This window comes from Clostridium sp. AF28-12 (genome assembly GCF_003435225.1).
GTDB classification, from domain to species: Bacteria; Bacillota; Clostridia; order Lachnospirales; family Lachnospiraceae; genus Pilosibacter; species Pilosibacter fragilis.
Genome location: NZ_QWGJ01000007.1, coordinates 403 through 58073, shown reverse-complemented (window position 1 = coordinate 58073; position 57671 = coordinate 403). Strand labels below are relative to the sequence as shown.

Sequence of the window (57671 nt, the reverse complement as noted above, 5' to 3'; positions counted from 1 at the left end):
CAGTATCCGTGACATTTTCCGGGTGGATTCCATCCGGATCCTGCTCGTACCCGTAAACTGCTGCCGCCGTTTTTCCTTCTGTCCAGCCTCCGGAATACAGGATCCGGTCACTGTAAATCTCTACTGCCACAGGTCCTGAACGCACATACCCGGTCGGCGGCTTCACCTCCGCCAGCACATAAACCCCCGCGGGAAGCGGATTCGGTGTTTTTGCATATCCAACTGCCTGGAGAATCCCCTTTTCCTCGATATCCCGAATCGTCGGGATCGCCATGAGTGTTCCTGTCTGCAGCCCATTTTTATCCGTAAAACTTACCAGATCACTCTCCTGACAGATCGGTGTTCCGGCAGGGACCGTTCCATAGAAAAGCTCTCCGGCCCCGGCTGCCTTTCTCGCAAATGTCCGGATTTCCTTTGCCCCCATCGCCTCAAGAAAATGCTGGCTTCCAAGGATCATCGTATCCGCCGTATAACATCGCACGGCACCATCCCCGTCGTCCGTCTCATTTCTTTCCGCCCGATAGACCCCAAATACCGCGTCATCATGAAGGATCGGCTCTCCAGTTTCCGCGTCAAGCTTCTCAATTCTCAGATTTGAGAAATACTTTCGATTCAAAAATGTCTTTTCCCCATAACCGGCCCAGACTGTATCCTCCTTCTCCTCATTCGGATCCACAATGCTCCATGGAACAAGCATCGGCGCATATTCCCCGTCATAGGCAGTCTTTATGCCTGTCATCATCTCCTTTCCATCTTTCTTCGCTCCATTTTCACTATCTGACCGGTAATGATAGTACTGCTTTACCTTCTCATTCCCGTAAGGCTCGTAATGCCCTGCTCTCTTTTTCTCAGAAAGTCCATACGGATAGACTTCAAAATCCCCATCATTGCTGTGGGCACATATCACATACTCCCGAAGTTCCTGTTTCTGGTTTTCCGCCGACTCCTCGTTAAAGCGTATCAGATATTTTTTTGCAAGATCCCACGGAGAATCTGCAGTCCTGTATACATACTTCTCCTTCCAGTCATCTCCAGCCTCAGTCTGTCCGCCTGCCACTGGAAGAAATATCTCCTTCGGCGCATCGATCTCATAATGCCTATTCTTAAAGTCAAGAAGCTCCGGCGCATGGGGCTGTTCCTCCACGATCACATATTCTCCGTAAGGAAGATACCTCGATACCGCTGACGCTGCCTCTTCCTGTGCCTGTCCATTTTCCTTCCGGACCGCCAGAGTCGTCCTATCCCCGTCTAGTCCGCCATTCTCTTCGCAGTCCCAGGCAATCGCATAGATTTTTCCCAGATCATACTTGAAAAATGGCTGCAGATAGTCCTCCGCTTTCTGGATCGCAAGATAGAACGCATGATCATACTGCTCATCCGAATATGCGTTTTCTCCCTGTTTCATCTGTTCCTGCTCCGCTTTCAGATACCAGTCGATGGCAAACTGCCGGACTGCGTCCGAGCGCTTCGCATTCTCCTTCGCGTATTCCGAGGTATTGATCTCATTTTGCTTTCCGGTAATGAGACTGGCCGCAAACGATTTAAATGATGTATTCCACAGGAATCCCCTTCTCTTCCAGCGATCCGTGTCCGCTGTCCGGACAGCTGCAAAGAATTTCTCATAGTTATACCCTTTATCCGTCCCGGCTTCCCCATGGTCCGGATCTATCTTCCGCCCCACTGTCTCCAGTACCTGGCGGTCCGTCTTTTTCGTATAGACCTTCTGGACCAGCTCCGGGAAATTTTTCTGGTATTCTTCGATCTGCACCGTTTTCCCGTTTTTATCCACCCAGAAGATCTCTCCGTCTCTTGTGCAAAAGATCCGTTCCAGATTGGACTTCAGATAGATCTTAAACCGGAAATTTCCGATGTTTTTCCCGTCATCCGTCTTTTTCTCTACCCGTATCTTCTGCTTTACCGGCCGTTCCAGTACAAGAACAGGCGTGAGCCCCGTATCTCCATCCTCGCTGATCTTATCCTGACCGCGGTATACCAACCGCTTCGCAGTGATGTAAGTGTCTGAAAGGTCCTGATTTTTTGAGACTGACACAGCAAGCGCTGCCCCCGAGAATTTCACAAGGTATTCCGCATAACCGATCCGGTCTCCTTCCTGATATCCCCAGACATTCGCGTTTCCGATCGTCTGGATCTCCTTTTCCGTCAGGACATGATCTTTTTCCGGAAGTTTTACGATAAAGTTTAAGGTGAGACTCGTCTTTCCATCGGTAAAGTCCTTTCCGAACGAATCTTTTCCGGAAGTCCGAACCTGAATTCTGTATACACCAGTCTTCTCCCTCACTACGCTTTGAAGCTCCACTTCTTTTTCCACGAGCTCTTTTTCTGTTGTGACCTCGATCTTATCTTCCGTTCTCGTCAGCGGAACACGGTATCCATGTGCCGGATCTCCCGACAGATAATCGATCACCTCTTCTCCCCCTTTATGATAAACCATGACCTGATGCATGATCTCTGTCAGCTTTCCATCTGTTCCCGGCATCAGAGCCGGTGTCAGAGTCGCATCGAGATAATATCTTCTGTTTCCGGCGGACCCCATCACATACTGTCTGTCGATCTGGAACCGGAAGTTTCCGCTATTTTTATATTCCTGATACACCCAGCGGAGATTTACCGGATCCTCGTACACCGCATAGACACTGTCCGTCGTCTTTTTCCCATTTTCCACTTTTGAGGTAAAAAATCTGCGATTTCCAATAGAAGATGCACCTGCATACAGCGTTACCTGATAACCAGCATCCTCTTTTCTGATCCCATCGATTCCGCAAAAGTTCCACTGGGGATGTTCCTGATACCAGGTGAAAATGCTTCTCATAAGATCCAGAACACAGGAATTCTTTTCGACAGGCACTGTAATTTCCTGCACCGCTGCACCATACACGGTCTTTTTTGCCGGCTCTCCCGGATCTGTTGTCATTCCCCAGAGATCTTTCTGGCCCTTTTTTACTCCCCGGCTATAGACCGGCACATCCTCCAGCGAGCGGATACCTCCGGCCGTAACCGGAACTTCATACCCGTTTCTTCCAAGGATCTCCTCTGTCTGAGCCTTCAAGAAGAGAAAGCTCTCCGACGTTTCGTCTGAAAGGTCACAGTCCTCCAGTTTCACCTGAAACCGCTCATCTTCCTCATTGACAGACAGATTTGAAAGGCTCATCGGTATCTTTTCCGGAATCTGTTCTGCCTTTAAGATCTGCGGTTCTATCCGGCTCACCGGTTCCTGTCCGGTAATATTTCCCGCCGCATCCCGCTCCGGCTGATAGAGAAGATCACTGGTATCGCTCTCCGCCCGTTTCCATACGGTTCTCCCGGCCCCATCTTTTACAATCACCTCTTCTGTTCCCGTCACGTGAGGTCCTGTCACCAGCTCCTCCCCTGTATCAACGCGGTAGAATTTCGTTCCTTCCGGAAAACCATAGGCAAAGATCTCATAACCTCCATCTCCATTTTCCCCTGCTGCCCCCGCTGATGTGACCGAAAATGGAAGTTCATCATATCCTTTTCCTCTTCCGTCATCGCCTTCCATTGCCGCTGCGAGTTCCGGCATCGTGACCACAGCCGTTCCATTTGCGTCCGTCACAGATCCTGGAGTTTCAAAGCCTGCTCCCCGGTTGGTGATCTCCTGATCCATTCCGTTTACTGAAAGCTCGTATCCCTCACTTCTGGAAAGTTCTTTTATATAATATTTTCCCAGAATCAGCGGTCTCCCGATCCACCAGTTTCCGTTCTTCTCCATGTTCTCCTGATACAGGTTTCCTGGTCCGTTCCAGGAGATATCCGTCCTTTTTCTGATCTTTCCGGCCGTATAATCGTACTCCACTCCCGGTGCTTCCGTATAACACAGGAAATCCGCATTTCCATCCCGATCTGTTGCTGCCGCTGCCACAAGATCATTTTTCTTATAGACAACGCCGGTATTGGTCAGAATTCCGTTTCCTGTCACCTCCGCATCCGGATGAACGATGTCTTCCGCCGCAAAAAGACCATACACGGCCCCTTCAAGTGTTCCATCTCCTTCCGCATCCCCGTAGGACGAATAATCATCCGATTCTCCCCGAAAAAGATCTCTGTCTTTTTTCGTGATATGGATCCGCCCCTCAGTTCGATGGTCATACACATGCCAGGCATCCCCGCAGTCCTCAGCGCCATTACAGTGCGAATATCTCTCGGAATCCCCGAGATCCAGATGCCGGATTCCGTCCTCCTCTGCATCCGCCAGAATATCCTCAAAGTCCCCGACGCCTTCAAACTCTCCCCAGTCATCAGCTTCTTCACCATCATCAGCTTCTTCCCGGCTTCTTCCCATAAACCAGCCATAAAACCGATCAAAAATACTTTTCTTTTCTGCGTTGGACGCCGTTGCTTTAACCGCAGCTTCTTTCGTATCCGCTTCCGCGTTGGACGCCGTTCTCTTCATAATTGTTTCCGCGCGGCTTTTTACCACCGGTATTTTTCTCTCCGAAACAGTACTCCCGCCTGTCATTCCATTTCCCGAATACCAGATGTTTTCCGTGATCTCACGGCTGCTTCCGGGTCGCTTTTCCGCGTCTGCTCCCGCCTGGGAAGAATCCGTCGTGATCATCTCCACAGGGATATCATCCATGTGCAGATCGTGGAGGATATACCCGTTTCTTGCCTGGATCTCCTTCCATGTATAGGTAAACCGCAGTCCGATAAACTTCCGGTATGTCTCCTCACAGTCCGCCTTGCAGCCGGATTCCTCAAATGCGGCTTCGGATGCAGCCCGGAGCTTTCGCTCATTTCCAGCATTTTTTCGGCTTCTCCCATCTGGTTCTCCGCTTTCCAATACTTCCTGTACCTCATCGTAGACACTCTCATCCGCCAGCCAGTGAAAATGGCAGCCTCCTTCCGCCTCTGCCTCACAGGCCTCCACCAGTTCCATCCACTGCTTTGCCGCAGCCCTGTTATTATCCCTGGTCTGTTCTGCGGCCTCCTCATAGGCATCGCTCTTTTTCCCGTCCTCATCGCCGGAATCCCCATCTTCCTGGTCCTCCGGCATATTTGCCCATGACGGCGCGGCATGTCCGTCACAGTATGTCTTTTCATACGCATACTTTCTGGTATCTTTGTAGGTTATCTTCCCTTTTCCGTTCGTGGTTCCTTCCGAAAACACCTGAAATCCGCTCCATGGACGAAAGCTCAGGTTCTTTTCCGCAAGTCTTCCCTCGCCGTCTGTCTTTGAGATCTTTCCTCCGTCCTCAAATCTTTCATACAGATAGAACTGGCTTCCCTTGAGTGGCATTCCAGTCTCATCGTCATGTTTTACAAGCCTGACATTGTAATCCGCCGAAAAGGTCTCCTTGTGACGATAGATCTGAAATTCGAGAGTCGGGGGTTCCACGCCGTATTCCGGTATTTCCCCGTCTCCCGCGCCTCCTGGTTCTCCGCTTTCCCCATCTTGGCTAATCACCAGATAAAACACCATATCAGAGGGAATGATCCTCATATCCGCCTTATAGAGTCTCTGATGTTCCGGCGCGTTGATGCAGACCTTAAAGTCCATCCACTCCCTGAGATATTCCGGATTCCAGCTGCCTTCCGTATACCAGCCGGAATTGCCTTTCATAGTGATCTTATACCGCACCGTTGTCTTGTTGTATTTCTCTTCATCTGTCATATTGCTTCCGACAGCATTCTCATTTGCGGTCACCGAACCATTATTGTGGATCCGGATCGCATCTCCGCTCCAGGTCACCTCATACAGATTTTGTCCCATCACCGATTTCGCGATATTTTTATCCTGGGATGCGTCAAGCCATCCCACGTTTCCCCCTGTGGATCCATTGTCCCACACACTCTGGGGCTCGATCTTCGCGATATCCCGGATAAACTCTTTTCCAAGAACAAACTCCGTATCCAGGGCGCCAGGTCCGTCAGAAAAAGGCAGTACCTGAAATGGCACTGCCGTATCTTCCGAAGTTGCTCCCCTGATCGCATCCGGAGCTTCTTTTCCCGCCGCCAGCCCGACGGAGGACGCCTGCTCCATAACAGCGATCGCGCGGTCTTCAATTTCCGGATTGTCAGCCACCCAGGCAAATTTTGTCCCTGCATCGTCTTTCACATACTTTACGATATTGGCACTGGACGTCGTAGACGCGATCTCCGCATAAAGACCCGGATCAAACTTTTTTGCCGCGTCCTTCAGTGCCGACCAGTTGTCCGGATATGCCCAGAATAACCGTTTCGCCTGCGTTTCCGTAAGCGGAGACGGCATCGTATCAAACTTATACATATCATACCGGTCGACCTTCTTCCAGCCTTTTCCCCCATCGAGGCAGTAATACGGGGCCGTCGATTTCTGCGGCCACACATCTGATGCCTCGGACGGGAACGGGAGTGGAATCCCCACTCCCGTGATCGTCATAATGACTGCCAGAAATCCAGCCAACCATCGCCTTCTTTTTTTCTCTTCCATACTGATCCCCCGCCATCATTTCTTTCCAATCGTCTGTACCGCACCTCTGACACACCATGCGCCTGTCTCATCCACAGTGTAGCCGTCCGGCGTCACACAGTCCGCCAGCATATGTCCGTTTTTCTGGTCCATATAGTAGCATTTTCCATTGATCCAGTTCCAGCCTTTCGTCATCCGCCCGGTCGGTCCCAGGTAATACCACGCTTCTCCTTCTTTTATCCAACCAGTCTGCATTTTCCCCTGGCTTCCGTCATTTGTCTTCTGAAGATAATACCAGCTTCCATCTTTTTCATCGAGAAACCACCCTGTCTGCATCCTGCCGTCAGCCGCAAAATGGAACCAGGAAGTCTTTTCCTGTCCTTCTTTCGCATATGGGTTGTAGATCCAGGCCCACTCATTGGCATACGTTCTTCCGCCGGAAACAAATTTCCAGCTTCCATCCTCCTGCTTTCTCCACTCACCGGTGACACTGCCCTTTGGCTGTTCCCCTGTGTTCTGGTCCTTTTTCAGCACACTTCCCGTTCTTCCGCCGCCGGAAGAACGTCCTCCTGAGCTGCCGGACCAGGTCTTATCCACAAGCTTAAACTTTAATTTCACAGGAATCTTTTTCTTCAAAGCCCCAGCTCTGACCGTGATCTCGTCCTCATATTCCGCCGTATACGGATATTTCTTCATCCCCTCCGCAATCCAGAATGCCTCCGTATTTACTGATACCGCACCGTTTTCTACCTTTACAGCACCATTTTTTACGTTCCAGTTAAATTCGAAGCTACCGTCCCCATTTCCTTTTAACGCTTCCTGCGGTATCAGCTTTGCCGTAATCTTCTGTGCATCCGCGCCCTGCCATATGACCGCCGGGTTATATCTCGATCCCGTTTTCGTGAGTATCAGGTCAAACACCAGCTCTCCCTGATCCACCTTGATCTCCTCCGGCATCACCACAGTCCTGTCATCTGTCACAAAATCCACTTTCACGCTGCAGACTGCCGACTGGATATTTCCAAGGGCATCCTTTGCCGCCATCACTACCTCCGTGCTTCTTGTTCCACACCCAGTACGTTTCTCATAGATATGTTCCTTATGAGCCGCTTCATCCGCCTCTATGAGATCCAGGATCCATCTCGTATCCTTTTTCGCCATCACCTTTGCGTTCCGGTAATCTCCGTCCGCGATTCCCTCTTCCACAAAACCGGCGTCCACCTGGATAATGGCATTATCGCCGACGGTCCAGTTGATATCTTTTTTATCGAAATAGTCCGGTGCAAAGGATCCTGACAGGATCTGCGGCGCGGATACCGTGATCGTTTCCTGCGGCTTTTTCCTGTCACCGGTCAATGTTCTTGTCACCATAAAATTCAATGCCGCTTTGTCGAGAGTCGCGCCTTCCGCTGCGATCTTCGTCCGGTCCTTGATCTGGAATGTCACCGGGATCCTGCAGTTTGCGGTCACAGACTTCTCCTCAAAGCTGGATGCCGGTCTCGTCTTTGCTGTCAGAACCGCAAGTCCGCCCTGGGTACCGTTTCCGTAGACCGTATCCTCAATGGGGTACCGGTACTGTTTCTTCGCCTGTTCTGTCTCCGCTTTCTCCACAATATCCTTAAAGAATCCTGCATTCAGGTTCAACTCGATGGATGCGCTCTTTTTCGTATATCCAGACTCGTCCTCATCATCATTTTTCTTTAAGATGATCAACTCATCGTCATCCACACTCCATCTCACCGCCTCATCGGCGACATCGTTGTTCTTATCGACCACAGCATGGATCTTCACGTCCTGGACCTTCGTTCCCGACTCCAGCTTTCCGTTTAAATATCTCGCCAGCAATTTCCCCGCGGTATCCCTCACTTCCGTGGTGATCGACGGGTTCATCCGGTCCCCGGTGCGCTCCTCAATCACCCGGAAACCAAGTTCCTGGGGCTCTACCCGCACACCTGCTGCCACTTTCTTATAGAACGCAGAGACCTCCGTATCATGTTCCGGCATCACAAACTGGTAGGAACCTCCTGTCTGATAGGTCGTCTTCCTTCTGCGCCCAAGAGAATCTGTATAGGTCGGCACACCATCCATCTGGAATTTCTCTGTCTCTGTGTTCTTCGGAGCCGCGAGGACTGTAACGGTATCTCCGGCAGCCACCGCGCCCCGGTATGCTTTGTGGAATTCCTTGCTGTAGGCAGACGGACCTCTCGCCGTCAACACCGCCACATCATAGAAATTCCCTGAATTTGCCGCTGTATCCACCTGAAGGACCGACAGCAGATATCCCCTCACCGGTCGTCCCACGGAATTCGGTGCGAAATGATCTGGAGTATAGAGATCCTGTCTCGCCACAGACTCGGTATCCACTACATGGAGAACGCCATTCTCGAGTTCCTCATAGAAATAGAGTTCGTCCTCCTTCTTCGTGTTCTGTCCCTGCACCAATGTGTAGAAATTATCTCCTTTGTTCCAGAAGCCAATATGAGCATCATAGGTGAACCTATTGTCATCCGAGACACCTGAGCCGCAGACACCGGCTGCGATCTTCTCCTCCGTATCCGCGAACAGGTACGCCACATCTGCTCCGTCCTCAACCCCATAACGGAAGTGGAAGCCAGTGTCATGAGTTCCAATAAAAGTTCCCTCACGCGCCGCACTTCCAAGCCCTGAAGATGCGATGGTCCCCTCAAACCGTGCCACCTTCATCTTTCCGGAAGCGTATTTTCCCGTGATACCGCCGATGGACTGGGAGCCGCTTCCGCCGATGGTTCCCATCACATGCGTATTGAAAATATCCGCGGAATTCTGGAATCCCACGATTCCGCCCACATAGCCTCCTCCCTGGATCCTGGCACTCAGACTGTCCCCTGTGTTGACCTCACAATCCGCAATCAAAGACTCTGCCGCCCGTCCGGCAATTCCCCCGGCAAAAATCTCCTTTCCGCTTCCCGTATCGATAGCCACATGGTCGGAAACACAGTTTTCCACCACAGAGTCTTCCAGAACATCCGCAATAACTCCACCGGCTGTACCGGTAGTCCTTAATGTGCCGTTTACCGTCACATTCCGGATCACCGAATGTTTCGCACGTCCTGCAAGAATTCCTCCGTTTTCCTTCACCGTGATCACATGACCCGGTTTTACCTTGAGATCTGTGATCTCCGCGTTCTCCACTGCGCCGAACAGTCCGCCAAGGTCCCAGGATGGCTGGTACATGCGGAAATTGGACACAGTTTTCCCGTTTCCGCTAAAATGCCCCTCAAACGGTGACACTCTTCCGGCCCGCATATCCGCCCCGGTGTGATAGAATCCGATAGGGATCCAGTTCATTCCACCAAGGTCAATATTTTTCCCCAGCTCAAACCAGGCACCTTTATAATTTCCCGGATAAGTGCCCTCTCCACTTCCAACCTCCATTCCCATGGACGCAAGGGCAGCGAGCCCAATGAGGTGCTCCTTCGTTGTGATCTGGTACGGCTTTTCCTTTGTTCCATCCCCAGTTCTTCCGCTTAAAAAGCTCATATCACCCACATCAGCGCCCCAGATCTCCTCATCCGCAGCGAGCACAGCAATATTTTCCACGGCATCCGATGCCGTCGCCGTTCTCTCCGCCGCTGTTTCCACACTTCTCAAAACTGCCATTCCTCTTACCGGCGTTCCAAGCGCCATGCAGAGTCCTAACCCTGCTAACATCATCTGGCTCTTTCTGCTTCTGTTTTTTCTGCTCTTCTTCATTTCTTTTCTCCCCTCTATGCCTGCGGCAGACAGAATGCCGGGCAGATCCCGATCCCAACATCTGACACATCCGCCTGTCTGAAGCATCCATTTTCAATATCTACAACATACTCCCTGTTTCCATATACAAAACTGCCTCTTTCATCCACCTCATAAGCCGGTGTCCGAAGCCAGAACCCCCGGCTGTAAGGACTTCCCTTTCCTTCCGGATTCCAGATCTCATCCCGATACCGGTATGCTTCCTCCAAAGACAGCAGAAAGAATCTGTCCCTGCAGTCCTGGTATGGCAGCAAATGGCTCTCAAGACCATCCAGACGGCTGTCAGCAAAATCACCATCCCCTGTTTTCCCTGTAAATGCCGTCAATGCTCCCGTGTATACAAAAGATGCATCTGGAACCGCAGTCTCTGCCTGTTCCCCCAGCCATTCTCTCACCCGGGATTTCTTATAGTTATTGTTTTCTCCAAACGGAAGTAAGATCCGCTCCTCATAAGTACTGTCCACATCGGACCGAATCACATTTTCCGCCAGAAACAGCGCACGTTTCCCATAACTGCCTCTGCCGTCCTGGTAATCATCATCGATACATCGAAACCGGCATATTTTTCCCGCAATCTCCCGCGAGACCACATCCCCGGTCCTCCATGCGGCCCGGTCTTCCTTCTCCCCGAACTTGTCTCCCGTTCCTGGAACGGTATTTTCCCCGGAATCCGGCGCCCGCCCCCGCCATTCAAAGCCGATCCGGCAGTCCGTAACCGTATCACCGTTCACATTCCTGGTCCCCAGATCCAGCTTTGAAATATTTACCACTCCGGGAAACATCTGCGCGATCACCAGCGTATCGAACGAGCTGTCTTTTCCCGTTACCACAATTTCCTGCCGCCCTTCCCGTTCTGCGGCAGATACCGTCTCCATCAGAAACCGCCTGCCCGCTTCCCGATCCCTCAGGATCACAGGTTCTGCTGTCAGAAATTCTGCCGTTCTCTCCGCCGCGTAGGGAACGAGTTCTCCCCGGCAGCTTGTGAGTACAGCAAGAGAACCGGCCGCAGCAAGCCACTTCGCCACTTTCTTTCGATTCATTTTTCCTCCTGGATATTCCGGCTAAAGCCGCCGGCGGCTTTTCGATAAAGCAGATAATATCTGCCTCCAAAGATTTTTAAGACTCCCAAAAGATCTATTATGATTTGACTGGAACTCCCCAACCGGTTCGTTCCTCCGTTTGTCCATAACTATATCACAGGCCATACCCGGAATCCATATCGGATCCGTAAAACCAAAGCCCCATTATTTAGCCAGTTTCACGAAAATATTTTTGCATTTTCGTCACTTTTACCATACCATTTTTTCACCGATGCCAGTAAAAGCATTATTTATAAGCATTTTTCGATGTCAAAAAAGACAGGACATGCCGCGCACGTCCTGCCTTTCACCTGTCTTACCACGTCTCCACCGTCCGCAAAAATTCCTCCATCGAAATCACTCCGGCGCACACAAGATCCGCCAGCTCTTCCCGCATGGTCCGCATCCCCTGTGTCTTCACCACATAATCCTCGATCTCCCACTCCGGCCGGTTTTCCGCAGTCATCTTCTTCAGTTCCCGGTCCATCACAAATATCTCATGAACCGCAGTTCTTCCTTTGTATCCTGTATTCCGACAGAATTCACATCCGCGTCCGCGCCTTGCGCTCCGGATCTTTCTTCCAAACAACTTCTGCTCCTCATTCGTAAGTTCCACCGTCTCCGCACAATGCGGACATACCTTTCTCACCAGTCTCTGTGCCGCCATGCCGCATAAACTGTCCGCCGTGAGATACGGCTCGACACCCATATCTGCCATTCTCGTGATTCCGCCCGCCGCGCTTTTCGTGTGCAGAGTCGAGAGCACCAGATGACCGGTGATTGCCGCGCGGACACTGATTTTCGCTGTCTCCGGATCCCTCGTCTCGCCGACCATGATAATATCAGGATCCTGTCTCAAAACGGCACGGAGTCCTGCTTCAAAAGTAATCCCCGCCTGTTCATTCACCTGCATCTGGCTGATCCCCGGAAGATATCGCTCCACAGGATCCTCGATGGTCACGATATTCACCGGCTGTTTCGCGAGATATTCCAGGATCATATATAATGTGGTAGTCTTCCCGCATCCTGTCGGTCCTGTAAGATACAGGATCCCGCCCGGACTTCTGAGGATCCTCTTCATCTTCTCATAATTTTTCTCACGCATTCCAAAGGTTTTGCAATGATCGATCTCCGTTTTCATATTCAGGAGTCTCAGCACCATCTTCTCGCCAAAGATCGTCGGGACCACGCTGGTCCTCACATCCAGGCAGATCCCGTCGATCATCTCCTTAAAATGCCCGTCCTGCGGCACTCTCTTTTTCGCAATGTCCATTCCGCTGAGGACCTTCGCCCTCGTCACCAACGGCTGATGCATTTCCTTGTCATATTCCCGCACATGGAGCAGCATGCCGTCCAGCCTCATCCGGACAACCATCCGGTCTTCCTGCGGTTCCAGATGAATGTCACTGGCATTTTTCCGGTATCCCAGATTTAAAAGTTCCTCAAGGAGCTTCACCGCAGATCCGGCCTCTGCCCCATAGTTCTCCATCTCCTGGACCTCATTCTTATTTTCCTGTTTTCCTTCTCCGCCTAATATGCCCAACATCCCATTTTCCTCTTTCTATCATAACTCATTCCCCCTCGCTGACGCAGACGGTTCGTGAGTTGCTGTCTGTACTTCGGATCCGCGGCTGCCGGGGATTGTATCCAGCACCATCTCCGGTCTGCACACTGCCATTCCTCTCATACAGGTCCTTTTTTCCATCCATCACCCGTACCGTGACAAGGACGCGGCCAGACCGGCTCTCTTCCACCTCAATTTCCGGTTTCAGCGTATCGATATGAAACGCGTCCATGGACAGTCCGTCCAGTTCTTCCACTTCCACAGCACCTGTCTCCAGCCGGTCCGCCACATATCTCCATGCCGCGTCCCCAAGCATTTCTGCCTGCTCCTGTGTCCTTGCGTGATCCAGTACCCACACCGCCATCCGCCGCATCGGAAAGATCATAAGGAGCAGCATACTGAAAAGCAGCATGACGATCATAACCTCAACCAGTGTAAACCCCCGTCTATGACCCTTCTCCATCTTTAATCTTTCCTTTCACCTGTCTCTTCTTCCGAAGTCATGGACACCCAGAATCCCGAGACCTGGACGGTTCCGGTATCCGACGTTTCTTCCGCGAAATATCCCGATTCCAGAAATTCTTCTCCATCAACCGCCAGATGGATCTCTGCCGGTTCCCCGTATTCCGTATCTCCCATATGGCGTTCCAGTCTGTTTCCTGCCTCATAAATCTCCCGATACCGTTTCACGGTCTTTGAATAGCCGGAGACACTGAGAAGCATCGCCTCAGCTACCAGAAGAAGGATCAGAAACGCCGTCATCAGCTCCACCAGTGTTGAGCCATTCTCATTCCGTTTCCATCTCTTTTTCATGGCTTTTCCTCCCCACTCCGTTCCGCCGAAGACGGCGTACTCACGAAAACAGGTGCCATGGGGATCAGTCTCGACGCACCTTCCTTCCGGTCATTTACAGTACAGACCGCCTGTAACACAAGTCCTGAACCGTCCTCTTTCCAATAGGAGGAGATGACTGTCTCGATCCTCTTTTTCTCCCCATTTCCAGTCTCTGCCCACACTGCCGCCTCCGTCTCCGGAAGTCCCTCCGGTCCCTGTAATTTTTCAAGGATTCCTGTCGGCTCCTCCTGACACATATTCTCCACAAGGATCTGCACCACCGCCTCGGCTGCCAGCCTCGCTTCCGTTCCAGCAGCAAAGTTCAATGCTGAACGATAGCGCCTTGCCCCAGACGAAAAGAGAAGTGAGGTAAATACCGTGACAAACAGCACGGTCACCAGAACCTCCGCCATCACAAATCCTTCGCTCCGGTTCTTTCTCACCGCCACTCCCTCCTTATCGAATACTTCCATACATGTTCCACATCGGCTCCATGATTCCAAGGATCAGGATTCCGGTAAAGATCCCGATCAGCAGGATCATTACCGGTTCCAGCAGGTTCACCAGCTTATTCAGCGCCAGATCCGACTCATGTTCATAGCTTCCCGCGATCCGCTCCAGCATTTTATCCAGGTGACCCGCCTCTTCTCCTGTAACGATCACCGCCGCCAGTTTCTTTTCAAATCCACCACTCTCCCGGATTGCCTCGCTCAAAAGTATTCCGCTGCTCACACGCTCCATGATCGTCCTGATCTCCCGGTCCAGATACATGTTTCCGGTCGTTCCTTCCGTATATTTCAGGCAGGATGTGATCGGAAGTCCACTGGAATAAAGGCTGGACATGTTCTCACAGAATCTTGCCGTACAGATGATCCTTATCTGCCGTCCGACCACCGGAAATTTGCAGATTACCCGGTCATAGCTGTAACGAAACCATACTCTTTCCGTCAGGATCTTCCATCCTGCCAGGATCATAACAGCCGCCACTGGCAGGAAATAGCGGTACGCATACAGAAAATGGCTGATCCCCATGAGGATTCTTGTAAGAAGCGGCAGCGTCACATCCACCAGGATCGGCTCTAACGTCGGCAGGATCTCCAGAAATACGAACAGCATTAGAAAGATCATCATCAGAACCAGGATCTTCGGATACAAAACCGCGCTGCGGATTTTTCCCTCTGTCCTGTGTTCTTTCTCATAATGGACCGCCAGCCGTGCCGTCGTCCTGACAAGCTGGCCGCTCATCTCCGCTGCCCGGATCATCTGGATCGCCGGTTCCGGAAACCGCCCGGTTTCTTCCATGGCATCCCCGACGGTCTTCCCCTCGGTCATGAACGCTCCCAGTTTTCGACACGCCAGGCAGAACTCCCGGTCGGTATCATCCTGCTGCATGATCTCCAATGTTTCCGGAATTGATAATCCCGACTCCACCAGGACAGAAAACTGCCTGAAAAACTCCGACAGCCTTTCTGCTCCAAGCTTTTTACGCTTTTTCATACAAAGCTTTCCCCCCCTATTTCCGTGCTGGGCGTAGTCGCCTGCGGTAAAACAAAACGGCGCAGTTATCCACTGCACCGTGTAAAATCAATATTTTTATGATGTTATTCAATATTTTTATAATGTTATTTTACGGAATCTTACAAAACTTGTCAATGTATTGTCCGCAGACGGTCTACTTTCAATATCTTCGCCGTTGCTTCGCATTCCAAATCGGCAAATCCACTACCACCTCTGTATTGTACGACTCATAGCCGCACCACCCGGTCACACACCTTCTCCAGAAGCTCCGGCGAATGGCTCACCGCAATCATCCCCATCTCCCGGCGCTTCAGTTCCTTCAAGACAAAATCCCAGATCTGTCCCTGTGTAATAAGGTCCAGCATCGTCGTCATCTCGTCCGCGATCAGAAGTTCCGTCCGTCGCCCCAACGCTCTCGCAATACAGAATCTCTGAAGCTCGCCGCCGGAGACCTCCACTGGGAACCGGTCTTTCCACTCGTCCCGGATCCCAAGTCCCGCCTCGATCCGTGCCCACTCGCTGGGGTTCTCAAAAGTCCAGTCGCCTTCCTCCAGAACCGTACTCAACCGTCTCTTCGGATTCACCGAGAGTTCCGGATGCTGCCATACCATCTGCACCGGGCAGTAGCCACGAAGCTCAAGAACCGGCATCCCGTCCACAAGAACCTCCCCCGAATCCGGCCTCTCGTACCCCGCCAGAATCTTGCAGAGCGTCGTCTTCCCGTATCCGCTGGGCGCCATGATCCCCACACTCTCTCCGGGTTCCACCGTAAGGTTCACATGATCCAGGATCTGTCTCGTCCCTTTTCCATATTTAAAAGAAATATCTCTCGCTTCCAGCCTCATCTGCCGTATTCCTTTCGCATGTCCTCTAAGATCTCCCCCATATCGCAGAGCTGTTCCCCATCCTTCTTCCAGTTCTTCGGCATGGACCGAAACAGCGCCTTCGTGTACGGATGTTTGAGATTCCTCTCATCCTGAAATGCCGCCGCATCTGTCTCCTCGGCGACTCTGCCGCCGTAGAGCACGATGACCCGGTCAGCTGTCAGGAGCGCCAGCTCCAGGTCGTGGGTGATCAGCAGCACACCTGCCCCATCGTCCGCCATCTCCCGGAAATGTCCCATGACGCGGGTTGCCGCCTCCAGGTGAAGTCCCGGTGTCGGCTCATCCGCGATGACGAGCTTTGGCTTCTCCATCACCGCCGTGGAGATCAGGACACGCCGCGTCATGCCGCCGGAGAGCTGAAATGGGTATTTTCCCCGGATATCCGGGGCTAAGCCATAGCGCTTCAGCACCGCCAGGCATTTTTCCTTCACAGAAACATCCTTTTTCCCGTTCTGGATCTGATCCCCAATCTTCATAAGCGGATCCAGGTAAGAAACGCTCTGGGGCACCAGAACGATCTCATGTCCCCGGAGGCTTTTGACCTTTTTTTCCGTAAGCGGCTCCCCAAGAAACCATATCTCTCCGTCCATTTCACTGTTGTATGGAAGAATTCCCATGATCGCATGGGCCAGCAGACTTTTTCCCGAACCGCTGGATCCCACCACCGCGACGATCTCACCACTTTTTATTTCCAGGTCCATCTTCTCCACCGCGTGGATCGTCCGCCTGGAAAATCCCCGGTCATACTGGGTGAAGGTGACGGAGAGGTCCTTAACTTCCAAAATCGTATCATTCATCTTCCCCGCCTCCTTACTCATGAACACTGCCCGGATCCAAAAGTCGGCAGAGTTCCTGTCCGATATAATGAAACAGAAGCACGGTCCCAACGAGGAAAAGTCCTGGGAACAGCGCCAGCCACCATTTTCCCATAGCCAGATATTTCATGCTTTCCGAAAGGATCACTCCGACGGCCGGACTCTCGGAAGACAGACCGAAGCCCAGGAACGTGATGCTGGCTTCATGCAGGATCGCATGGGGAAACATGAGCACCAGGCCCGTGATAAACTGCGGAACAAGATTCGGTGCCATATGGGAAAACGCGATGTAAAATTTCCCTTTTCCAAGCTTTTCCGCGATCTTCACATACTGACTCTGCTTCAGCTGTAAGACCTCCCCGCGGATCAGTCGCGCCAGGGATGCCCAGTGGGTAAACGCGATTCCGCAGACAACGCCCCAGAATCCACGCCCGCAGGCAAAGGAGATCAGGATCAGAAGCAGCATATGGGGAATTCCCATGACGATATCGATAAGCAGCCGCACCGCACTGTCCACGAACTTTCCGAAGACCGCCGCGCTGAGTCCCAATATAAAGGCCATCACCGCGCTGACTGCCGCCGTCAGAAGTCCGATCCGGATACTCAAAGAAAGTCCCGCAACTGTCCGCACGAACATGTCACGTCCCATCCAGTCCGTTCCAAAAGGATATTGTATACACGGTGCCAGATTTTTTCTCGTAAAATCCGTCCTGATGGCAGCTTCCTGCCAGAAACTTCCGAGCACCGCAATGACCGCTAACAGCACAGCCGCCAGGATCAGAAGCGCGAAGCTCTGTATTCTGCGATTTTTCTTCATCAGCGCTTCGCCCCCTCTCTGATCCGCGGGTCGATCACGCCGTAGAGAACATTCGCCGCAAGGTTTCCCGCCGCGACGATCACCGCTGTAACCACCGTGATCCCCAGAAGAAGCGGCACATCGCTTCCAAGTCCTGCCGTCACAGCCGCCTGGCCCAATCCCGGATAGGAAAATACCTGTTCTACAAGGACGGAGCCGCCGATGATCTCACTCACCGACGCGAACTGCAGCGTCATGGCCGGCAGAAGAATGTTCCGAAGTCCATGACGACGTAAAATCGACCAGTCCGACTCGCCTCTGGCTCTCGCGAACAGCACATAGTCGCTCTCCATGACCTCGATGAGCTTTTCCCTCGTGTGCAGGGCGATGGAGGAAATTCCCGTGATGCTGAGGGCCACCGCCGGGAGAATCGCATGGCGAATCCTGTCCACAATGGAGATCTGCCCGGCATCCATGCCGATGGGCACACTGAATCCGATGGGAAACCAGTGAAGCTTCACCGCAAATACCATAAGCAGCACCATTGCCACCCAGAATGCCGGGGTGCTGGCCACAAACAGGGAATATCCCGTCACGATCCGGTCCATGATCCCACCGCGCTTTTTTCCTGCGAGAACGCCGAGGAAAAAGCCAAGAATACCAGAAAACAACCATGCCGTGAATAAAAGCCAGATGGAATTCATGACCTTCTCCCCGATGATCTCTGCCACCGGACGGCGATATAAAAGGGATGTTCCCATATTTCCGTGGAGAAAGTCTTTCAGCCAGTTCAGATACCGCTCCACCGGAGGCAGATCTGTTCCCCAGTAGCTTTTTAGCTTTGCGATCTGCTCCGGGCTCATAGAGCCCAGAGCTGTCTGTCCGACATTTGTCTGAAGCGGATCTATGGGTGAGACCGCCAGGAGCCCAAACGCCAGAATGCTTACCAGAAGCACCATCAGACACATCCGTACTGCCTGTCTGCCAAACCACAGACCCGTTTTCTTTATTTCCATGTCCACTGGTCGACATTGTTTACGATCGACCAGCCATGTCCATGTGGGTGAAGTTTCTGTTCTGCCACCTGCAGACCATCTTTCACCCAGTATAAATGATCAATATTTACAAGCCAGATCCACGGAAGATCCCCGTCCTGGGTGATTCCCGTCGTTCCGTCCCACTGGGCGTTTTTCCAGAGTTCATAGGACTTTTCAAGGTCGCTCTCCGCCAGAGCCGCGTCCATATATCCATTCACCTTTTCGTTTCCATAAGGGGAATACTCCGCATATTGCTTTCCGGGAGCCGTGTGGTAAATATTGTAGAGCTCCATCGGTGTGTGAGCACCCCATCCCCACATAAGCGGTGTGGACTGTGCCCGGTCATAGGCCGTATCCCAGCCGACGCCCTCTGTCGTCACCTTGATTCCGATCTCTTTCAACTGGTTTGCGGTGTCCTCCGCAAGTGCCTGGCGGACGGAATCCCCGGTCGGATAGAGCATGTTGAACTCGGCGCGGACACCGTTTTTCTCCAATATTCCATCACTTCCGGCAAGCCATCCGGCTTCCTTTAAGATTGCTGCCGCCATATCCGGATCATAATCCACCTCCGCTGCCTCATTGTACCACGGCATCTGATCACAGACACTGTAGGCCGCTGTTCCGTATCCGTTCAACACATGCTCGATCATCTCATCCCGGTCGATCGCCAGGTTGATGGCCCGGCGCACATTGATATCGCTGGTGAAATCATTTCCCAGCGGCACTCCGTTCTCATCCGTCTCCCCCGCCGGGATCGCCGGCAGGTTGAAGCCGCGGTTATCCACGGTCTTGCAGGCCAACAGGGAAAATCCGTCTACGGTCTGATCCGAGTACGCCGCGGAAGTGTAGGCGAGATCCACCTGCCCGGAGAGCGCTGCCGCGTAGGCGGCGTCCTCATCCATAAATAAAACTGTCACCGTCTTCATCTCCGGCTCATCCCCGTAGTAGTCCGGGTTTGCCGTGAGGATCACCTGCTGCCCCTTATCCCACTGTTTCATGATGTAGCGGCCAGAGCCGATCGGATTGGAACCATAGTCCGGTCCATAAGCATGTTCCGGGACGATTCCGGTAATTGCCATCGTATATGGCCATATGGAATACGGGCGGGTCATATCAAATTCCACAGTGGTATTGTCGAGGGCTTTTGCCTCTTCTAACATCGTAAAGTCATTGACAGAACTGGTATCCCGCAGTGTATTGTAGGTAAATGCCACATCCTCCGCTGTCAGCGGTTCCCCGTCCGTAAATTTTACATCGTCCCTGATCGTCACGGTCCATGTCATCCCATCATCGCTGACGTTCATATCTGTCGCCAGATCATAACCGATCGTCATATCTGCCTTTGTTACCGTCAGCGTACTCTGGATCAGCGGCTCATGGACATGTTCCCCCGCGCCCCATCCGTATGCCGGGTCAAATCCAGCCTCAGGCTCAGATGATGGTCCCATTACAACGATAACAGAATCTTTTTCATTATCCTGCTCCATCCCGGCAGCTGCTTCTGTTTTCTCCGCCTCAGAGGACTTTTCCGCGTTGGAGGTTTCTGTTGTTCCCGAACTATTTCCGGCGCAGCCCGCCAGGGAACATACCATTGCTGCTGTCAATGCCGCTGCTATTGTCTTTGTTGTTTGTTTTTTCATGAATTTATCCCCGTTTCTTTTTTATACCTGGTAATATCTAACGTCCCACACAACTAAAAATACCAGAAAGAGGCATACTTTCTGTATGCATCAACCTTCCTGGTATTGTATTATTTGTCTCTATAGACTGTGCATCTGGCTCCGATGCCATGCGGCAGTAAATATTTCTCGGTTTAAACCGCCTTGGGCGGGGAACTCTTTTATGAGTATGGGCTTCAGCCACATAATAGTAATATTATAGTAGACTTTTTTTCAAAAATCAACGTTTTTCCGGTCCATGACCTTGCAGAACGTGATTCCTGCCGCCGTGCTGGCGATGGTCGCGAGGAGCGCCGGTCCTGCGATAGCCGCCGGGCTGACACTGCCGTACTGGCTGCGGTAGGCGATCATGTTGATGGGAATGAGCTGGAGTGAGGAAATATTTACGATCAGGAACGTGCACATCTCATTGCTGGCAGTGCCCGACTGTCTCGCCAGACTGCTCTGCCCTGCCGTATTTTTCCTCTTATCCGGCGCTTTTTCCTCCCGTCTCTCATCCTCCAGTTTCCCCAACTCTTCCATCGCCTTTAACCCTGCCGGTGTCGCCGCCCAGCCGAGTCCCAGCATGTTCGCAATCATATTTGTCGCGATATATTTCCCCGCCGGATGTCCGTCCGGGAGATTCGGAAAGAGAAACCGGATCACCGGACGCATCTTCTCCGTCAACGCCTCGATGAGCCCAGCCCGCTCCCCGATCTTTAAGATCCCGCACCAGAACGACATGATCCCAAGCATCGTAACACCCAGAGTCACCGCCTCTTTCGCCGAATCCAGCAACCCATTCGTCACTGCCCCCATATTTCCATGAAACGCCGCCCAGAAGATCCCGGCTGCCATCATTCCTGCCCAGAGCATATTTAACATAAAAAATCCCGCATTTCTGTCAAAGTCGGCGACGCTTCGGCTGCCTGCACTCGAAGCGCAGATACGCCAAACCACCACCTGAATTTCTTTATCTTATGACAGAAATACGGGATCTATGAACTTTATAAAACTGCTTTCCTGAAAATTTATATTCTGGCTGCTTCACATGATCTGCACAACAGCCTCTCTGAGTTTTTTACTCTCCGCACAGCGCCGCCATAACCTCCGGCACCGTCTCGATCTTCTCACAACGGTATGCATTGCTTCCGCAGAACAGCAGCGCCTCATCAATCTTTCCTTCTGCGGCGTTGATCAGCGCTTTCGTGATGCAATACGGTGTTTCCGCCGGATTACAGTGTTCCAGACACCGGAAGCACCGCTCCACCTTCACCGGTCCCTGAGCAACACGCTCTAAAAACTTATTTTTGATCGCTCTGCCCGGCATTCCAACCGGACTCTTAACGATCACAATGTCTTCCTCTTTCGCGTTGATATATGCCTCTTTGTATGCAATATCCGCGTCACATTCTTCAGTCGTCACAAATCTTGTCGCCGCCTGGATGCCCTCAGCCCCAAGCGCAAACTGGTGCAGAACGTCCTTGTGGTCGAAGATTCCTCCCGCCGTGATGACCGGGATATGTTTTTTGTACTTCTCCGCAAAGCTCTTCACCGTCTCGATGATTCCGCGGATCTCCTTATCATATGCCGGTTCATCGAAGGTCTCCGCCACATGATCCGTGTCAGCTCCAAGCTCAGTGAGCTGTTCCCTGGAAAATCCGAGATGACCGCCCGCGCATGGTCCTTCCACTACAACGAAATCCGGTGCTGTGTGGTACTTTCTGTCCCACATCCTGCAGATCACAAGAGCAGATTTCACAGAGGAAACGATGGGCGCGATCATGGTACACCGCTCTTTCTTTTCAGAACCTCCGTTCTCATTCTCCGCCTCCGCGACAAATTTCGGCATGTCGATCGGGAGACCGGCGCCGGAGATGATCACATCCGCTCCGGCTTTCACCGCCTCTTTCACATAGGACGCGTACTCCTTCGTCGCGACCATGATATTAAAGCCCAGAATCCCCTGGGGCGCTTTCTCCCTGGCTTTCTTAAGCTCGGAATGGATCGCTCTCAGATTCGCCGCCATCGGATTTTTTCCGAAATCCTGATCCTTAAATCCGATCTGGGCCGTGGAAATGATTCCGATTCCGCCCGCCTTCGCGACTGCTCCGGCTAAGGACGAAAGGCTCACGCCGACACCCATTCCTCCCTGGATCACCGGGCGTTTTGCCACGAGATTCCCTATTTTCAATGGTTTCAGACTGATTGCTGCCTCCATATTTCCTCCTAAATCATAACTCCCCGTATTTACTCCATCTCTAACATGACCATAAGCTGGTCTGCACGCTGCTGGAGCGCTGCCTAAAATTTCCGGAATCTCTCATACCGGCGCTCCGCTAACGTCTTCCCGTCAAGCTGTGTCCACGCTTCAATGAACTCCTCCATGGCATTCTCCATAGTCTTCGCGATCTCCGGAAGCGTCTCAGGGTCTGCCGGTTCCGGCTCCGGGATCACACGCTCGATAATTCCGAGTTCCTTTAATTCCGCCGCGGTCATCTTCATGACCCGCGCCGCCTCGTCCGCACGCTTGCTGTCCTTCCAGAGGATCGATGCAAAACCTTCCGGGGAGAGAACAGAGTACACCGCATTCTCCATCATCCAGACCTCGTTCGCCACAGCCATGGCAAGTGCTCCGCCGCTTCCGCCCTCTCCGATCACGATGGAGAGCACCGGAACGGTGAGATCTGACATCTCAAAGAGATTTCTCGCGATGGCCTCTCCCTGTCCGCGCTCCTCGGCTTCCAGTCCGCAGAAGGCTCCTGGGGTATCTACAAAGCACACTACCGGGCGTCCAAATGTCTCCGCCTGCTTCATGAGACGCAGCGCCTTCCGGTATCCGTCCGGGGACGGCATTCCGAAGTTGCGCTTGATGTTGTCCTTTGTATTCTTACCCTTTTCCTGCCCGATCACTGTCACAGGCATTCCGTGGAAGGAAGCGATTCCGCCGACGATGGCACCATCATCTTTGCAGTAACGGTCTCCGTGAAATTCCATGAAATCATCAAAGATCGCACGGATATAATCCGTAGCCACCGGACGGTCCGCCTTTCTGGAAAGCAGGACAGAATCCCATGCGCTGCGGATTGCTCCTGCTGCCTTTCCGGAACCATGATGCGCTCTCTTCGCAGAAGAATTCTGCTCTTTTTCCTCAAAAGCCGCCCTGTCAACTGTGTTTTCCGTTTTCCAGTCCGCAAGACATCCGCTCTCCGGCTTCTTATGAAGCTTTAAGATCATCGCCAGCGTCTCTTTTAATTCCTCACGCTTCACGATCTTATCGACAAAGCCGTGCTCCACAAGGAACTCCGCTCTCTGGAAACCTTCCGGCAGCTTCTGCCCGATGGTCTGCTCGATGACACGAGGTCCCGCAAAACCGATGAGTGCCCCCGGCTCCGCGAGGATAATATCTCCTAACATCGCGAAGCTTGCCGTAACGCCGCCCGTTGTCGGGTCCGTCAGGACGCTCACATAGAGCTGTCCCGCCTCGTGATGTCTCTTTAAAGCCGCGGAAGTCTTTGCCATCTGCATCAGGGATATCATTCCCTCCTGCATTCTTGCGCCTCCGGAGCAGGCGAAAAGGATCACCGGAAGCTTTTCCTCCGTGGCCCGCTCCACGGCTCTCGTAATCTTTTCACCCACGTTGTGGCCCATGCTGCTCATCAAAAATCTCGCGTCGCAGACACCGACAACGGTCTTCTGTCCGTGGATCGTGCAGGATCCGGTGACGATGGCCTCATTGAGCTGTGATTTTTCACGGGCTGCTGCAAGCTTCTTCTCGTATCCTGGGAAGCTTAACGGATTGGAGACCTGCATGAACTTGTCCCACTCCTCAAAGCTTCCCTCATCCGCGATCATCTCGATCCGGCGGTACGCATGGACACGGAAGTATCCGCCGCACTTCGGGCAGATATAAAAGTTCGCCCTTACATCGTCCGTGTAGATCGGCTTTCCGCATTTATTGCACTTTTTCCACAGCCCGGCAGGAATCACCGGCGCGTCCTCCTCTGCCGTTCTGGCAGATTCCTTTTCTCCCGCACGGTATTTCATATCGATCTTCGTATATGTTTTTTTAAACATATCCCTTAGCATATATAAAAGCTCCTTTCAAGACTGTGAAAATTGCACGTTCAGCCATGCAGTCTTCTTGTTTTCATGTTCCATGAAAACAAGAAGCTCGCGGCGTCCCGCATATACATCGCCAGAGAGAAAAATGCTTATGCAAGCGAGCTTGCAACGCATTTTTCTCTCTGACTCTGTGCATGGCTGAACTGGTATCATCTATTCTTTGGTATACTCCGGAAAATGCGACGGAATGAAGTTTGTATCCACATTTCCCGCCTGAAAATCCGAATCGCTTAAAATATCATACTGGAAATCCAGATTCGTATTGATTCCCTCAATGACAAGCTCCCCGAGGGCGCTGCGCATCTTCGCGATGGCGGACTCCCGGTCCTTGTCCCGCACGATCAGCTTTAAGATCATGGAATCATAGTTCGGCGGTATCCGGTAATTGTTGTAGACCGCCGTGTCCACACGGACTCCCCGGCCACCCGGGAGATGGATATCTGTGATCATGCCCGGGCATGGCATAAAGTTCTTCTCCGGATTCTCCGCGTTGATCCTGCATTCGATAGCATGGCCAGAGATCTTGATGTCCTCCTGGCTCACGGAGAGCGGTTCCCCCGCAGCGATCCGGATCTGCTCTTTGATGAGGTCCATGTCCGTGACAGCCTCCGTCACCGGATGCTCCACCTGGATCCTCGTATTCATTTCCATAAAATAGAAATTTTTATCTTTATCTAAAAGGAACTCGATGGTTCCCGCATTCTCATATCCGACCGCCTTTGCCGCGCGGACTGCCGTCTCACCCATCTTTTTCCGAAGCTCCCCGGAGATCGCCGCTGACGGGGATTCCTCAAGAACCTTCTGGTGTCTCCTCTGGATCGAGCAGTCGCGCTCACCGAGATGGACCACATTTCCGTAACGGTCGCCTAAGATCTGGAACTCGATGTGGCGCGGATTCTCCACAAACCGCTCGATATACATGGTATTATCGGAAAATCCCTTGACGGATTCCATCTGGGCATTTAAGAAGTTCGCCTCGAAATCTTCCTCCGACCTCGAAACGCGCATTCCCTTTCCGCCGCCGCCGCTGGACGCCTTGATCATCACCGGAAAGCCGACCTCTTTCGCGGTCTTAAGGCCTTCCTCCACAGTGTAGACCGGCTCTTTGCTTCCCGGAACCACAGGAACGCCCGCCGCCATCATAGTTTTTCTCGCCTCGGACTTATTTCCCATCTTGTTAATGATCTCAGCTGACGGTCCGATAAAGCGGATATTGCACTTTTCACAGAGCTCCGCGAAGCGGGCATTCTCGGACAAAAATCCGAAGCCCGGATGGATAGCATCTGCCTTCATGACAACGCATGCGGTTAAGATCCGCTCCATATCGAGATAGCTCTCCGTGGACGGCGCCGGTCCGATACAGATCGCCTCGTCCGCAAGAAGTGTGTGCAGTGCGTCCCGGTCCGCCTCGGAGTAGACGGCAACCGTCTTGATCCCCATCTCCCGGCATGCCCGGATGATCCGAACGGCGATCTCGCCGCGGTTTGCGATTAAAATCTTCTGAAACATCTCTTCACCAGTCCTAACCGATCATAAATGTGAGTTCCGCAGATACCGCGACTTTGCCGTCCACGGTAGCGACCGCCTTTCCAACACCGACCGGTCCTTTCTGCTTGATGATCTCGCATTCCAAACGGAGCTTGTCGCCCGGAACTACTTTCTTCTTAAACTTTACATTATTCATTGCGCCGAAATACGCAGTCTTTCCTTTGTTTTCCTCAACGCTTAAGATCGCGACAGCACCTGTCTGTGCCAGCGCCTCAACGATCAGGACGCCCGGCATTACCGGCTCCTGCGGAAAATGGCCCGCGAAATACGGCTCATTGTATGTCACAGATTTATATCCGACGGCTCTCACGCCCGGCTCCAGCTCCTCCACACAATCCACGAGAAGAAACGGATGTCTGTGGGGAATGATTTCCTGAATTTCTTTGATTCCTAACATAATTTTTATCCTCTATCCAATCTTTCACAGCCCGCGCGGCAATGCGCGGGCCGCCAAACGGTTATCTTTATAATTAACGAATCCGGAATAACGGCTGACCATACTCAACCGTCTCCTCGTTCTTCACAAGGATCTCCTCTACGATTCCGTCATACTCGCTCTCGATCTCATTCATCAGCTTCATGGCTTCCACGATTCCGATGACCTGACCTTTTTTCACGGTATCTCCGACTTTTACATAGTCCTCTGCGTCCGGTGCCGGGGAGGAATAGAACGTACCCACAAGTGGACAGGTGATCACTTTCTCGGAGATTCCGGAAATTTTCTTTTCCGCATTTTCACCGGAGACCTGCTCCATAGCGGTCACATCCGCGGTCTGGATCATGGAACCCTGTCCCGGGACCTGCATAACGACCGGTGTCTGCGCCGCCGCAACGATTTTCTTTTCCCGCTTCATGCTCAGTTTCCAGTCGCCTTCCTCAAGCTCGAAGCCGGTCATGCCGTTCTCTGACATTGCCTTCATTAATTCAATGATCTCTTTTACTTCCATCGCCGTTCTCCTTACTCCTCAAACTTTCTGACAAGCAGGCACGCGTTGTGTCCGCCGAATCCCAGAGAGTTCGTTAAGACTGTCTTTACTTCCATGGAAACGCCGTCGCCCTTTGTGTAGTCAAGATCGCATTCCGGATCGTCTACTTTTAAGCCTGCTGTGGCATGAACGAAGCCGTCCTCGATGGATTTTACACAATCGATGAACTCAACGCCGCCGGCAGCGCCTAAGAGGTGGCCGATCATGGATTTTGTGGAGTTGATCTTTACTTTATATGCATGGTCGCCAAGCGCAAGCTTGATGGCCTTTGTCTCGAATAAATCGTTGTGGTGGGTCGCTGTTCCGTGGGCATTGATGTAATCGATGTCCTCCGGCTTCATTCCCGCGTCAGCAATTGCGTATTCCATTGCCTTTGCGGCACCGCTTCCGTCCTCCGCCGGGGAAGTGATGTGATAAGCATCGCCTGTCGCTCCGTATCCGGCTAACTCCGCGTAGATCTTCGCTCCGCGGGCTTTTGCATGCTCTAATTCCTCTAAGACAACGACACCTGCGCCCTCGCCCATGACGAAACCGTTTCTCTCAAGATCGAACGGAATGGAGGCGCGCTCCGGATCCTCGGAGGTGGAAAGCGCGGTAAGTCCGGAGAATCCCGCAACGCCTAACGGTGTGATGCAGCTCTCAGTTCCGCCTGCTACCATGACCTCCGCCTCGCCGTGCTGGATCGCACGCATCGCCTCACCAATGGAGTTCGTACCGGACGCGCACGCTGTCACGACGTTGATGTTCTTTCCCTTTAAGCCAAACTGGATGGACACGTTTCCTGCTGCCATGTTGCTGATCATGAGCGGCACCAGAAGCGGGTTTACGCGGTTCGGTCCTTTTTCCAGAAGCTTCTTATATTCCTTCTCGATGATCTGTAAGCTTCCGATACCGGAACTCACGCAGACACCGACACGGAACGGATCTTCCTTTGTCATGTCGAGGGAAGAATCCTCCAGCGCCTGGCGGGCTGCCGCTACCGCAAACTGTGCGAAGCGCTCCATTCTTCTTGCCGCCTTCGGATCCATATAGTCCTTCGGCTCGAAGTCCTTGACCTCTGCTGCGAGCTTTGCTTTATAATCGGTCGTGTCAAAATAGGTGATCGGTCCAAATCCGAGTTTCTTCTCTTTTAATCCGTTCCAAAATGTCTCAACATCGTTTCCGATCGGGGTGATCGCGCCCATTCCTGTTACTACAACTCTTCTCATGCTTTTCGTTCTCCTGTTCTAATTATGCTATCATCCACGCCCCGCGCAGATGATAACCGAAACATCCGCTGTCCGGCTGTGTGGCCGGAACAGGCGCTTTTTCCAACTGTCTTTTACATCGCCATGCCGCCGTCCACATGAAGAACCTGGCCGGTAATATAAGCTGCCTCATCGGAAGCAAGAAATGCGACTGCCTCCGCAATGTCTTTTGTCTCGCCGAAATGCTTTAACGGAATCTGCTCGCCCATGGCTTTCTTTACGTCCTCCGGCAGCACATCCGTCATCTCTGTACGGATAAATCCCGGTGCGACTGCGTTCGATGTGATTCCGCGGCTTCCAAGCTCTCTCGCAACGGATTTCGTGAGTCCGATGATGCCGGCCTTAGATGCGCAGTAGTTTGCCTGGCCTGCATTTCCCATCACTCCGGAAACGGAGGAGATGTTGATGATCCGTCCGCCTCTCTGCTTTAACATCTGGCGGGAGACATGCTTGATGCAGTTGAATGCGCCCTTTAAGTTTGTGGCAATAACTGCGTCAAAATCGTCCTCGGACATCTTCATGATCAGGTTGTCTTTTGTGATTCCGGCGTTGTTCACAAGAATATCGAGACGGCCGTATTTCTTTACGATCCCATCGATCATTTCTTTGGATTTTTCGAAATCACTGACGCTGCACTGCATGCTCTCCGCCATTCCGCCGTTTGCTGTGATCTCGTTTACGACTTCCTCTGCCTTTGCTGCGGAACCGTTATAGTTGACGATGACGGTCGCGCCGTATCCAGCCAGTGTCAGAGCGATCTGACGGCCGATTCCGCGGCTTGCGCCTGTCACAAGAGCGATTTTTCCTGTTAAATTCATGTTTCCCTCCGTGTTTCTATCTGTCAGCCGTCAGGGGTTTGTCTCTGACGACATTATTTACTAATTTCTCTTTCGATCACTTAGTTCAGCTTCTCCAGATCCTCAAATTTCTCAATGTTTATGACCGTCGCTTCCCTGTTGATCTTTCTGATAAATCCAGCTAACGTCTTTCCCGGTCCGATCTCGATAAACCGGTCAACACCGTCCGCCAGCATGGTCTCCACGCTCTGCTGCCATCTGACAGAAGAAGATACCTGACGTGTCAAAAGCGGCTTTACGTCCTCTGCCTTTGTCACATAAGCAGCTGTCACGTTCGCCACATACGGGATCACCGGCTCAGATACCGGAATATTCTCCAGAAACCTTCCAAGCTTCTCCCCGGCTTCCTCTAAAAGATAGGAGTGGAACGGACCGCTTACATTGAGCGGGATCACGCGTCTTGCGCCCGCCTCTTTTAACTTCACCGCCGCGGTCTCCACTGCCTCCTTGAGACCGGAGATCACAATCTGGCCCGGGCAGTTGTAGTTTGCGACCTGCACATTCGGAATCTCGTCCACAACGGCATTGATCTCATCTGCCGTCATGCCGAGAACAGCGCTCATTCCGCCGACTCCAGCCGGAACTGCCTCCTGCATGAGGATTCCTCTCTCCCGGACTGTGCGGATCGCGTCATCCGCCGTCATAACGCCAGCTGCCACCAGTGCACAGTACTCGCCAAGGCTTAAACCAGCCGCCACATCCGCATGGATGCCGCGCTCCTCCATAACCTTCATCATGGCAACGCTCGTGGTCACCATTGCCGCCTGCGTATACTCCGTGATGTCCAGACGGTCATTTTTCTCAAAGCATAACTCCGGAACGGAAAAACCTAAAAGCTCCGTCGCACGGTCAAATACTGCCTTTGCAGTCTCCGAATTTTCATAAAAATCCTGGCCCATGCCGCATACCTGCGCGCCCTGTCCCGGAAAAATAAATGCTGTCTTTCCCATGATTCTCCTTACTTCTGACATCCGCCAAGCAGCTTATCTGCCTGCTCCATCATCTCATCGATCATTTCCTTGCATGTCTGCTCTTTCGTTACAAGACCTGCGATCTGACCTGCCATGACGGTTCCATTTGTGGTATCGCCTTCCTGAACGGCTTTTCTGAGGGTTCCAAGTGTCAGATACTCAAGCTCCTCAAAGGATTTTCCTTCTGCCTCAAGTCGGTTATACTCTCTTGTCATCTGGTTTCTCAGGCAGCGGACCGGATGTCCGTGGGTTCTTCCTGTTACCGCAGAATCGATGTCCTTTGCTTTAATGATTCTCTGCTTATAATTTTCATGAACGATGGATTCCTTTGCGACAACAAATCTTGTTCCCATCTGGACTGCCTCAGCGCCCAGCATGAAAGCCGCCGCAATTCCTCTTCCATCACCGATGCCGCCTGCTGCAATGACCGGGATGGATACCGCATCAACGACCTGCGGAACGAGAGTCATGGTGGTCGCCTCACCGATATGTCCGCCGGATTCGGTTCCCTCTGCAACGACAGCATCAGCGCCGCCGCGCTCCATAAGCTTCGCAAGAGCCACAGAAGCAACGACCGGTATCACGATGATCCCTGCTTCCTTCCACATCTTCATGTACTTTGCAGGATTTCCGGCTCCTGTCGTAACGACCTTCACGCCCTCTTCAACAACCACCTTCGCCACATCATCCGCATACGGGCTCATTAACATGACATTAACGCCAAACGGCTTCTTTGTCAGTGCTTTCGCCTTACGGATCTCTTCACGGACAACCTCTCCCGGCGCGTTTGCGCCGCCGATGAGGCCAAGACCTCCTGCCTCGGAGACAGCGGCAGCAAGATGATGCTCAGCGACCCAGGCCATACCGCCCTGAATGATCGGATATTCGATTCCCAGCATTTCTGTAATTCTTGTCTTCATTTTTATTGCTCTCACTTCCTGAAATCTATCTGTCGGGTATTGCCCGGAATTATCTTTATATCAGTAAAACGCGTCATAGACGCGTTTTACTCTGGTTTATTCGGTTTGATTATTCCTCAACACCTTTATCTTTTAAGTACTTCATAACATCGCCGACCGTTGCGAGGTTCTGAAGGTCCTCAGCCGGGATCTCTACGGAATACTCATCCTCAAGAGCCATAACAAGCTCAAATAAGTCAAGGGAATCTGCTCCAAGGTCATCCTTGAAGGAGGTTGCCTCTGTGATGCTGTCTGCGTCTGTGCTTAACTGTTCTGCGATGATTTCTTTCATTTTTTCTAACATGATTTGATCTCCTTTAAATGTTCTTATTATTTGTATTTTATGAGTTTTTACAATTTTTTGTTTTTTTAAATTATTTCTTATTATGTAGCTAACTTCTCCTGATTTCTGGATGAATCAGATATCTACCACTCCATGAGTACTGCACCCCAGGTCATTCCGGCTCCGAAGCCTGACATGATGATCTTGTCGCCCTTCTTCAGCATATCTTTCCGGATCATATCGTCTAACAGTAACGGAATCGATGCCGTTGATGTATTTCCAAACTGACTGATCGTCATCGGGAATTTCTCCATCGGCTCCTTCAGGCGTCTCGCCGCTGCCTCAATGATCCGCTCATTCGCCTGATGAAGAACATAATATTTAATGTCTTCCTTTTTTGTCCCAGTCCGCTGTAAAAGCTCCATAACACTCTCCGGCACCTTCCGCACTGCGAATTTGAAAACTTCCTGTCCATCCATGGTCATAAATCCGAGCTCCGGCTTTGTCCCTGTGAGAAAGTTTCCGACGGTTCTCGAGGTGCAGGCGAGAACATCACCCTTTGTTCCGTCCGCTCCCATCATCATATCGATGATTCCGGTCTCTTCCGCTTTTAAAACGGCTGCCCCTGCTCCGTCTCCAAAGAGGACACAGGTGCCGCGGTCACTCCAGTCTGTCACTTTGCTGAGGGTTTCCGCCCCGATGATCAGCGCCGTCTTGTAAATTCCGGCTTTAAAAAATCCTTCCACGATATTCATGGCGAAAATAAATCCCGCGCATGCCGCCGAGATATCGAAGGCAACTGCATTCACTGCCCCGATGGCCGCCTGAACACTGCAGGCATCGCTGGGATAATTCCGGTCCGGGGACGAAGTCCCGAGAATGATGATATCCAGCTCTTCCGGGGCAACTCCTGCTGCCGCAAGCGCCCGCTCAGCTGCCTTCGCCGCCAGATGGCGCGTTCCCTCTCCGGAGGAGATCCGGCGTTCCCGGATTCCGGTCCGTGTCCGGATCCACTCGTCATTCGTGTCCACGATCTTCGACAGATCGTCGTTCGTAATCAAATTCTCCGGCACATACGCGCCGATTCCAGCAATTCTGGCTGTCATCATCTTCTAAATCCTGCCATTTCGTTTATGCGGAAGGAATTTTATTCCCCGCAGTAGTTTTTAATTTCAAATAGTTTGATATTCAAAATGTTTGATTCTAATGGTAATAGATGTCTGCTGTTTTGTCAAGTGAATTTTTGTTTTTCCTTCTCACCGCCTGCTGCTTAAGTAAACCTGCAACCATTCCGTACCCTTGTGGTTCCACGCAGCAAAGAAGGAATGCCGCCTTTTCACCTGTTTAAGCTCAGTATTTGCCGCATCTGGACTGGTCAAATTATTTAAAATTGGATATTTTAACAATGCCATATCTCAGATATGATAATCACATATTTACCGCATGCGAAATTTTCCCGACAATTTGCTATGGCTCACCACCAGAAAAAGTGGGAGTCTTATCTGACTGAGATAAAAGGAGCGATATTATGAGTATTACAAGCGATTTCAGCAAATTTAAAAAAATCGATGCCCACAGCCATATCGGCACCTTCGGCAGTCCGTTCAATATCCACTTTAATGCAGACCTTCTCTTAAAACAGATGGAAGAATTCAATATTGAAAAGACGATCCTCTGTTCCGACGGCCCGCACACAAATGAAGAGACCGTTGCTGCCTTCAAGGCTCACCCGGATAAGATCATCCCGCTCATGTGGATCAACTGTGCCGAAGGAAAACCGGCTTACGATGCCTTAGAGCATTATATCCGTGACGAACACTTTGCCGGTGCAAAGCTTCAGTCCCTCTTTGACGGCTACTGCGCCGACGATCCCTGCGTGGATCCCGTCGCTGAGATCTGCGAAAAGTACGGAAAACCGTTATTCATCCATTCCGGTCATCCGCCGTTCTCCCTTCCGTGGCAGATCGGACTTCTGGCTGAACGCCACCCGCATCTCCCGATCGTCATGATCCATATGGGACATGCCCACGGTGTTTACGTCGATGCAGCGATCACCATGGCAAAAAAATACGACAATATCTGGCTTGAGACCTCCGGAACCTCCATGAGTGTCCAGATCGCCAACGCCTACAACACCGTCGGCCATGAGAAAGTCATGTTCGGCATCGACTCCCCGTTCCATGCCCCGACCGTTGAGATCCAGAAGATCATGGCCTGCGGCGTGGATGATGAAGGACTGGAGAACATTTTCTATAATAACGCAGCTAAATTTATGGGATTGAAATAAAGATTTTTGCCTTCTAGTCTAAGTTTTCTTACGGTCAGCACAGTAAATGCGCAGACCTACTGAACAGTTATAAAAACGGTTACATATTACGGCAAGTTTTTAGATATGAAGCTGAAAACATTGAACTTCGAATCGTTTAGGAGTTTTCATATTTCTTGAACTGTGCTTATTGTTCTGAATCTGCCTATATGATTTTAATTTTGCCCGATACGAGATTTTGTTTTATCTTATATGTTTAAACGATTTGAATTTATTGAACAATTCTGAAATATTGTATTTAAGGAGGACATCCCCATGAAAAATCATTCATCCCAAGACACCACCCTCGATATCTCCATCATTGGCTTAATGAGCGCTCTGGTATTTGTCGGAACCTATTTCTTTAAAATTCCTTCCGCCTTTGGCTACACCCACCTCGGCGACTGCATGATCATCCTGACCGTCTGCTTATTTGGCACAAGACGCGGCGTCCTCGCCGGTGCCATCGGCGCAGGTCTCTCCGATTTTCTCGGCGGCTACGCGGTATGGGTTCTCCCGACCATGGTATTAAAAGGTCTCTGGGCGTTCATCGCCGGAACGATTGCCTACAAGCTTCTGCCGAACTTTAAATATTCCTGGCTCGTCGGTGCTATCGTCGGCGGCATCGCCCATATTATCGGCTACACGCTCGTAAAGATCCCGCTCTACGGCACCGTTGTTGCCTTCGGTGAAATGTTCACCCTGTCCATGCAGACCATCGCAGGGATCGTCCTCGGCGGCGTAGCCTACACGATCCTCGTACAGTCCCCGGCGATCCGAACATTAAAGGCAAAATTTGCGTAACAAAAACCCCGGTCCGCAATGTTCATGCACTGCAGACCGGGGTTTTCATTGGGTCTGTATAAAATTTTTACAGAAGGAAATCACCTAAATCGCTGTTGATCATCTCGTCATAGGTCGGAATACCTTTCACAATGATCTGCTTATCTTCGCTGCTGTTATTGTTGAACGCATCGATGTAAGCGCTGATACCAGCAAGATGACGGCCAGTACGCAACTCAATTGGGAAGTTGCCGGAGCTGTAGTCAACATACAGAAGACCCAGATCATAGGCTATCACATAGCAAGGATCCTCACCTGTCTTTACCAGATCCTCATCTGTATAGCCACGAAGACGGCCCTGACTAGGGTTACCAGTCTCCATCAACAGTGCGTAAGTATTGGTATAGTCACCCAACTCACGGTGAGTCAGACCATGTAAGGAAACCGGAGACGGCTCCAGGCTCATGGAAATTCCCTCTAATTCCAGATTCAGAACGCCCTCAGATGCAATAGCAGAAGCGCGCTCGTGAGCTACGGTAGCATTGTTTACAGCATACTCCGGGCTGGACTCATGCAGATCGATCTCCATGTCAATATCTAAGGTCTTGATCATATTGGTTACCGCATAAGCAACCTGCTCAGACAAAGTACCATCCTCAACTCCCGGATAGCATCGGTTCAGGTTACGAGTTTCTGAACCGGAAAGTGTCTGACCGGAAGACTTGTGTGTGTAAATATCCGGATCCGGCCACTGGTCGATCGGGTTGGTTGCACGAGAGCCGTACTGGAATGTTCTGGTCTCACCATTTTTTGTGGTGAAGTGCATGTACTGTGGAGAACCATCCAGCGGGTCATTGTGGGTCAAAGCAGAATTATTGATGTTCGGGATCACATAAATGGTGCCCGCCTCAACCTTTGCATTCTCTTCCAGAATAATGCCGGCCATATGCCCAGAAGGTTCGTTGGCATGGGTGCTGCCCAGAACAACAAGGGAACCTCCCTCTTTTTCGCCTTTCAGTACATACACATCGGAATCGCCGATGGTGCCTTCCAGGTTTGGATTATAACGGCTCAACTTAAATACCTCGGTCACATTCGGACCAGTCACGATGTCTTCCTTGAAATGGCGCTTGGTATAAAAGCTCGTACCGGCAATACCGCCAACAAGAGCCGCGCAAACCAGGATGGCAACGGCGGACAGATACGTTTTCTTCATTTTCATTCACCCTCCTTACTTGATCAGGAAGATGCGCAGCAGCAGAGGAATTAAAATCATAGCTGCGTTGATCTGATCAACAAGGCGTTCTTCCTTAAAAATCATATTGTACAGTGTGCTTACAAAAACCAGAAGGGCGATGGCTAAATAAATGATCGTGATAATACTCATAATTCAGTCCCTCCTTTAAAACAGTCCGGCAATCAGTTTTGAATTTGCCAGGAAGAAACAAGCGTAAACCAGCAGAATGATGATAGGCACAATACAACGCTTCAGGATCTTAGTGTATTTTTCTACACCTGTAACCTGTGCCGCGAACAGACCTGCTAAAGCGGTAGGAGGCATCATATCACCCACAGCAGCGATCAGGCTGATAGCAGCTAAAACCACAACGGAGTTTCCGCCTAAAAGTGAAGCATAAATGTAAGCGAACGGAACGCCTAAAACCGAGCATGCGCCGTAAGAGGAAACTGCACCAAACAGCGGAATACTGATCGCGCAGGCTAAGAGCCACAATGTGCTCGGAAGACGCAGACAGCTGATAACTACCAGACCACGAACGCCGGTCGCTGTCATTACTTCGATGAACATACCAACCCCCATCAGAATACCCATAACAGGTGCTGCGGTACGGATGGCTTCCGGTACAGCAGTCAGTACATTGATCTTCTTTCCGGTGAACAGACCAACGGCAGCACTGATAAGGAACATGAGTGGCATACCGATGTCTTCGCCTAACTTCAGAACCTTAAAGATAACCATTAAAGCAACCAGAACCAGTAACGGAATGTAGATGCGCACACCGTACTGCTTGCGGATCGCATCCTGCTTTTCAAGAGCAGGTTTCAGTTTTTCATAGTCCATGTGGCGTGCCTGCTTGTAGCCGAGTAAAAGCACGAACAGAATCGCTAACGGGAAAGTGATTAAGGCCAGCGGACCCTCAAAACCAACATAAGGAACATCGATACCTGCGCAGATAATTAATGCAGCGGTATTTACAGGAGGTGCGATCATACCAAGCAGAGCACCCATAGCGATAATGGAGCCTGAGGTAACGGCATCAATTCCCATTAATGCAAGAACCGGAGCCATAATGGAACCTGCTGAAAGAACTGCTGCAGTGGAAGAACCGGTGATCATGCCGGGGAACATGATGATGAGCATGATTAAAACCAGTAAAACAGCAGGGAAACGATGGAATTTCTCAATAATCAGGCTGCTTAAAGCATCCAGAGCACCGGATCCCTCAATGACCTTCATGAAAATCATGGCACAGCCAATAGTCAGAATGGTATCTACATAACCGAACTCGCCCTCTACCATCATACGGATAGTCTCGGTGCCGAGGCCGCCCTCAAGAGCACCGCAGAGCGCTGCTATCAGCATTGATACGCCAACAGGCAGTTTGAATGCAAAGCAGCCGATCATGAAAACACCGACCATCACAATAAAAGTGATCACGTAAGGTGTCATAATGATGTTCTCCTCTTCAAAATCACTGCGGCCCGTTCAGCCAGGCCGCAGGTTAGTTTGTTTGTTTGTTTAGTAACTCAGATTTACAGACCAAATGCAGTTTTTAAAGCGTCAAGAGTACCTGCAGTGTTATCTACATAGATTGCAGGAGTTCCGTTGCCGGATAAGATACCAGACATCAGACCATCGGAATCCCCCTCAGAAACTACGATAGCAGCATCGCAGCCCTGGAAAGCCGGAGTGATAAAGCTGTCAGATAAGGTACCGCGACGAGCGGATCCGCCAGTGTGCAGAGCAAGAACAATGATACCTTTTTCCTTTGCAGCGGAAATCAGAGCGTCAGTACGTGCAAGCTCCTGGTCAGCATCGATACCGGCAGCACCAAGTCCCTTGGAAGATCCACCGACTGCAAGGATCAGAGTTTTGCAGTCATCCGGAAGATCTGCGCCTGTGATGTTCTTATTCATTGTTACTTCAATGCCAGCCTTTGTGCAAAGTGTATTTGCAATGTCTACATCAGCACTCTGTCCAATACTGGTCAGGATAGCCGGAGTAGAGCACATACCTGCGCTGATCTCAGTCAGTTCAGTTGCAGCACCTGCTGCCGCTGTAGTTTCTGCGGAAGCTGCTGCTGTGGTTTCTGCAGCCGCTGCGGTAGTTGTTGTGCTGGAAGCGCCGGAGCCGCAAGCAGCCAAAGATAATGTCAAAGCACTAGCCGCAATAAAAATACCAAGTTTCTTCATAATCGTATATCTCCTTTTCTTATTTTACGGCTGCCCGCCCCGTTATCGGGAAGCGGGCAGCACTGATAATTCATGTATTACTGGAAATGAAAATTAATATGCCAGAGCCTTACCATCACGGCGAGGATCCGCACCACCGCGCAGTGTTCCGTCCTTACCGATCGAGATTCCCTGTACACCGCCGAAGAACAGCTGCCATTCTCCCTTATCGGTAACTTCATGTCCGCGATCCTGCAGTTCTTTAGCAACCTCAGGAGTGATCGGGTTCACACCGCCGGACTCATAGCAGATATTTTCAGATGCGTTGTCGTAGATACGTGCACAATCGATCGCGTCCTGAATATCCATATTGTAGTCAATCATGCGCTCGATAACCTGAGCGATCGTCGGGAAAATACGGGTAGCTCCCGGGCTTCCGATTGTCATGTACGGAGATCCATCCGGATATAAAACGATAGACGGGCTCATGCTGGATAACGGACGTTTTCCGCCTTCTGCGCAGTTTACGCTCTCAGGATCAGCTGAGAAATCATCCATCTCGTCGTTCATAATAAATCCATAGCCAGGAACACCAACCTTGGAACCAAAGCCGTAGTTGATAGTCTTTGTGCAGGCTACCATGTTGCCCCACTGGTCAACAACGGAAAAGCTTGTAGTTGCATAATGCTCTAACTCTTCCGGCTCTACAGCCACATAGCTGCCGCTCTTGTCAGTGATCTCACTATAACGCTCTGCAGCATAGTCTTTGCTTGTCAGCTGAGCTAGCGGAACATCAGCAAAGTCAGTATCTGCCATATACTGCGCGCGGTCTGCGAAGGCGATCTTGAAAGCCTCAGAGAAACGATGTACATACTCGGCGCTGTTTACACCAATCTTGTCCATATCGTCGTAGTTCTCGAGAATGTTCAGGATCTCAACCAGGTGTGTACCGCCGGAGGATGCCGGTGGTAAAGAGTAGATGGTGTAATCTTTATAGTGACCAACGACAGGCTCACGAACCTTTACTTCGTAATTTGCAAGGTCTTCCATGGTCATGTTGCCGCCCCAAGCCGCAACAGCATCTACCATAGCCTGTGCCATATCGCCGGTATAGAAAGCATCTTTACCGCCATCAGCGATCAGCTGCAGGGTCTTTGCCAGATCCGGGTTTTTGATCACATCGCCAACCTCATACGGCAGTCCGCTCTCATCCAGGTAGATATTGCTCAAAGTCTCGTTTGCAGCAATACCGGTATACTCGCTGTCCAGCTCTTCCTTAAAGGTAACTCCCACTACATAGCCGTTGTTGGCAGTGTCGATAGCAGGCTGGAAGATCTGCTGACGGCTTACGGCATCAGAACCGTAGTTATCAAGAAGATACTCAAAACCAGCAACTTCTCCAGGTACAGCTACCGACAGACCGCCGATCACACTCTTGTCACCCAGATTGTTCACGCCGTCCAGGCTGAACTGCTCCATCTTTCCGTTTTCATCCAACCACATCTGTGCATTAGCAGCTGCAGGAGCAGTCTCACGGAAATCAAGGACACTCACCTTGTCATCTTTGGCACTGTAAATAGTCATAAATCCGCCGCCGCCCAGACCGGAGAAGTACGGCTCAGCCACGCCCAGAGTGTAGGCTACAGCAGCCGCTGCGTCAAAGGCGTTTCCGCCTTCCTTTAGAATTTCCAGACCTGCCTTGCTGGCGTACCAGTTACAGGAAGCAACCGCGCCGTTTTTACCGGTAGCGTCACGGTCATCACGCTTCTTCTCGAGGTTTTCGTTGTAAGGCAGCCAGACATCCTCACCAACGTTTTCGGTCGTAGAAGCAGCTTCTGTTTCGGAAGCTGTCTCGGTAGCAGCCTCACTGCTCGCCGCTGTCGTTGTCGTTGAGGAAGCAGTTCCGCAGGCAGTCAACGAAGCTGCCAGACTGAGTGCAACTGCCGATCTTGCAACCAGACGATTTGATCTTTTCATTGTCATCCTCCTTTTGTTTGAGAGGTTCGCCGCCCATCGGCAACTCCTCTCTGTTTTATGGTGTCTTTTATTAGTAAGCGAAAGCTTTACCATCACATCTCAAGTCGGGGTGAAAGCTGATCCCCAGGATAATAGTAATATTTATGTAGAAACTGTGTCGAAGTTCCGTAGGAACTGTGTAAATTATACAAAATCACTCTATTCAAGTCTATTTTTTCTCATATTTTTCTCAAAAATGTAATAATGTCCTTTGATCAATTAAATCGGGTTTCATATAAAACGAAAAAAGTTTTACCTCGTTTTCTCAAGGTAAAACTTTTTTCGTTTTATTGTAGATCGCTTACATATTTTCAACCCAGCGGAATAACTGGCGCGGGCGGCCGACTTTGCCGTAAATGCTCACCATTTCCACTTTCTTATTCTGAATCAGATACTGCAGGTAACGGTATACCGTCTGATATGCAAGACCGCTGCTGCGAGCCACCTCATTTACTGTCATGTAATCCCCACCTTCTTTTAACGAATCCAGCACCAGCTGCATCGTGGCCTCACTTAAGCCTTTGTCCAAAGGTGCCTGTTTTTGATGCTCTCGTTCTAAAAGGCGTAAATGCAGCTTGATGCGGCTGATAATATCTGGAGCCTTGATGGGCTTCAAGGCAAAATCACTAGCACCCGCCTGAAGAAACTGGTCAGCCACCTCCTGACTTTCATCAATTGTAAACACGATAATTGGCACAGTATGTGAAAGTGCACGCAACATCTGCACTCCTTCCACGCCGTTAATGCCGGGCATGTGATAATCGATTAATACAATGTCAGGTTTGTGTAAACGAAACTGCTCCAGGCCTTTTTTTACATTTGGGGCACTGCAGGCCTCCCAGCCCTGAAAATGAAACAGCTCGCCTAAGGCAAAGCGAATATTTTCTTCATCGTCAATGGAAAGTATCGTAATCTTTCGTTCCATGGTTTACTACCTCCGGTAAAAATATGATGAACCGTGTGCCCTTGCCCGGCTGGCTTTCCGATATCACCGAGCCGTCCATGGCTTCCACGGTCTGTTTCACAAAGGCAAGTCCCAGACCGCTGGAGCCAAAGCCGGAAATTCCCTGCTCCCACATGGTGGCTTGCTGCTGCTCGGTCATACCGCAGCCGTTATCTGAAACAGAAAAAGTGATAAACGGCAGGTCATCCACCCGGCGGGCCCGTACATGGATCCAGATGGCAAGCTCCCGCTCCTTCTCAACCGCCAGTGCGGCATTGTGGATCAGATTTACTAACACGCGCGTAAACAAAATACTGTTTACGCTTACCTGAAGCTCCGGTACCTCATTGTCAATATGCACGTTAGATGCGTAATCCTCTACCGATATCTGCGCAAGTGCCATATCTAAAATGTGCTTGGTGTCGCTGGGACTGCATCTGTTTTCATATAAGATTTCCGAGATCATGCTGCTCATCCGATCCATCTGGCTTTCAATGCGGCTCAGATATTCGATTTCCCTGTTTCTTCCGTCAACCTCGCATTGCATTTTTAAAATTCCCACCAAAGTCTGAGTACTGGTCAGAGGCGATTTTAAATCGTGCACCAGATACTTCATTTCCCGGTAGGTACGGTTTTTCATTTCCAGCAGTGCTGCACGACTCTGCACGGTCTGCATTTTTTCTTTTTCCTCCGACAGACGCAGAAGATTATTTTCATCCCGCAGCTGCAGGAGAATAATCGTTGCAAACAGGGTCACAACTAAAATTCCCACCGCACCGATGGCATTTAAGAGAGAATTGGCCTCCAGCACATCAGCAAATAGCTTGATATCAGAACTCGTCTCACCGCGTCCCACGGGCAGACCGCTCATCAGCGGCATGATGTCCAGGAACTGAAAAGCTATAGTAAAAATCAGCAGCATCAGGTTCTTTTTTGTTAATGATATATATTGATAATCCAGACGCCGAAACAGTACCACGGATGAACCCAAAAGCAGAGCAGGCAAACCAAAGTCGTAACGAATACCGTGCACCAGACCAATGCCCTCATATACAAGCGGCAGGATCAGTAAAATCATGCATGCATTGGGTATCCAACTTTTTTTCCCTCTCCGGTAGAGTTCCACTGACTCGGCAATATAATATGCTCCGATATAATGCGGAGCAGCGCGCAGGGCATTTAACATCACCAGGCGTAAAGCAGCCACCATCAGATCGGTCTTCTCCTGCTTTTCCAACGCAAGATGCATATACTCCCGCACCTGAAAATTCTGTACCGTAAATAAAACCGGCATTAAAAAACTCAGCGCGATCAACGCCAGACCGATCATCATTTCTTTGTGGTCTATTTTGCGGATCTCGAAACCCGCCAGTTTGATATTACCTGTCATCACTCCTGGATCTCCTTTTAAAGGCAAAAACTAATATACACACAGCCCCAAGGACCCCGGCCAGAGCCGGAAAATGTGGATATACCGTGTGGTAATACAGGGCACTCTGTCCTGGCGGGACGATCATCTCTGGATCAAACGGCAGACCGTACTGGGCAGCCAGCTGCTTGATGTTTAAAAGATGCAGAACCGGCAGACCATGTGCATTATAATATTGCAAGAGTCCGTCATCACTGCGCACACTGGTAACCGTATAGGGAACCATCACACCGGCCTTCATCTTGTCCTCTTCCAGGCCGATGGTCGTAATGTTTCCGCCCACACCGACAAAACAGCTTATGGGACCTAACGTCTCATACAGGTCCTCACGCGCCTTCAGGTTTGCCGCGAAATCGCGCTCCTGCATGATATCTGCCACGCCATAGGACGCAATGCGGGCAAGTGCCTCCTCTTTTTCCTCCTCAAACATTTCACCTCCGCAGTCATAATCACCTCCCGGTGTGATCAGAGCCGGAGGTGTCTGGAGCCTGCCGTCAAGATAAAGGCGGCAGACCATGTCCGGGAAGGTAAACTGCGGCTGGTTTGCCCCAAAGGTGCTCGCTCCCATGGAAGCGATATAGATCACCTTCACATTCATCGCCTCACCAGCGGCCAGCACAGCCAGATTCAACGTTGGAAAGGAACCCGAAAAGCCCGCGCCGATGGTATCGCCGGACTTTACCCCGGCCTCGGTGAGCATCTGCACCAGCAGTGCGGCCATGTCCGGGTTTGCTGTGGTCCGCTTCGCCTCCTCCGAGCCAAGGCTGGTGGTAATTGGCGTATATTCATCGCCGATCATTCCGGTCTTGTGCGTATCATAAGGAGTGAGGGAAAGTCCTGCTTCCAGCTTATAATCCCGGATATCATCCATCCAGCCCTGCAGCTTCTGGGCAGCCAAAAGTTTGATCTCATAGTCTTCCGTGGCTTTCGTCTGTCCCATCGCCAATGTAAGGACAAGGCAGACGGCCAGCCAGACCACAGCCAGGATAAGTGCCGTGCTTCGGCGTTTTTGCAAACTTTTCATGCGAAAACGCCTCCTTTCACACGCCGGGCAGCTTTTGCCCGATAAGCAGTAAGATCAGCGCCGTAAAAAGCGTAGTGGCGGCAATTGCCAGAAAGGCATCGAAGAATCCCTGTCTGTCGATTTCCCGCGCCAGAATACCTGGCATTAAAATGCCAATCACACTGAAGGGAAGCAGTCTCCATGCGGAAAGTACACAATTCAGCACAAAGGTCAGCAGGATCAGAAAGGCAAACCGGCGTCGACCAAATAAAATCAGCCATTGCGATGCCAGACGGCATAAAAGCACACTCACGGATGCCATAATCAGCGTAGTAACAATACGACCTGGGCTATGTAACGCCAGAACCAGATAACCGGGTACGATAAGTCCAGCCGAAAGCCCGGTAATCTCGGTAAAGATCATACTCACCACTACACCTAACAGAATGATTTGATTATACATAAGGCTCTCCCTCCTCGCGGACACGGGCGATCAGTTTGCGCCCCGCTCCATACAAATTGCCGACTGCAAACAGCACTGTACCCGGTGCTGTATCGTTTAGAGGCATATCGTCAGCCTGTGAAAAACTGCGCACGGCGCAATCAGGCAAGAACCGGTGCAGTTTGGCAGTCATATAGTCTTTATGCGAACCTGCCAGCCAGACCTCGGCCGGAGCCAGTCTCTCACATACAGTCAGCATATCCCGGGTGCGGCTTCCCCGATCGGCCCGGTTGCATACGATCAAAATAAGCTTTCCGGCCTTCTCTCCAAGTTTTTTCTGCAGATCGTCCCAGACGATGCAGGTGGAATCAGGATCATTTACCGAAACGGCATTCACAAAAATCCCCTGCCCCATCTTATATAGTGCCAGCGCATAAGGGTCGCGCTTATAATGGGCCATGCCCGCAAGAGCTGTTTCCCACGAAACGCCCAGATCTTCACATACAGCTATTGCCAGGGAAATATTTTCGGCAAAGTCAAAATCCGGCTCATCCCCAGCGGGACGTGCCAGAACGAAACGGCTGCCCAGCGCCTCCGCATGATTCTTGAGACGGTCTGCCATGGTCTCATCGGCCGTAAATAAAACTCCTCCCTTGGGAATCGTGTTGCTCAACGTATCCGCAATTTCCGGAAGGCTGTCCCCCATCACATCGGCATGATCGTGCCGCACATTCGTAATCACGCCCACATCGGCCTGCAAAATGCGATGCTGTGCACATCTTTGATATTCGGGCTGCAATGCCATGCACTCGATCACCAGAACTTCCGCATTCTGGGCGGCAGCACGGCGCAGAATGCCGACCTGTTCTTTAATATTGGCTTTGCCTCTGCGGTGCAGAGGCTCTTCATTGCCGGAAACATCTATTGTCATCGGATCCGTACCTGTAGTTTTGCAGAATACCCGCAAGCCGCCTGCCCGCAAGCCGGCCTCGATCAGCCGACAGACCGTAGATTTCCCTCGTGTGCCGTTTACATGCACCACGTGACGCAGGGTCGCGCGGCTTTTCGCCGCATCCCGCCCCTCTATCCAAAGTCCCAGACACCAGAAAAGCCCTAAGAGAAGAATCGTTATCTTAAGCATAAAACACCTCAGATTTTATCGTTCAGAAGAACCATTTTCTTAAATCATACTCCGAAACGACACAAAACTCCACAGATAAATATGAGAAAATGCTTCTTCTTCCCAACTGCATTATTGCTTTGGGAAAAAGAAGCATTTTATATTAAAACTATTCTTTTAATCACTGTCATTTAAACCCATTGCGCCACACTGCTATTGCCAAAATAATAGCGCAGGCATATCTTAATATTTCAGATACATGATAAATCTTATTTCCATTTACCTCAGCGCCCTCCTGCGCAAATTTCTGCTCAATAAACCCTCTGATACCTATTTCTATAAGAAGTGCCATTGCTAATCCCAGCGAAAACATTCTCATACCCTTTGTATAGCTATATAACGATAATAAAAATACTACTGAAACGCCTAAGTTACATAATGTTAACCACATTTTTTTCTTCATATAAATCGCCCCCCGCTATGCTGATTGTTTCCGTTTCATCTACTTGAATTATATCATTCCCCCCCCTATTTCTCAACCATTACTTATTATCTCGCCGCATTATTAAGATATTTGTTATTTTTTCGTCATTTGTCTGTAAATTTCATTAAGTAAGTCCACAGTTTTCTCAAATATCATCTCACGATCCTGCACCCGTCAAAGACATCAATTCCAAACTGATCCTCGATCTCCTCTGTCATCAGATCATAAACCACCACATTGACTCCGGAATCCACCTTCCGGTAAGAACCCCTGTCACAGATGATCTGGTTTTCCATCTGCCCGTCAGCACCGGCCATTCTCTGAATGCAAAATTCCTTCGGTTTCTTCCGGATATAGATCTTAGCGGTACCTGCCCCAGTGGCATTTAAGATTTTCCCTTGAGATGTCAGCCATACTCCCGCCGGAAAGCCGTTTTGAAGTGCATCCTCAAGACCTGCCGCGCCAAGAAACCTCTGCAGTTCCTGATCTTCTCCATTACAGGAATCATCCACCGAGATAAACACCCAATAATTAGGGTTCTGGAGCTTTTCGGATATCGTTTCCATATCCCCGCTCTCCTTCAGCTCCTGATCCGCGATCATTTCCCGGATATAGTCCGCATTCTTCTGCCAGCTCTCATAAGCCGCGTCCGCTCTGCGGTCACTCACCGTATAATGTTCCTTTATGTATGTTCCGAGATACTTTGTGTATTTCTGATTTCCCAGATAATTCAGGTGTCCCACATCATCCGCATTGTCCACCTGATAATCCACACCGATCTCATCCACAAGTTTATTACCGTCCAGAAACAGATCGCCGTATTCCCCTGCGATCTCCCCAACCCGGTTGAACAACCTTTCACTCTTCTCATCCACCAGGAAATACGGTGCGATCGTCACAAGCACCGGTATATTCTCCTCCCGGGCCAGCTCCAGGATCTTCCGGTAATACTCCTCCGTCTTTCCATAAAGTGGGCTTACCTCATCCACCTGCTTCACATCGGTCCCCACTTCCGCAACCGTATCGAGATTACATCCAAACCCCTTCCAGTTATCATAGTAGCGATATCCCTGGTTTTTCAGGAAATCCTCCCGGCTGAGTTCCCGGTATCTGGTGTGGTACTGCGTATATTCCAGAAAATACTCTGCCCACTGACTCTTCGGTGCGCTGACCTTAATAGACTCAATCTTATCCTTCGACCACTTCAGTCCAAAATTGTTTTTTATGATCCTGCTGCTCTCCTCATAATCCGCGTCATAGAGCAGCATATATCCTTCCAGCACGATCAACTCCGGTCGCTGGGTCTTCAACGCCTCTTTCAGATAATAGTATGTATTCCAGGACGGCTGCCTGGAACCGCCCAATACATAGGATGCCATTCCATATTCATCCCACAGTGTCCCCGTATTAATATTTTCAAACGCATGGCTGCTGCCTAAAACCAGCACATCCACGCTGCCTTTCTTCTGTTCGTAAAACTTTGTCAGGCTGTAGATGCCGTCCCCGTACTTCATCTTGAATACGCGATTGATTCCTGCCAGCACCATGAGCAGAATCAGCAAAAAACCTGTGATCCGAACTACCGTCTTTTTCACTTTTCCCCTCCTAGAACTGAAAATAGATAAACTGCTGCGGATCAAATGCTGGTCCATATTCCCCGAAAATGAAGATCATCACGATAAGTCCGATCACAGCAAACCACTCAAACCACAGGTTCTGGCTCATCAGGAATACGTCCAGCGTCTGTTTTTTCAGATACCGTACAAGATCCACCAGAAACAGGATCACAAGACTGACGAGCAGAATGTTCATCTCGATCCGGTCCAGACCGAGAGTGTAGATCTCACCGTCAAACAGGACCCATGGGGTCTGACATGTCACGATCCGTTTGATCACACCGAGCGCGTCCCGGATCGAATCGGCTCTGAAAAAGATCCACGCAAACACCACCAGAACAAATGTCACTGCCATCTGAAGGAATTTCCAGCTAAAGCATTCCGTTTTTACGTTCATGGCTTTCCAGAGTTTATTTCTAAGTTTCTCCGTCACATCCTCGATCACCTGATAAAATCCATGAATACCGCCCCACAGCACAAAGCTCCAGTCCGCCCCATGCCACAGGCCGCTTGTCAGAAATACGATCATAATATTGACCGCTTTGCGGAATTTTCCCCTGCGGTTGCCGCCTAACGGGATATAGAGATAATCCCTGAACCAGGTGCTGAGAGAAATATGCCACCGTCCCCAGAAGTCCCGGATTCCGACGGCAAAATATGGCGTATTAAAGTTTTCCATCAGCTGAAATCCCATGACTTTTGCCGCCCCGATGGCGATCATGGAATAACTGCCAAAATCACAGTAGATCTGAATCGCGAATCCCACCGCCGCCAGCGCGATCTCAGTTCCCCCGTACATGCGGAAATTGTTAAATACCGTATCCACCGGAATCGCGATCCGGTCCGCAATGACCATCTTCATGAAGAGTCCCCAGACCATGAAAATCCCACCGGATGCCACTCTTTTCGCATCCCACACCTGAATCTGATCGATGGATCTCATCTGATTCAATAGATTTTTTGATCTCTCGATCGGTCCTGCCACGAGCTGAGGGAAAAAGGACACAAACAGCGCATACCGGACCGGATTTTTCTCCACTTCCACGTCATTCCGGTATACGTCCATGATGTATCCCAATGCCTGAAACGTGTAAAAGGAGATTCCGACCGGAAGAAGAAGATCAAACCGGCGCTCCACCGCCGAGACATGAATTTTTGACAATATGTAATTGACAGAATTGATTGCGAAATTTCCGTACTTAAACACTGCCAGAATGCCCAGATTGACCGCCATGCAGGCTGCTAGCACCAGTTTCTTCTGAAGTTTTCCGGCACGTTCCTCTTTGGTATGATCCGCCCGGTCTAAGAGCAGTCCGCTTACATATGTGATCGCCGTCGATGAGCCGATCAGAAGCGCATATTTGGCATTCCACCCCATATAAAAATAATAACTGGCAATTAAAAGCCAGTATTCCCGCAGCTTTCGCGGTATCACAAAGTATACCGCCACCACTGCGGGAAAGAATATCATAAAATCAACTGAATTAAACTGCATGACTCTTTACTCTTCCAATAACATCTGGTACACATCCCGTTTCCCGATCCCGCGATCCTTTGCCACAAGCTTCATCGCTTCTTTCTTCTCGATTCCCTGTGACAGATAGACGTCCATGTGCTCCGTGAGCGACATGGCTTCCCAGGTCTGTTCCTTCTCTTTTTTGATCTCTTCCGGGCTCTTTCCCTCGATCACGATGACACATTCGCCCCGCGGTTCCTCCGTCTCAAAATGATCTAACGCCCCCTGAAACGTGGTTCGGAATGCCGTCTCGTACTTCTTTGTGAGTTCCCTGCAGATCGTGATCCTCCGGTTCCCCAGCGCCTCAAGAAGCTCTTCCAAGGTCCGTACCAGACGGTGCGGCGCCTCATAGAGGATGATCGTCCGTGTCTCTGACTTTAATTCTTCCAGAATTCTCTGCTTTTCCTTCTTATCCGACGGCAGAAACGCCTCAAACGCGAACCGTCTTGTCGCCATTCCGGAGATCGTGAGTGCCGTGATGCATGCCGCCGGCCCCGGAAGAGAAGTCAGCTCGATTCCGGCCTCATAGCACTGCTTTACAAGCTCCTCGCCCGGATCCGAGATCCCCGGCGTCCCGGCATCCGTGATCAGTGCGATATTCGTGCCTTCCTTCATCTTCTCAACGAGAACTCTCGCCTTTTCCACCTTATTAAACTCATGGTAACTGGTCATCGGTGTCTTGATGTCAAAATGGTTTAAAAGCTTGATGCTGTGCCGCGTATCCTCCGCAGCGATCAGATCCACCTCTTTCAACGTATTTAACACCCGCAGCGTGATATCATCCAAGTTCCCGATAGGCGTTGCGCATAAATATAATTTTCCCTGCATGACCAATTCCTCCTGCTGCCCGATGCTGCTTTTTCACCGACAGCTTTTTATCTCAACATTTCCGTAACGCGAGTTTACGGATGATTCCATTCCGGATTGGCAAGATCCGCGACTATTCCTACATTATCCGGAGCTTTTCGTTTAGAAAATTCCTGACATTTTCCGGCTCATCCGCCAAAAGAACCCTCACAACAATTTAATACCCGTAAATCGAATAGATCTCATCCGTATACACGCCCGGCTCCTTATAAACGATCACCGGCGCCTCGACCTTCATCCAGGCTCCGCCGCCGCGGACCGCCTCGATGAGGACCATGTTCGCGTCCTTATCCTTGAACGGATGGACCATTTTCATCCGCTTCGGCTCCAGCTTATACTGCTTCATCGTCCCGAAGATCTCGATCAGACGGTGCGGCCGGTGGACCATATACATCCTTCCGCCCGGTTTCAGGACCTTCGCGCCTTCCCGCACAACATCCTCCAGCGTGCAGAGGACCTCATGTCTCGAGATCGCCTTCACTTCCGTCGGATTCTTAAGTCCGTGGGAGTCATTCATATACGGTGGATTTGTCGTAACGACATCAAAGGAAGCCGCTCCGAAAATCCGGCTGGCTTCCTTGATATCTCCATGTACGATCTCAATTTTCTCTTCCAGATGGTTTAATTTGATACTCCGCTCCGCCATTCTGGCGATCTCATCCTGGATCTCAAGCGCTGAAAAATGTTCTCCCTCTGTCTTTGCAGAAAGAAGAAGCGGAATGATCCCCGTCCCGGTTCCAAGATCCAGTACCCGCTCCCCGGGCTTTACAGCAGCAAAACCAGAAAGCAGCACCGCGTCCATACCAAAGCAGAACCCATCTGTCTTCTGGATGATCTGCAGTCCATTTCTCTGAAGATCATCCAGACGCTCATTTTCCTTTAACTCAATCGTCATCGAGTTTTGATTTCCCTTCTTTTTTCTCAAGAGCCTCTAACTGCTTAAGTTCCGCATCGTTCGTGGACTGCTTTTCCCGTCTCTTTTTCGGGCGGAATTTTAACTGATCCACTTTATATTCACGGATCTCCTTCTCATCGTTGTTCACAGTCACAATGACCTTCACAAGCTGGCGCAGAATGCTCACACTGTGGACCTCGCCCTTTAAACCGTCGTCTGTTGTCACATAGTCGCCGATATTCGGAAGTCTTCCGTTTAATTCCTCATAAGTATCTTCCTCGTACTTTAAGCAGCACATCAGTCTTCCGCAGACACCGGAGATCTTCGTCGGGTTCAGGGAAAGATTCTGTTCCTTCGCCATTTTGATGGATACCGGAATAAACTCAGAAAGATAGGACGCACAGCAAAGCGGTCTTCCGCAGATACCGATTCCGCCCACGATCTTTGTCTCATCGCGGACACCGATCTGGCGAAGCTCGATCCTCGTCTTAAACACGGACGCCAGATCCTTTACCAGCTCACGGAAATCGATTCTTCCGTCTGCCGTAAAATAGAACAGCACCTTATTATTATCGAAGGTATACTCCGTGTCAATGAGCTTCATACTGAGATTGTGCTTCTTGATCTTCTCAACGCATACCTTGAAGGCCTCTTTTTCTTTCTCCTTGTTGCGGCGCTCCGTCTCCTCATCCGCCGGTGTCGCCATACGGATCACGCACTTTAACGGCTGGATCACCTTCTTGTCATCCACCTCGTGGGTTCCAAGCACCACATATCCATATTCCACACCTCTGGCTGTCTCGACGATCACATGGTCGCCGGTCTTGATCTCATTCTCACCAGGACTGAAATAATACACTTTTCCCGCTTTTCGGAAGCGGATCCCAATTACTTTCGTCATTCTTCGCTCCTTATGACGGATGCTTCATGGTCAGCAGAAGTAATTCCATCGCTAATTCCATATTTACGTTCGCATTTAAACGTGTTCTTGCCGTGTCGATCGCCGCCAGAATTGCTTCCAGCCCGGCATAATCGACTTTCTCACCCGTCTCGTTGATCATTTTATATTCATCCTTGAAAATCAGCAGGTTCATGTCCTTCGTGACCTTGAACATGAGCACATCCCGGTACCAGAGCTGCATTAAGTCCAGCACCTCGCCGATATCAAAGTTCTGCTCTTTCATCTCCCGGATACAATCCAGAAGCATCGAAATATCCATAGTTCCCACGTTTTTCACGAGAACCATGACCTTCTGGAAAAGTTCCTTGAATTCATCCGACGAAGCCAGATGGATCGCCTTTCCGAGATTTCCCCTTGCGAATGCAGCGCAGATATCCGCATCCTTCTCCGCAATATGGAGATTCTGGGTCAGGTAACTCTTGATCGTGAAATCCTTAAGCGGCTTTAACTTCATCTGGACACATCTGGAGAGGATCGTCGGTAAAAACGCCTCCTGATTTGTCGTGATCAGAATGATGACCGCATAGGACGGCGGCTCTTCAATGGTCTTTAATAAGGCGTTCTGCGCCTGAACCGTCATCTTTTCCGCCTCATCCACGATATAGATCTTATAATAACTGCTGTACGGACGGATCATGATCGTATCGTTGATCTGTTCCCGCACATCATCCACGCCAATGCTTCCCGGCTTTTCATGTGTTACATAGATGAGATCCGGGTGGTTTCCGCTCATCACCTGCTTGCAGGAATGGCACATCATACACGGCTCACTTCCGCCTTTCTCGCACAGGAGCGTCATCGCAAACGCATTCGCGATCGATTTTCTTCCCATGCCGGCTTCTCCCGTCAGGATATAAGCATGTGAGATCTTATGATTCTGGATCGCCTTTTTAAAGTGATCTTTCACCATCTCATTCCCGAGGATCTCTTCAAATCCCATGATCTTTTCTTCTGACATAGCCGCATCCCTCCTCATCCTATTAGTTCCGGCACTGCCTTTTTCGCCGGATCTTCCCGGTTCGAACAGAACATTTAACTGTTCCCGCTAACGGTGTTTCCATTTTATCTTACCACAAAATAACGCCTATAAAAAGTTATTTATCCAAATCCCTTAGGATTTCTTCCAGGCACATTTCCATATCCGTGTTCTGATATCTCTTCGTAATTCCCAAGCGTTCCAGATTTTCCTCTGAAAAATCTTTTTCGTCTGCAAGGTATCTCCGGCAGACTTCCCGATAATTCGGCTTTTTCTGGTTTTCCTCGCGTTTGACGGCCCTGAGAAGCCGGATCCCGTCCGGGACCTCGATATAGACCGGGACCATCTTTCCCGCTTCAAAATAGGTACACATCTTCTCGTAAGATTCCAGTGTCCCGATCATAAGACAGCACTCGTCGTCGGCAACATCAAACTGCCCGTCATCCACCGTATAGTAAGTCCACGAACCGGCGATCGTCTGATAAGTTCTCGACTCGATCACCTTTCCGGAAGCCAGCTGCCGCTCCAGCTCCTCGCGGTCGGTAAAGAAATATTCCACTCCGTCCGTCTCGCCTTCCCGGATCGGTCTTGTTGTATACATCGTCACCGTCCGCAGCTTTGGTCTCCGTTTCAGGATTTCCTTATACAGTGTATCTTTTCCTGTCGCGCTCTTCCCAAGAAGATAATATATCCTGCCCATTTGTTTCTCTCAGCCTTCTGTATTATAATTTTTATCCCTGTCAGATAAGACTTTTCGATCGAACTTTTACAACCACTTTTCAGGTTCTATCTTTTCATTGTATCAAAATCAGAGGTTCCGTGCAACCGTTGTTTCCATCCTCGCTCGATAATTTCACGGGATCCGCATTCCCACTTATACACTGTAAGAATTCCTGTTCCTGCTTGGAAAAATCTGTGAAGACTGCTGTATGACATGGAATTTTCAGTTCATCAAATTCTTATTCTTTTAAAGTAACAAAAGTTTCTCTCCTGGGAAATACTCTCGCATGATAAGCCTCCTCATTTCGGATGCAGCCACCTCTTATGCACTTGAATTACTAACGTTTTCCTTTTTCATCAGCATCCTTTATGAACAAACCCTGGCGTCTGACATGTTAAGATCACGTCCGCATCCGGATCAGCCGGTCCCTGGACAAGAAGTCCTGCTGCCTTGTACGCCATGATCTTCTCCACGATCGCATCCGTGAAGACCTCTCCCGGCGCGATGATCGGGATTCCCGGCGGATACAGATACACAAACTCCGCAGATGCCTTTCCGACCGTATCCTGAAACGCTGTGCGCTCCGTATCAGCATCCATTGCCTCGCAGATGAGCATTCTCCTGACCGGGTGCGAAAGTTTAGATTCCAGGCCTTCTGGAGTCTCACTAGCTGCTTTCTCCTTTCGCCCGGACTCCGTGCGGCGTCTCAGCGCCCCGTCAATCTCCAGCAGCGCCGTTCCAAGCCGCTCAAATCCTTCTTCCGTGTCCATCAGCGACGTCATCGCGATCACATACTCCGGCGCTGTCATCTCCATCTCAAGATGGTATTTTCTCCGCAGTGTCTCCGCCAGCTCTTCCCCGTGAAAATCCTCTGCGCGCATCGTGGAAACCACGATCTTCGACGGATCCCATCCGGCCACAGTCCGATATTTCCCACAGATTTCCCGGTCCAGAACCTCAAGTACCTGAAGTCCTTCCATCCGCTCCATAAAGCGCTCCAGTCTTTTCTCATACCGGATCATCTCATTTCTTCCGTCCCCATCCATATACCGGATGCACCGCTCCATCCCAGCCATAAAAAGGTATGACGGGCTGGATGTCTGAAACATGGACAAATACCTCGAAATTCTGTCCTGATCCACAAACTTTCCCTTCACATGCAGAATTGCCGTCTGTGTAAAGCATGGCAACGTCTTATGAAGGCTCTGGATCACGATATCAGCCCCGTATTCTAACGCCGATTTCGGAAAGCTGTGACACTGATCTGCATACTCCAGATGTGCCCCGTGTGCCTCATCGACGATCAACGGGATCCCGTATTCATGAGCCGCATCCGCGATCGCCCGGATATCCGACACCACGCCTTCATAGGTTGGGGATGTGATGAGCACTGCCTGGATTTTCGTGATTTTTCCTCTCACATCCCCCGAATTTCCCGCACAGTGCATCGCATCCTTTTCAAGCGCTTTTCTCACATCCTCCGCACGGATTCCTCCATTGATCCCGAATTCCGTGATCTCCTCCGGATACAGATACTCCGCCTCCAGCCGGTTCAGGCAGATCGCATGGTACACCGCCTTATGACAGTTTCTCGCTGTCAGGATCTTTCCGCCGTTTTCCGTAGTCGCAAAAACTGCACTTAAAATCCCGCAGGTACTCCCATTCACAAGATACCAGGACCGGTCCGTCCCGTAGATCGCAGCCGCCTCATCCATGGCGTCCTTCAAAATTCCTTCCGCATGATGCAGGTTGTCAAACCCATCGATCTCCGTGATATCGATCCCATACGGGTCCGGAAATCCCCCCGGGATCCCATCCGTAATCTCCCGTCTTTTATGTCCCGGCATATGAAATGGATACGCATCCGAGCCCGCATATTCTGTCAGCCGTTCTAAAAGTCCCGGCTGTTTTTCTTTTCTGTAATTCAAAATTTTTATTCTCCTGTTTCCCATCCGCCTGCAAATGAACTGGGAGTTGTCCGTCAAATTCGCATCCGCATTCGTTATAAAATATTTTTTTCTTTTTGCTCCGAGAGAAGTTTCTCAATCTGCGACTGTCCTACATCCAATAATGCACTCCAGTCTTCTTTGTTCACCCAGTCTAATATCTGTCTGTATTCCATAAGAAATGTCAATACTACAAACGCCGGCTTACTTTACAATCTCCGCTTTTACCTCCGGAAACATATCCCAAATTTCCGCGACTTCACCCCCGGCTGCCTGATAAAAGCTATAGCTGCCATAAACCATCGAATCGCATCCGTCCGATGCCAGTCTCACCACTACCTGTGTCCCATCCGCCTTTGTCAGCGTCAGGATCCCGTTATACGGACATTCTTTCGCTTCATCAAAAGATGCCCCCGCCAGGATCTCCTCCAGCCTTTTTAACAATTCCGGATCCTGCAGCATCTCGGAAATCCCTACGACCTCCGAGTCAGCAGAATCTTTGCGCGCCAAATCGGTGTTTTTCTCCAGCTCTTTGGAAATCGGGACCACCTCAAGTTCCGCACTTGTAATTTCTTTCATGTCTTCCGTTCCGACCGTCTGAAATTCACATTTTTCCTCTGCAATTTTTAATGCCGGAACCGTGATCTCATCCGGATCCGGGTTTTCTGACTCATAAATTTCCTGGCTTGCCGCATATGTGATCCCATCTATTCCATACATTACCGGATCAATGATCTCATTCAAGCCGGTGATCTCTTTCTCCTGATCCTCAGTCAAAGGAATATATTCCTCCAGTACCTCTGCAGCTTCAAATCTTCGGACGGTAAGATATCCGCCGTCCTCCGGTGGTGACATCCGCACACCGCGCTCCTTTACAGTCTCCAGATACCGGACCCCCTCGTCACCGTCACAGAGGCTATATGTAAACGCTTTTCTGAGTTCTTCCGGTCCTTCTATTCCGCTCGGAACAAAAAACAGAACATCCTTTGCTTCCGTGTAATACATTTCATAAACATTTTCGAAAGTATATACTTTTTCAAAAATACTTTCGTCCTCGTTCCACTTTTCAGCCTCGATCACATCATCAATGCTGTAAATGCTGAGATCTTTCAGCGGATCCTCCTTGCCTTTTCGAAATCCCAGGACATACCCGCAACCATTTTCCGTCTCCCGTCCAACAAAATCATACGCATCCCGGATCTCTCCGCCGCAGGATGCTGCCTTTTCCGGATCCATATCCGAAAATTTATGATCTCCATCAAAGGATTCCAATTCTGTTACGATCCACCGACGTTCTTCCTCCGAAAGTGGCTGAAAGGCCAGATTTTCCCTCTGATCTTCTTTTTCCGTTTCAGGACTATTTCGTTCCTCTGTCTGTGGCTCACTCGGATCTTCTACCGGAACAAAAGCCGGCGAACACCCTGTCAGCCAGATTCCTAGTCCTAAAGCTGCCGTCATCATCCAAATCTTTTTCACCTTGCCACCTTCTTTTTCCAAAACTGAACTCGCCTGTCACTGAACTTGTTACCGATATTTTATCATCCATAATTTTTTCACACAAGCGAGCACCCCCATATTTAAGGAAACTGTAAACATGTTATCATTTTGTTATTTTCATAAACAGGATTTTTCACTGTAAATTTCATTCCAGTATTTCTTCTGTAACTATCGGCAGAGTATGATATAATATATTTGTTCACCCTTGTGTATCTTTTGGATACAGCAATACAAGCGTATTTTCATCGTTCAATACGCCAGAAAGAGAGGATCCTATGAAATACAGAATTATTGGCACAACTATCCCTGCAGTTGAGATCAAATTTGATGCTCCAGGCGAAACCATGTATACACAGTCCGGCGGAATGTCCTGGATGTCTGAAGGGATTTCCATGTCCACAAACACACGCGGCGGATTTATGAAAGGTCTTGGCCGCATGTTTGCCGGTGAATCCATGTTTATGGCTACCTACCGTGCGGATGCTCCGGGTGCCACGATCGCATTTGCGTCAACTGTACCTGGTCAGGTTCTTCCGATCGACGCGGCAGAAAACGGCGGCATGATCTGCCAGAAAGGTGCATTCCTCTGCGCACAGGATTCTGTAAATCTTGATGTCACCTTCACAAAGAAATTTACTTCCGGACTGTTTGGCGGCGAAGGCTTCATCCTTGAATCCATCTCCGGTTCCGGAATGGCCTTTCTCGAAATCGACGGCGATGTTGTCGAGAAACAGCTTGCACCGGGCGAAGTGATCAAAGTTGATACAGGAAATATCGTTGCGTTCGAGAAAACCGTAAAATATGAAGTTGAGACGATCAAAGGCCTTGGAAACATCTTTTTCGGCGGCGAAGGTCTCTTCCTCACAAAGCTTACCGGTCCTGGCCGTGTGATCCTTCAGACTCAGAATATCGCTGATTTCGCCGGACGCATTGCACAGTTCATTCCGACAAAATCAAACTGATCTTCGACTTTCAACAACATATACTTTAACCTAAAAAGAGGTTGCTGTGTGAATGTGCAGCAACCTCTTTTTTAGCAAACTTTAGAATACTAAAAAGCGGAAACCTCTCGGCTTCCGCAACTTAATGAGACATCGGGGATTCGAACCCCGGACAACTTGATTAAAAGTCAAGTGCTCTACCGACTGAGCTAATATCCCATACAACTATTAAGTTGTAATGCCCAAAGCTGGAATCGAACCAGCGACACGAGGATTTTCAGTCCTCTGCTCTACCAACTGAGCTATCTGGGCATAATTGCGGGGGCAGGATTTGAACCTACGACCTTCGGGTTATGAGCCCGACGAGCTTCCAGACTGCTCCACCCCGCGACGATGCTTTTTAATTATACAAAATAAATATCGAAAAATCAATACCTATT

At 50.4% G+C, this 57671-nt stretch carries 48 protein-coding genes and 3 tRNA genes (1 of these 51 running past the window's edge); 3 read left to right on the top strand and 48 right to left on the bottom strand.

Features of this window, described 5'->3' with window-relative positions; genetic code table 11:
• From DWY93_RS07970 to DWY93_RS07850, 25 genes are all read right to left on the bottom strand, one after another.
• Positions 1-6448 carry the 5' portion of a SpaA isopeptide-forming pilin-related protein gene (locus DWY93_RS07970; RefSeq protein ID WP_117469956.1) on the bottom strand. 3725 nt of this gene lie to the left of the window's left edge, so the window shows 6448 of its 10173 coding nt (coding positions 1-6448); its start codon is at positions 6446-6448; its stop codon lies off the left edge, out of view.
• Positions 6449-6463: 15 nt separating this feature from the next.
• Positions 6464-10159, bottom strand: coding sequence for a peptidase A26 (locus tag DWY93_RS07965; protein ID WP_181968516.1), 3696 nt, complete (start codon positions 10157-10159; stop codon positions 6464-6466).
• A 14-nt stretch (positions 10160-10173) separates the two neighbouring features.
• Positions 10174-11238, bottom strand: a complete 1065-nt coding sequence (locus DWY93_RS07960) for a hypothetical protein (RefSeq protein WP_117469954.1) — start codon at positions 11236-11238, stop codon at positions 10174-10176.
• A 355-nt stretch (positions 11239-11593) separates the two neighbouring features.
• Positions 11594-12823 carry a GspE/PulE family protein gene (locus tag DWY93_RS07955; protein WP_117469953.1) on the bottom strand — a complete coding sequence of 410 codons (1230 nt, stop codon included), beginning with the start codon at positions 12821-12823 and terminating at the stop codon, positions 11594-11596.
• A 25-nt stretch (positions 12824-12848) separates the two neighbouring features.
• On the bottom strand, positions 12849-13304 hold the full coding sequence (locus tag DWY93_RS07950; RefSeq protein WP_117469952.1) for a prepilin-type N-terminal cleavage/methylation domain-containing protein: 456 nt from the start codon (positions 13302-13304) through the stop codon (positions 12849-12851).
• A gap of 2 nt (positions 13305-13306) precedes the next feature.
• A complete protein-coding gene (locus DWY93_RS07945; protein ID WP_117469951.1) occupies positions 13307-13654 on the bottom strand; it encodes a type II secretion system protein in 348 nt (115 codons plus the stop codon).
• Positions 13651-14148 carry a hypothetical protein gene (locus DWY93_RS07940; RefSeq protein ID WP_117469950.1) on the bottom strand — a complete coding sequence of 166 codons (498 nt, stop codon included), beginning with the start codon at positions 14146-14148 and terminating at the stop codon, positions 13651-13653. The genes DWY93_RS07945 and DWY93_RS07940 overlap by 4 nt, the downstream gene beginning before the upstream one ends.
• Positions 14132-15172, bottom strand: coding sequence for a type II secretion system F family protein (locus DWY93_RS07935; RefSeq protein ID WP_117469949.1), 1041 nt, complete (start codon positions 15170-15172; stop codon positions 14132-14134). Before DWY93_RS07935 ends, DWY93_RS07940 begins: the two co-directional genes overlap by 17 nt.
• Positions 15173-15420: 248 nt before the next feature.
• Positions 15421-16038, bottom strand: a complete 618-nt coding sequence (locus DWY93_RS07930; RefSeq protein WP_117469948.1) for an ATP-binding cassette domain-containing protein — start codon at positions 16036-16038, stop codon at positions 15421-15423.
• Positions 16035-16874: an ABC transporter ATP-binding protein gene (locus DWY93_RS07925; protein WP_117469947.1), complete on the bottom strand. Its 840-nt coding sequence runs from the start codon at positions 16872-16874 to the stop codon at positions 16035-16037. The genes DWY93_RS07930 and DWY93_RS07925 overlap by 4 nt, the downstream gene beginning before the upstream one ends.
• Before the next feature lie 13 nt (positions 16875-16887).
• Positions 16888-17709 carry an ABC transporter permease gene (locus tag DWY93_RS07920; protein WP_117469946.1) on the bottom strand — a complete coding sequence of 274 codons (822 nt, stop codon included), beginning with the start codon at positions 17707-17709 and terminating at the stop codon, positions 16888-16890.
• A complete protein-coding gene (locus DWY93_RS07915) occupies positions 17709-18704 on the bottom strand; it encodes an ABC transporter permease (RefSeq protein ID WP_117470023.1) in 996 nt (331 codons plus the stop codon). The genes DWY93_RS07920 and DWY93_RS07915 overlap by 1 nt, the downstream gene beginning before the upstream one ends.
• Positions 18695-20365: an ABC transporter substrate-binding protein gene (locus DWY93_RS07910; protein ID WP_117469945.1), complete on the bottom strand. Its 1671-nt coding sequence runs from the start codon at positions 20363-20365 to the stop codon at positions 18695-18697. The genes DWY93_RS07915 and DWY93_RS07910 overlap by 10 nt, the downstream gene beginning before the upstream one ends.
• A 252-nt stretch (positions 20366-20617) precedes the next feature.
• Positions 20618-21268, bottom strand: coding sequence for a nucleoside recognition protein (locus DWY93_RS07905; protein ID WP_117470022.1), 651 nt, complete (start codon positions 21266-21268; stop codon positions 20618-20620).
• Between the two features lie 196 nt (positions 21269-21464).
• Positions 21465-22604 (bottom strand): nitronate monooxygenase family protein, encoded by a 1140-nt coding sequence (locus DWY93_RS07900; protein WP_117472182.1) that lies wholly within the window; start codon positions 22602-22604, stop codon positions 21465-21467.
• Between the two features lie 83 nt (positions 22605-22687).
• Positions 22688-24472: an acetyl-CoA carboxylase carboxyltransferase subunit alpha gene (locus DWY93_RS07895; protein WP_117472180.1), complete on the bottom strand. Its 1785-nt coding sequence runs from the start codon at positions 24470-24472 to the stop codon at positions 22688-22690.
• 189 nt (positions 24473-24661) lie between these two features.
• Positions 24662-26017 (bottom strand): acetyl-CoA carboxylase biotin carboxylase subunit, encoded by a 1356-nt coding sequence (locus DWY93_RS07890; protein WP_117472178.1) that lies wholly within the window; start codon positions 26015-26017, stop codon positions 24662-24664.
• A 13-nt stretch (positions 26018-26030) separates the two neighbouring features.
• Positions 26031-26453, bottom strand: a complete 423-nt coding sequence (gene fabZ, locus DWY93_RS07885) for a 3-hydroxyacyl-ACP dehydratase FabZ (protein WP_015553938.1) — start codon at positions 26451-26453, stop codon at positions 26031-26033.
• Between the two features lie 73 nt (positions 26454-26526).
• On the bottom strand, positions 26527-27003 hold the full coding sequence (accB, locus tag DWY93_RS07880; protein ID WP_015553937.1) for an acetyl-CoA carboxylase biotin carboxyl carrier protein: 477 nt from the start codon (positions 27001-27003) through the stop codon (positions 26527-26529).
• An 11-nt stretch (positions 27004-27014) separates the two neighbouring features.
• Positions 27015-28250 (bottom strand): beta-ketoacyl-ACP synthase II, encoded by a 1236-nt coding sequence (gene fabF / locus DWY93_RS07875; RefSeq protein ID WP_117472176.1) that lies wholly within the window; start codon positions 28248-28250, stop codon positions 27015-27017.
• 113 nt (positions 28251-28363) lie between these two features.
• Entirely contained in the window at positions 28364-29107 is a 744-nt protein-coding gene (gene fabG, locus DWY93_RS07870; protein WP_117472174.1) for a 3-oxoacyl-[acyl-carrier-protein] reductase, read from the bottom strand.
• 80 nt (positions 29108-29187) lie between these two features.
• Positions 29188-30096 carry an ACP S-malonyltransferase gene (gene fabD / locus DWY93_RS07865; protein WP_117472172.1) on the bottom strand — a complete coding sequence of 303 codons (909 nt, stop codon included), beginning with the start codon at positions 30094-30096 and terminating at the stop codon, positions 29188-29190.
• An 8-nt stretch (positions 30097-30104) separates the two neighbouring features.
• Positions 30105-31043: an enoyl-[acyl-carrier-protein] reductase FabK gene (gene fabK, locus DWY93_RS07860; RefSeq protein WP_278286476.1), complete on the bottom strand. Its 939-nt coding sequence runs from the start codon at positions 31041-31043 to the stop codon at positions 30105-30107.
• 103 nt (positions 31044-31146) lie between these two features.
• On the bottom strand, positions 31147-31380 hold the full coding sequence (gene acpP, locus DWY93_RS07855; protein WP_015553932.1) for an acyl carrier protein: 234 nt from the start codon (positions 31378-31380) through the stop codon (positions 31147-31149).
• A 122-nt stretch (positions 31381-31502) separates the two neighbouring features.
• Positions 31503-32465, bottom strand: coding sequence for a beta-ketoacyl-ACP synthase III (locus DWY93_RS07850; RefSeq protein ID WP_117472186.1), 963 nt, complete (start codon positions 32463-32465; stop codon positions 31503-31505).
• Positions 32466-32887: 422 nt separating this feature from the next.
• On the opposite strand from DWY93_RS07850, the gene DWY93_RS07845 reads away from it, so the two are divergent.
• Complete coding sequence (locus tag DWY93_RS07845) at positions 32888-33646, top strand: amidohydrolase family protein (RefSeq protein ID WP_117472170.1); 759 nt, start codon at positions 32888-32890, stop codon at positions 33644-33646.
• A 294-nt stretch (positions 33647-33940) separates the two neighbouring features.
• Positions 33941-34468, top strand: coding sequence for an ECF transporter S component (locus DWY93_RS07840; RefSeq protein ID WP_015553929.1), 528 nt, complete (start codon positions 33941-33943; stop codon positions 34466-34468).
• A 67-nt stretch (positions 34469-34535) separates the two neighbouring features.
• Here DWY93_RS07840 and DWY93_RS07835 read toward each other — a convergent pair whose 3' ends face one another.
• The 20 genes from DWY93_RS07835 to DWY93_RS07745 form a co-directional block, all read right to left on the bottom strand.
• Positions 34536-35663: a Succinylglutamate desuccinylase / Aspartoacylase family. gene (locus DWY93_RS07835; RefSeq protein ID WP_015553927.1), complete on the bottom strand. Its 1128-nt coding sequence runs from the start codon at positions 35661-35663 to the stop codon at positions 34536-34538.
• Positions 35664-35678: 15 nt separating this feature from the next.
• The gene (locus tag DWY93_RS17150) at positions 35679-35834 is read right to left on the bottom strand and encodes a hypothetical protein (protein ID WP_015553926.1); all 156 of its coding nucleotides are present in this window, start codon (positions 35832-35834) and stop codon (positions 35679-35681) included.
• 15 nt (positions 35835-35849) lie between these two features.
• Positions 35850-37136 carry a TRAP transporter large permease subunit gene (locus DWY93_RS07830; protein ID WP_015553925.1) on the bottom strand — a complete coding sequence of 429 codons (1287 nt, stop codon included), beginning with the start codon at positions 37134-37136 and terminating at the stop codon, positions 35850-35852.
• 83 nt (positions 37137-37219) lie between these two features.
• A complete protein-coding gene (locus DWY93_RS07825; protein WP_015553924.1) occupies positions 37220-37879 on the bottom strand; it encodes a DUF6305 family protein in 660 nt (219 codons plus the stop codon).
• A gap of 93 nt (positions 37880-37972) precedes the next feature.
• A complete protein-coding gene (ggt, locus tag DWY93_RS07820) occupies positions 37973-39835 on the bottom strand; it encodes a gamma-glutamyltransferase (RefSeq protein WP_181968515.1) in 1863 nt (620 codons plus the stop codon).
• Between the two features lie 340 nt (positions 39836-40175).
• Positions 40176-40799, bottom strand: coding sequence for a response regulator (locus tag DWY93_RS07815; protein ID WP_015553922.1), 624 nt, complete (start codon positions 40797-40799; stop codon positions 40176-40178).
• Positions 40768-42207 (bottom strand): HAMP domain-containing sensor histidine kinase, encoded by a 1440-nt coding sequence (locus DWY93_RS07810; protein WP_117472166.1) that lies wholly within the window; start codon positions 42205-42207, stop codon positions 40768-40770. The genes DWY93_RS07815 and DWY93_RS07810 overlap by 32 nt, the downstream gene beginning before the upstream one ends.
• A complete protein-coding gene (pgsW, locus tag DWY93_RS07805) occupies positions 42197-43270 on the bottom strand; it encodes a poly-gamma-glutamate system protein (protein WP_117472164.1) in 1074 nt (357 codons plus the stop codon). The genes DWY93_RS07810 and pgsW overlap by 11 nt, the downstream gene beginning before the upstream one ends.
• A 16-nt stretch (positions 43271-43286) precedes the next feature.
• The gene (gene pgsC / locus DWY93_RS07800) at positions 43287-43712 is read right to left on the bottom strand and encodes a poly-gamma-glutamate biosynthesis protein PgsC (RefSeq protein WP_117472162.1); all 426 of its coding nucleotides are present in this window, start codon (positions 43710-43712) and stop codon (positions 43287-43289) included.
• A complete protein-coding gene (pgsB, locus tag DWY93_RS07795) occupies positions 43705-44832 on the bottom strand; it encodes a poly-gamma-glutamate synthase PgsB (RefSeq protein ID WP_117472160.1) in 1128 nt (375 codons plus the stop codon). The genes pgsC and pgsB overlap by 8 nt, the downstream gene beginning before the upstream one ends.
• A 166-nt stretch (positions 44833-44998) precedes the next feature.
• Positions 44999-45274: a hypothetical protein gene (locus tag DWY93_RS07790; protein WP_117472158.1), complete on the bottom strand. Its 276-nt coding sequence runs from the start codon at positions 45272-45274 to the stop codon at positions 44999-45001.
• A 173-nt stretch (positions 45275-45447) separates the two neighbouring features.
• Complete coding sequence (locus tag DWY93_RS07785) at positions 45448-46890, bottom strand: hypothetical protein (protein WP_117472156.1); 1443 nt, start codon at positions 46888-46890, stop codon at positions 45448-45450.
• A 10-nt stretch (positions 46891-46900) separates the two neighbouring features.
• A complete protein-coding gene (locus DWY93_RS07780) occupies positions 46901-48346 on the bottom strand; it encodes an MBOAT family O-acyltransferase (protein ID WP_347465838.1) in 1446 nt (481 codons plus the stop codon).
• A gap of 66 nt (positions 48347-48412) precedes the next feature.
• The gene (gene rsmI, locus DWY93_RS07775) at positions 48413-49255 is read right to left on the bottom strand and encodes a 16S rRNA (cytidine(1402)-2'-O)-methyltransferase (RefSeq protein WP_117472152.1); all 843 of its coding nucleotides are present in this window, start codon (positions 49253-49255) and stop codon (positions 48413-48415) included.
• A gap of 196 nt (positions 49256-49451) precedes the next feature.
• Entirely contained in the window at positions 49452-50189 is a 738-nt protein-coding gene (locus DWY93_RS07770; RefSeq protein ID WP_117472150.1) for a tRNA1(Val) (adenine(37)-N6)-methyltransferase, read from the bottom strand.
• On the bottom strand, positions 50179-51090 hold the full coding sequence (locus DWY93_RS07765) for a stage 0 sporulation family protein (protein WP_015553914.1): 912 nt from the start codon (positions 51088-51090) through the stop codon (positions 50179-50181). Before DWY93_RS07765 ends, DWY93_RS07770 begins: the two co-directional genes overlap by 11 nt.
• A gap of 10 nt (positions 51091-51100) precedes the next feature.
• The gene (gene holB / locus DWY93_RS07760) at positions 51101-52093 is read right to left on the bottom strand and encodes a DNA polymerase III subunit delta' (RefSeq protein ID WP_117470019.1); all 993 of its coding nucleotides are present in this window, start codon (positions 52091-52093) and stop codon (positions 51101-51103) included.
• Positions 52094-52244: 151 nt separating this feature from the next.
• On the bottom strand, positions 52245-52826 hold the full coding sequence (locus DWY93_RS07755; RefSeq protein WP_117472148.1) for a guanylate kinase: 582 nt from the start codon (positions 52824-52826) through the stop codon (positions 52245-52247).
• Between the two features lie 377 nt (positions 52827-53203).
• Positions 53204-54775: an aminotransferase class I/II-fold pyridoxal phosphate-dependent enzyme gene (locus tag DWY93_RS07750; RefSeq protein WP_278286475.1), complete on the bottom strand. Its 1572-nt coding sequence runs from the start codon at positions 54773-54775 to the stop codon at positions 53204-53206.
• Between the two features lie 222 nt (positions 54776-54997).
• On the bottom strand, positions 54998-56269 hold the full coding sequence (locus tag DWY93_RS07745; protein ID WP_147324193.1) for a hypothetical protein: 1272 nt from the start codon (positions 56267-56269) through the stop codon (positions 54998-55000).
• Between the two features lie 296 nt (positions 56270-56565).
• Here DWY93_RS07745 and DWY93_RS07740 point away from each other — a divergent pair, with 296 nt between their 5' ends.
• Positions 56566-57252 carry a TIGR00266 family protein gene (locus tag DWY93_RS07740; RefSeq protein ID WP_015553911.1) on the top strand — a complete coding sequence of 229 codons (687 nt, stop codon included), beginning with the start codon at positions 56566-56568 and terminating at the stop codon, positions 57250-57252.
• Between the two features lie 125 nt (positions 57253-57377).
• Here DWY93_RS07740 and DWY93_RS07735 read toward each other — a convergent pair.
• The 3 genes from DWY93_RS07735 to DWY93_RS07725 all read right to left on the bottom strand — a co-directional run bounded on the left by DWY93_RS07735 (position 57378) and on the right by DWY93_RS07725 (position 57621).
• Positions 57378-57450: transfer RNA gene (locus DWY93_RS07735), tRNA-Lys, on the bottom strand.
• Positions 57451-57470: 20 nt separating this feature from the next.
• A tRNA-Phe gene (locus DWY93_RS07730) sits at positions 57471-57543 on the bottom strand.
• Between the two features lie 4 nt (positions 57544-57547).
• Positions 57548-57621, bottom strand: a tRNA-Met gene (locus DWY93_RS07725).
• Between the last annotated feature and the right edge of the window lie 50 nt (positions 57622-57671).

Excerpts from the sequence above, each read along its gene's own strand:
- DWY93_RS07965 (WP_181968516.1), bottom strand. The coding sequence starts at position 10,159 with ATGAAGAAGAGCAGAAAAAACAGAAGCAGAAAGAGCCAGATGATGTTA.
- DWY93_RS07905 (WP_117470022.1), bottom strand. The coding sequence starts at position 21,268 with ATGTTAAATATGCTCTGGGCAGGAATGATGGCAGCCGGGATCTTCTGG.
- DWY93_RS07940 (WP_117469950.1), bottom strand. The coding sequence starts at position 14,148 with ATGGAAGTATTCGATAAGGAGGGAGTGGCGGTGAGAAAGAACCGGAGC.
- pgsC (WP_117472162.1), bottom strand. The coding sequence starts at position 43,712 with ATGTATAATCAAATCATTCTGTTAGGTGTAGTGGTGAGTATGATCTTT.
- DWY93_RS07920 (WP_117469946.1), bottom strand. The coding sequence starts at position 17,709 with ATGAAGAAAAATCGCAGAATACAGAGCTTCGCGCTTCTGATCCTGGCG.
- DWY93_RS07765 (WP_015553914.1), bottom strand. The coding sequence starts at position 51,090 with ATGACGAAAGTAATTGGGATCCGCTTCCGAAAAGCGGGAAAAGTGTAT.
- DWY93_RS07945 (WP_117469951.1), bottom strand. The coding sequence starts at position 13,654 with ATGAAAAAGAGATGGAAACGGAATGAGAATGGCTCAACACTGGTGGAG.
- fabD (WP_117472172.1), bottom strand. The coding sequence starts at position 30,096 with ATGGGAAAGACAGCATTTATTTTTCCGGGACAGGGCGCGCAGGTATGC.
- accB (WP_015553937.1), bottom strand. The coding sequence starts at position 27,003 with ATGGAAGTAAAAGAGATCATTGAATTAATGAAGGCAATGTCAGAGAAC.
- DWY93_RS07755 (WP_117472148.1), bottom strand. The coding sequence starts at position 52,826 with ATGGGCAGGATATATTATCTTCTTGGGAAGAGCGCGACAGGAAAAGAT.
- DWY93_RS07830 (WP_015553925.1), bottom strand. The coding sequence starts at position 37,136 with ATGACACCTTACGTGATCACTTTTATTGTGATGGTCGGTGTTTTCATG.
- DWY93_RS07910 (WP_117469945.1), bottom strand. The coding sequence starts at position 20,365 with ATGAAAAAACAAACAACAAAGACAATAGCAGCGGCATTGACAGCAGCA.
- fabG (WP_117472174.1), bottom strand. The coding sequence starts at position 29,107 with ATGAATTTAACAGGAAAAATCGCTCTTGTGACAGGCGCAAGCCGCGGA.
- DWY93_RS07825 (WP_015553924.1), bottom strand. The coding sequence starts at position 37,879 with ATGAAGAAACTTGGTATTTTTATTGCGGCTAGTGCTTTGACATTATCT.
- DWY93_RS07770 (WP_117472150.1), bottom strand. The coding sequence starts at position 50,189 with ATGACGATTGAGTTAAAGGAAAATGAGCGTCTGGATGATCTTCAGAGA.
- DWY93_RS07840 (WP_015553929.1), top strand. The coding sequence starts at position 33,941 with ATGAAAAATCATTCATCCCAAGACACCACCCTCGATATCTCCATCATT.
- DWY93_RS07935 (WP_117469949.1), bottom strand. The coding sequence starts at position 15,172 with ATGAAAAAGCGTAAAAAGCTTGGAGCAGAAAGGCTGTCGGAGTTTTTC.
- fabF (WP_117472176.1), bottom strand. The coding sequence starts at position 28,250 with ATGAGAAGAGTTGTAGTAACAGGAATGGGCGCGATCACCCCGATCGGA.
- DWY93_RS17150 (WP_015553926.1), bottom strand. The coding sequence starts at position 35,834 with ATGAGTATTATCACGATCATTTATTTAGCCATCGCCCTTCTGGTTTTT.
- DWY93_RS07845 (WP_117472170.1), top strand. The coding sequence starts at position 32,888 with ATGAGTATTACAAGCGATTTCAGCAAATTTAAAAAAATCGATGCCCAC.
- DWY93_RS07950 (WP_117469952.1), bottom strand. The coding sequence starts at position 13,304 with ATGGAGAAGGGTCATAGACGGGGGTTTACACTGGTTGAGGTTATGATC.
- DWY93_RS07955 (WP_117469953.1), bottom strand. The coding sequence starts at position 12,823 with ATGTTGGGCATATTAGGCGGAGAAGGAAAACAGGAAAATAAGAATGAG.
- pgsB (WP_117472160.1), bottom strand. The coding sequence starts at position 44,832 with ATGCTTAAGATAACGATTCTTCTCTTAGGGCTTTTCTGGTGTCTGGGA.
- DWY93_RS07895 (WP_117472180.1), bottom strand. The coding sequence starts at position 24,472 with ATGCTAAGGGATATGTTTAAAAAAACATATACGAAGATCGATATGAAA.
- ggt (WP_181968515.1), bottom strand. The coding sequence starts at position 39,835 with ATGAAAAGATCAAATCGTCTGGTTGCAAGATCGGCAGTTGCACTCAGT.
- DWY93_RS07815 (WP_015553922.1), bottom strand. The coding sequence starts at position 40,799 with ATGGAACGAAAGATTACGATACTTTCCATTGACGATGAAGAAAATATT.
- DWY93_RS07960 (WP_117469954.1), bottom strand. The coding sequence starts at position 11,238 with ATGAATCGAAAGAAAGTGGCGAAGTGGCTTGCTGCGGCCGGTTCTCTT.
- DWY93_RS07915 (WP_117470023.1), bottom strand. The coding sequence starts at position 18,704 with ATGGAAATAAAGAAAACGGGTCTGTGGTTTGGCAGACAGGCAGTACGG.
- DWY93_RS07925 (WP_117469947.1), bottom strand. The coding sequence starts at position 16,874 with ATGAATGATACGATTTTGGAAGTTAAGGACCTCTCCGTCACCTTCACC.
- fabZ (WP_015553938.1), bottom strand. The coding sequence starts at position 26,453 with ATGTTAGGAATCAAAGAAATTCAGGAAATCATTCCCCACAGACATCCG.
- rsmI (WP_117472152.1), bottom strand. The coding sequence starts at position 49,255 with ATGCAGGGAAAATTATATTTATGCGCAACGCCTATCGGGAACTTGGAT.
- DWY93_RS07850 (WP_117472186.1), bottom strand. The coding sequence starts at position 32,465 with ATGACAGCCAGAATTGCTGGAATCGGCGCGTATGTGCCGGAGAATTTG.
- acpP (WP_015553932.1), bottom strand. The coding sequence starts at position 31,380 with ATGTTAGAAAAAATGAAAGAAATCATCGCAGAACAGTTAAGCACAGAC.
- DWY93_RS07740 (WP_015553911.1), top strand. The coding sequence starts at position 56,566 with ATGAAATACAGAATTATTGGCACAACTATCCCTGCAGTTGAGATCAAA.
- DWY93_RS07835 (WP_015553927.1), bottom strand. The coding sequence starts at position 35,663 with ATGAAGAAAACGTATCTGTCCGCCGTTGCCATCCTGGTTTGCGCGGCT.
- DWY93_RS07930 (WP_117469948.1), bottom strand. The coding sequence starts at position 16,038 with ATGAGGCTGGAAGCGAGAGATATTTCTTTTAAATATGGAAAAGGGACG.
- pgsW (WP_117472164.1), bottom strand. The coding sequence starts at position 43,270 with ATGAAAAGTTTGCAAAAACGCCGAAGCACGGCACTTATCCTGGCTGTG.
- DWY93_RS07900 (WP_117472182.1), bottom strand. The coding sequence starts at position 22,604 with ATGGAGGCAGCAATCAGTCTGAAACCATTGAAAATAGGGAATCTCGTG.
- DWY93_RS07790 (WP_117472158.1), bottom strand. The coding sequence starts at position 45,274 with ATGAAGAAAAAAATGTGGTTAACATTATGTAACTTAGGCGTTTCAGTA.
- DWY93_RS07890 (WP_117472178.1), bottom strand. The coding sequence starts at position 26,017 with ATGTTTCAGAAGATTTTAATCGCAAACCGCGGCGAGATCGCCGTTCGG.
- DWY93_RS07810 (WP_117472166.1), bottom strand. The coding sequence starts at position 42,207 with ATGACAGGTAATATCAAACTGGCGGGTTTCGAGATCCGCAAAATAGAC.